At 68.6% G+C, this 54,626-nt stretch carries 54 protein-coding genes and 1 pseudogene (2 of these 55 only partly in view); 27 read left to right on the forward strand and 28 right to left on the reverse strand.

Annotation, left to right across the window (positions count from 1 at the left end):
* Nucleotides 1–1,235 carry the 3' portion of a C69 family dipeptidase gene (locus OEZ60_RS04080; protein ID WP_263333476.1) on the forward strand. It extends 196 nt beyond the left edge of the window, so 1,235 of the gene's 1,431 nt are visible here — the last part of the coding sequence; the start codon falls outside the window, past its left edge; the stop codon is at nt 1,233–1,235.
* A 6-nt stretch (nt 1,236–1,241) separates the two neighbouring features.
* Here the strand turns inward: OEZ60_RS04080 and OEZ60_RS04085 are convergent, their stop codons facing one another.
* The 4 genes and pseudogenes from OEZ60_RS04085 to OEZ60_RS04100 form a co-directional block, all read right to left on the reverse strand.
* Nucleotides 1,242–2,657, reverse strand: a complete 1,416-nt coding sequence (locus tag OEZ60_RS04085) for a pyridoxal phosphate-dependent decarboxylase family protein (protein WP_263333478.1) — start codon at nt 2,655–2,657, stop codon at nt 1,242–1,244.
* A 14-nt stretch (nt 2,658–2,671) separates the two neighbouring features.
* Nucleotides 2,672–3,049 carry a glutaredoxin domain-containing protein gene (locus tag OEZ60_RS04090; protein ID WP_317852818.1) on the reverse strand — a complete coding sequence of 126 codons (378 nt, stop codon included), beginning with the start codon at nt 3,047–3,049 and terminating at the stop codon, nt 2,672–2,674.
* Between the two features lie 66 nt (nt 3,050–3,115).
* Nucleotides 3,116–4,144, reverse strand: a pseudogene (gene cysK, locus OEZ60_RS04095) (cysteine synthase A); the annotation flags it as partial.
* A gap of 100 nt (nt 4,145–4,244) precedes the next feature.
* Complete coding sequence (locus tag OEZ60_RS04100) at nt 4,245–4,433, reverse strand: hypothetical protein (protein ID WP_263333480.1); 189 nt, start codon at nt 4,431–4,433, stop codon at nt 4,245–4,247.
* 198 nt (nt 4,434–4,631) lie between these two features.
* Here OEZ60_RS04100 and OEZ60_RS04105 point away from each other — a divergent pair, with 198 nt between their 5' ends.
* Entirely contained in the window at nt 4,632–6,617 is a 1,986-nt protein-coding gene (locus OEZ60_RS04105; RefSeq protein ID WP_263333482.1) for a BTAD domain-containing putative transcriptional regulator, read from the forward strand.
* Between the two features lie 70 nt (nt 6,618–6,687).
* Here the strand turns inward: OEZ60_RS04105 and OEZ60_RS04110 are convergent, their stop codons facing one another.
* Complete coding sequence (locus OEZ60_RS04110) at nt 6,688–7,350, reverse strand: glutathione S-transferase family protein (RefSeq protein ID WP_263333484.1); 663 nt, start codon at nt 7,348–7,350, stop codon at nt 6,688–6,690.
* 96 nt (nt 7,351–7,446) lie between these two features.
* On the opposite strand from OEZ60_RS04110, the gene OEZ60_RS04115 reads away from it, so the two are divergent.
* The gene (locus OEZ60_RS04115; RefSeq protein WP_263333486.1) at nt 7,447–7,890 is read left to right on the forward strand and encodes a MarR family winged helix-turn-helix transcriptional regulator; all 444 of its coding nucleotides are present in this window, start codon (nt 7,447–7,449) and stop codon (nt 7,888–7,890) included.
* Nucleotides 7,891–7,905: 15 nt separating this feature from the next.
* On the opposite strand, the gene OEZ60_RS04120 is transcribed toward OEZ60_RS04115, so the two are convergent.
* On the reverse strand, nt 7,906–8,838 hold the full coding sequence (locus tag OEZ60_RS04120; protein ID WP_263333488.1) for a LysR family transcriptional regulator: 933 nt from the start codon (nt 8,836–8,838) through the stop codon (nt 7,906–7,908).
* Nucleotides 8,839–8,960: 122 nt separating this feature from the next.
* Here OEZ60_RS04120 and OEZ60_RS04125 point away from each other — a divergent pair, with 122 nt between their 5' ends.
* A complete protein-coding gene (locus OEZ60_RS04125) occupies nt 8,961–10,196 on the forward strand; it encodes a urate hydroxylase PuuD (RefSeq protein WP_263333490.1) in 1,236 nt (411 codons plus the stop codon).
* Nucleotides 10,197–10,268: 72 nt separating this feature from the next.
* On the opposite strand, the gene OEZ60_RS04130 is transcribed toward OEZ60_RS04125, so the two are convergent.
* Together OEZ60_RS04130 and OEZ60_RS04135 are read right to left on the reverse strand one after the other, a co-directional pair.
* On the reverse strand, nt 10,269–11,255 hold the full coding sequence (locus tag OEZ60_RS04130; protein ID WP_263333493.1) for an aldose epimerase family protein: 987 nt from the start codon (nt 11,253–11,255) through the stop codon (nt 10,269–10,271).
* Nucleotides 11,252–12,055: a phytanoyl-CoA dioxygenase family protein gene (locus tag OEZ60_RS04135; RefSeq protein WP_263333495.1), complete on the reverse strand. Its 804-nt coding sequence runs from the start codon at nt 12,053–12,055 to the stop codon at nt 11,252–11,254. The genes OEZ60_RS04130 and OEZ60_RS04135 overlap by 4 nt, the downstream gene beginning before the upstream one ends.
* A gap of 86 nt (nt 12,056–12,141) precedes the next feature.
* Here OEZ60_RS04135 and OEZ60_RS04140 point away from each other — a divergent pair, with 86 nt between their 5' ends.
* Complete coding sequence (locus tag OEZ60_RS04140) at nt 12,142–13,035, forward strand: LysR family transcriptional regulator (RefSeq protein ID WP_263333497.1); 894 nt, start codon at nt 12,142–12,144, stop codon at nt 13,033–13,035.
* Here the strand turns inward: OEZ60_RS04140 and OEZ60_RS04145 are convergent.
* A complete protein-coding gene (locus OEZ60_RS04145) occupies nt 13,029–13,739 on the reverse strand; it encodes a GntR family transcriptional regulator (RefSeq protein ID WP_263333500.1) in 711 nt (236 codons plus the stop codon). The genes OEZ60_RS04140 and OEZ60_RS04145 overlap by 7 nt on opposite strands.
* Before the next feature lie 68 nt (nt 13,740–13,807).
* On the opposite strand from OEZ60_RS04145, the gene OEZ60_RS04150 reads away from it, so the two are divergent.
* Nucleotides 13,808–14,350 carry a HutD/Ves family protein gene (locus OEZ60_RS04150; RefSeq protein WP_263333502.1) on the forward strand — a complete coding sequence of 181 codons (543 nt, stop codon included), beginning with the start codon at nt 13,808–13,810 and terminating at the stop codon, nt 14,348–14,350.
* A 6-nt stretch (nt 14,351–14,356) separates the two neighbouring features.
* Here OEZ60_RS04150 and OEZ60_RS04155 read toward each other — a convergent pair whose 3' ends face one another.
* A complete protein-coding gene (locus tag OEZ60_RS04155; protein WP_263333504.1) occupies nt 14,357–15,715 on the reverse strand; it encodes a formimidoylglutamate deiminase in 1,359 nt (452 codons plus the stop codon).
* Between the two features lie 86 nt (nt 15,716–15,801).
* Here OEZ60_RS04155 and hutI point away from each other — a divergent pair, with 86 nt between their 5' ends.
* The 11 genes from hutI to OEZ60_RS04210 all read left to right on the forward strand — a co-directional run bounded on the left by hutI (nt 15,802) and on the right by OEZ60_RS04210 (nt 27,005).
* Complete coding sequence (gene hutI, locus OEZ60_RS04160; protein WP_263333506.1) at nt 15,802–17,025, forward strand: imidazolonepropionase; 1,224 nt, start codon at nt 15,802–15,804, stop codon at nt 17,023–17,025.
* A complete protein-coding gene (gene hutH, locus OEZ60_RS04165) occupies nt 17,006–18,544 on the forward strand; it encodes a histidine ammonia-lyase (RefSeq protein ID WP_263333508.1) in 1,539 nt (512 codons plus the stop codon). Before hutI ends, hutH begins: the two co-directional genes overlap by 20 nt.
* Nucleotides 18,541–19,344, forward strand: a complete 804-nt coding sequence (gene hutG, locus OEZ60_RS04170) for an N-formylglutamate deformylase (RefSeq protein WP_263333510.1) — start codon at nt 18,541–18,543, stop codon at nt 19,342–19,344. Before hutH ends, hutG begins: the two co-directional genes overlap by 4 nt.
* Nucleotides 19,345–19,355: 11 nt before the next feature.
* Nucleotides 19,356–21,044 (forward strand): urocanate hydratase, encoded by a 1,689-nt coding sequence (hutU, locus tag OEZ60_RS04175; RefSeq protein WP_263333512.1) that lies wholly within the window; start codon nt 19,356–19,358, stop codon nt 21,042–21,044.
* Between the two features lie 138 nt (nt 21,045–21,182).
* A complete protein-coding gene (locus OEZ60_RS04180; RefSeq protein WP_263333514.1) occupies nt 21,183–22,445 on the forward strand; it encodes a 3-deoxy-D-manno-octulosonic acid transferase in 1,263 nt (420 codons plus the stop codon).
* 14 nt (nt 22,446–22,459) lie between these two features.
* Nucleotides 22,460–23,431 carry a threonine dehydratase gene (locus tag OEZ60_RS04185; protein WP_263333516.1) on the forward strand — a complete coding sequence of 324 codons (972 nt, stop codon included), beginning with the start codon at nt 22,460–22,462 and terminating at the stop codon, nt 23,429–23,431.
* A gap of 113 nt (nt 23,432–23,544) precedes the next feature.
* Entirely contained in the window at nt 23,545–24,021 is a 477-nt protein-coding gene (locus OEZ60_RS04190; protein WP_263333518.1) for an NUDIX hydrolase, read from the forward strand.
* A 50-nt stretch (nt 24,022–24,071) separates the two neighbouring features.
* Nucleotides 24,072–24,500, forward strand: a complete 429-nt coding sequence (locus tag OEZ60_RS04195; protein ID WP_263333520.1) for a DUF1178 family protein — start codon at nt 24,072–24,074, stop codon at nt 24,498–24,500.
* Between the two features lie 125 nt (nt 24,501–24,625).
* Nucleotides 24,626–25,273 carry an SDR family NAD(P)-dependent oxidoreductase gene (locus OEZ60_RS04200; RefSeq protein ID WP_263333522.1) on the forward strand — a complete coding sequence of 216 codons (648 nt, stop codon included), beginning with the start codon at nt 24,626–24,628 and terminating at the stop codon, nt 25,271–25,273.
* Between the two features lie 17 nt (nt 25,274–25,290).
* Nucleotides 25,291–25,665: a YybH family protein gene (locus tag OEZ60_RS04205; RefSeq protein WP_263333524.1), complete on the forward strand. Its 375-nt coding sequence runs from the start codon at nt 25,291–25,293 to the stop codon at nt 25,663–25,665.
* Nucleotides 25,666–25,748: 83 nt separating this feature from the next.
* Complete coding sequence (locus OEZ60_RS04210; protein ID WP_263333526.1) at nt 25,749–27,005, forward strand: aspartate kinase; 1,257 nt, start codon at nt 25,749–25,751, stop codon at nt 27,003–27,005.
* A gap of 56 nt (nt 27,006–27,061) precedes the next feature.
* Here the strand turns inward: OEZ60_RS04210 and OEZ60_RS04215 are convergent, their stop codons facing one another.
* Nucleotides 27,062–27,466 carry an ester cyclase gene (locus tag OEZ60_RS04215; RefSeq protein WP_263333529.1) on the reverse strand — a complete coding sequence of 135 codons (405 nt, stop codon included), beginning with the start codon at nt 27,464–27,466 and terminating at the stop codon, nt 27,062–27,064.
* A gap of 223 nt (nt 27,467–27,689) precedes the next feature.
* Between OEZ60_RS04215 and OEZ60_RS04220 the strand changes: the two genes are divergently transcribed.
* Complete coding sequence (locus tag OEZ60_RS04220) at nt 27,690–28,565, forward strand: LysR family transcriptional regulator (protein WP_263333531.1); 876 nt, start codon at nt 27,690–27,692, stop codon at nt 28,563–28,565.
* Nucleotides 28,566–28,660: 95 nt separating this feature from the next.
* Complete coding sequence (gene ptsP, locus OEZ60_RS04225) at nt 28,661–30,907, forward strand: phosphoenolpyruvate--protein phosphotransferase (protein WP_263333533.1); 2,247 nt, start codon at nt 28,661–28,663, stop codon at nt 30,905–30,907.
* A 16-nt stretch (nt 30,908–30,923) separates the two neighbouring features.
* On the opposite strand, the gene OEZ60_RS04230 is transcribed toward ptsP, so the two are convergent.
* Nucleotides 30,924–31,721, reverse strand: coding sequence for an EcsC family protein (locus OEZ60_RS04230; protein WP_263333535.1), 798 nt, complete (start codon nt 31,719–31,721; stop codon nt 30,924–30,926).
* Nucleotides 31,722–31,752: 31 nt separating this feature from the next.
* Nucleotides 31,753–32,253, reverse strand: coding sequence for a GNAT family N-acetyltransferase (locus OEZ60_RS04235; protein WP_263333537.1), 501 nt, complete (start codon nt 32,251–32,253; stop codon nt 31,753–31,755).
* 78 nt (nt 32,254–32,331) lie between these two features.
* On the opposite strand from OEZ60_RS04235, the gene OEZ60_RS04240 reads away from it, so the two are divergent.
* Complete coding sequence (locus OEZ60_RS04240; RefSeq protein WP_263333539.1) at nt 32,332–32,916, forward strand: flavin reductase family protein; 585 nt, start codon at nt 32,332–32,334, stop codon at nt 32,914–32,916.
* Between the two features lie 13 nt (nt 32,917–32,929).
* On the opposite strand, the gene OEZ60_RS04245 is transcribed toward OEZ60_RS04240, so the two are convergent.
* Nucleotides 32,930–34,531, reverse strand: a complete 1,602-nt coding sequence (locus OEZ60_RS04245; protein WP_263333542.1) for a SulP family inorganic anion transporter — start codon at nt 34,529–34,531, stop codon at nt 32,930–32,932.
* Between the two features lie 183 nt (nt 34,532–34,714).
* On the opposite strand from OEZ60_RS04245, the gene OEZ60_RS04250 reads away from it, so the two are divergent.
* Nucleotides 34,715–35,998, forward strand: a complete 1,284-nt coding sequence (locus tag OEZ60_RS04250) for an SDR family oxidoreductase (protein WP_263333544.1) — start codon at nt 34,715–34,717, stop codon at nt 35,996–35,998.
* Nucleotides 35,998–36,474 (forward strand): DUF2269 family protein, encoded by a 477-nt coding sequence (locus tag OEZ60_RS04255; RefSeq protein ID WP_263333546.1) that lies wholly within the window; start codon nt 35,998–36,000, stop codon nt 36,472–36,474. The genes OEZ60_RS04250 and OEZ60_RS04255 overlap by 1 nt, the downstream gene beginning before the upstream one ends.
* A 160-nt stretch (nt 36,475–36,634) precedes the next feature.
* Here the strand turns inward: OEZ60_RS04255 and OEZ60_RS04260 are convergent, their stop codons facing one another.
* The 3 genes from OEZ60_RS04260 to OEZ60_RS04270 form a co-directional block, all read right to left on the reverse strand.
* Nucleotides 36,635–38,047, reverse strand: coding sequence for an FAD-binding oxidoreductase (locus tag OEZ60_RS04260; protein ID WP_263333549.1), 1,413 nt, complete (start codon nt 38,045–38,047; stop codon nt 36,635–36,637).
* A gap of 42 nt (nt 38,048–38,089) precedes the next feature.
* Nucleotides 38,090–38,911, reverse strand: a complete 822-nt coding sequence (locus OEZ60_RS04265) for an MBL fold metallo-hydrolase (protein WP_263333551.1) — start codon at nt 38,909–38,911, stop codon at nt 38,090–38,092.
* A 77-nt stretch (nt 38,912–38,988) separates the two neighbouring features.
* Nucleotides 38,989–40,131, reverse strand: coding sequence for an extracellular solute-binding protein (locus OEZ60_RS04270; RefSeq protein ID WP_263333553.1), 1,143 nt, complete (start codon nt 40,129–40,131; stop codon nt 38,989–38,991).
* A gap of 114 nt (nt 40,132–40,245) precedes the next feature.
* Between OEZ60_RS04270 and OEZ60_RS04275 the strand changes: the two genes are divergently transcribed.
* Nucleotides 40,246–41,037, forward strand: coding sequence for a helix-turn-helix transcriptional regulator (locus tag OEZ60_RS04275; protein ID WP_263333555.1), 792 nt, complete (start codon nt 40,246–40,248; stop codon nt 41,035–41,037).
* A 30-nt stretch (nt 41,038–41,067) separates the two neighbouring features.
* On the opposite strand, the gene OEZ60_RS04280 is transcribed toward OEZ60_RS04275, so the two are convergent.
* Nucleotides 41,068–41,232 carry a hypothetical protein gene (locus tag OEZ60_RS04280; protein WP_263333557.1) on the reverse strand — a complete coding sequence of 55 codons (165 nt, stop codon included), beginning with the start codon at nt 41,230–41,232 and terminating at the stop codon, nt 41,068–41,070.
* 174 nt (nt 41,233–41,406) lie between these two features.
* Here OEZ60_RS04280 and OEZ60_RS04285 point away from each other — a divergent pair, with 174 nt between their 5' ends.
* Nucleotides 41,407–42,303 carry a helix-turn-helix domain-containing protein gene (locus OEZ60_RS04285; RefSeq protein WP_263333559.1) on the forward strand — a complete coding sequence of 299 codons (897 nt, stop codon included), beginning with the start codon at nt 41,407–41,409 and terminating at the stop codon, nt 42,301–42,303.
* 7 nt (nt 42,304–42,310) lie between these two features.
* Here the strand turns inward: OEZ60_RS04285 and OEZ60_RS04290 are convergent, their stop codons facing one another.
* The 9 genes from OEZ60_RS04290 to coxB form a co-directional block, all read right to left on the reverse strand.
* Nucleotides 42,311–42,895 carry a GNAT family N-acetyltransferase gene (locus tag OEZ60_RS04290; protein ID WP_263333561.1) on the reverse strand — a complete coding sequence of 195 codons (585 nt, stop codon included), beginning with the start codon at nt 42,893–42,895 and terminating at the stop codon, nt 42,311–42,313.
* Nucleotides 42,895–44,157 carry a M16 family metallopeptidase gene (locus OEZ60_RS04295; protein ID WP_263333562.1) on the reverse strand — a complete coding sequence of 421 codons (1,263 nt, stop codon included), beginning with the start codon at nt 44,155–44,157 and terminating at the stop codon, nt 42,895–42,897. The genes OEZ60_RS04290 and OEZ60_RS04295 overlap by 1 nt, the downstream gene beginning before the upstream one ends.
* A complete protein-coding gene (gene thrC / locus OEZ60_RS04300; RefSeq protein WP_263333564.1) occupies nt 44,154–45,545 on the reverse strand; it encodes a threonine synthase in 1,392 nt (463 codons plus the stop codon). The genes OEZ60_RS04295 and thrC overlap by 4 nt, the downstream gene beginning before the upstream one ends.
* A gap of 9 nt (nt 45,546–45,554) precedes the next feature.
* Entirely contained in the window at nt 45,555–46,235 is a 681-nt protein-coding gene (locus tag OEZ60_RS04305) for an SURF1 family protein (RefSeq protein WP_263333566.1), read from the reverse strand.
* A gap of 69 nt (nt 46,236–46,304) precedes the next feature.
* Complete coding sequence (locus OEZ60_RS04310) at nt 46,305–47,105, reverse strand: cytochrome c oxidase subunit 3 (protein ID WP_263333568.1); 801 nt, start codon at nt 47,103–47,105, stop codon at nt 46,305–46,307.
* 21 nt (nt 47,106–47,126) lie between these two features.
* Nucleotides 47,127–47,705, reverse strand: coding sequence for a cytochrome c oxidase assembly protein (locus tag OEZ60_RS04315; RefSeq protein WP_263333570.1), 579 nt, complete (start codon nt 47,703–47,705; stop codon nt 47,127–47,129).
* Nucleotides 47,702–47,866: a hypothetical protein gene (locus OEZ60_RS04320; protein ID WP_263333572.1), complete on the reverse strand. Its 165-nt coding sequence runs from the start codon at nt 47,864–47,866 to the stop codon at nt 47,702–47,704. Before OEZ60_RS04320 ends, OEZ60_RS04315 begins: the two co-directional genes overlap by 4 nt.
* Nucleotides 47,866–48,798, reverse strand: a complete 933-nt coding sequence (gene cyoE / locus OEZ60_RS04325; RefSeq protein ID WP_263333574.1) for a heme o synthase — start codon at nt 48,796–48,798, stop codon at nt 47,866–47,868. Before cyoE ends, OEZ60_RS04320 begins: the two co-directional genes overlap by 1 nt.
* A gap of 44 nt (nt 48,799–48,842) precedes the next feature.
* Nucleotides 48,843–49,706 (reverse strand): cytochrome c oxidase subunit II, encoded by an 864-nt coding sequence (coxB, locus tag OEZ60_RS04330; RefSeq protein ID WP_263333576.1) that lies wholly within the window; start codon nt 49,704–49,706, stop codon nt 48,843–48,845.
* Between the two features lie 189 nt (nt 49,707–49,895).
* On the opposite strand from coxB, the gene tldD reads away from it, so the two are divergent.
* Nucleotides 49,896–51,317, forward strand: a complete 1,422-nt coding sequence (gene tldD, locus OEZ60_RS04335) for a metalloprotease TldD (protein ID WP_263333578.1) — start codon at nt 49,896–49,898, stop codon at nt 51,315–51,317.
* Nucleotides 51,318–51,327: 10 nt separating this feature from the next.
* On the opposite strand, the gene OEZ60_RS04340 is transcribed toward tldD, so the two are convergent.
* Entirely contained in the window at nt 51,328–51,693 is a 366-nt protein-coding gene (locus OEZ60_RS04340) for a cupin domain-containing protein (protein WP_263333580.1), read from the reverse strand.
* Between the two features lie 153 nt (nt 51,694–51,846).
* On the opposite strand from OEZ60_RS04340, the gene dprA reads away from it, so the two are divergent.
* Complete coding sequence (gene dprA, locus OEZ60_RS04345) at nt 51,847–52,971, forward strand: DNA-processing protein DprA (protein ID WP_263333582.1); 1,125 nt, start codon at nt 51,847–51,849, stop codon at nt 52,969–52,971.
* Nucleotides 52,972–53,183: 212 nt separating this feature from the next.
* A protein-coding gene (topA, locus tag OEZ60_RS04350) for a type I DNA topoisomerase (RefSeq protein ID WP_263333584.1) crosses the window boundary here: on the forward strand, nt 53,184–54,626 show its 5' portion. The gene runs 1,146 nt beyond the window's last position; the window shows 1,443 of its 2,589 coding nt (coding positions 1–1,443); the start codon lies at nt 53,184–53,186; the stop codon falls past the right edge of the window.

Raw genomic sequence — 54,626 nt, forward strand, 5'->3', positions numbered from 1 at the left:
GCCATACGCTCCGGCACATGCGGGTCAGCTATTCCTATTACAAGGGCGTGCCGGCACCGATCACCAATGGTGGCGTCAACGAGAAGGGCGTCGCGGTGCGCGACGTCTGGTCGACCTCGCGCGACGAGCTGATCGCGATGACGCCCGTGGACCAGACCGGGCCGAACTACAGCGACCTCGCGCGGGTCGCGCTCGAGCGCGCGGGTACGGCGCGCGCGGCGGTCGAGATCTGCGGCGCGCTGATCGCGGAACATGGCGAAAGCACCTATGGCGGCAACTCCCACCTCTTCGCAGATGCGGACGAGGCCTGGGTGATGATCCAGTTCGCCGGCGGCAAGGGGCTCTGGGTCGCCGAACGACTGGGCCCGGATGCGATCCGCGCCTCGCGCCCCGGCTATGTGCTAGAGGTGCCGGTCGATACGCCCGATCACCCCGATTTCCTCTGGTCGCCCAATTTCGTCAGCTTCGCGCGCGAGATGGGCTGGTATGCCGGTGGCCCCTTCGACGCCAACACGGTCTACGGCGACGGCAAGGGCCGCTGGGACGGCGTCTGCTGGATCGAGGCCGAGATGGCCGAGCGCGCGGCGCGGGCCGGAAAGATCGGGATCGAGGACGTGATCTGGGCGGTGCGAACCGAACGGCTCACCGGCGACACGGCAGGCTACGGCCAGGTCGTGCCGCTCGTGACACCAGCCGATCCGGATCTCTACATGATGTGGCACGCCCCGACCGGCGCGATCGCGGCGCCCTTCGCGCCGGTCTTCCTCGGTCAGCGCGACGTGCCGGCGGAGTTCGGCCCCCACCGCTACCTGACGACGGGCGAGTCGCACCGGTTCATGGACCTGCGCAAGGCCGTGAGCGGCGGAGTCGACACGGTCTCGCTGGTGCCGCAGGCGGCCGAGGCCACCCGCTCCGCGGTCGCGGAATCGAAACGCCTGATGTACCTGCTGCACCTCCTCGGAGAGGACGCGCTTGCGCGCGCGACGCGGGCCTTTGCCGCGCGCGAGGCGGCGCTCGCCGGCCGGACCGAACGGCTGCAGCGCGTGGTCGAAGCCGCGCTCGCGGCGGGTCTGCGCGAGGATGCGCTTGGGCTGCTCGGCGAGTTCAGCGCGAGCGAATTCCGGGCCGGGCTCGACATGGTGATGGCGCTTGCCGGCGGGTTCGCTGCGGAACTGTCGGCGCTCGGTCCGGTCGAGGCGCGCCAAGAGCCGGTCGCGTTCCTTCAGCTCTGGTGACCGGCGTTACCGCGCTACCTCGGCCAGTTCGCGCCTGAGCCGCGCCCATTCGTCCTCGATCAGATCGCCGAGACGGTCGATCTCGTCCCGGCCGGTCGGCTCGGCGATGACCGAGACACGGATCACCGCCCGGCCCTTCCAGTCCGTGGTGCGGAGAAAGACCGTCCCCGTCGCGTTCAGACGCTCGACCAGATGCCGGGTCGCGGCATCGGGATCGGTCCCTTCCCCGCCCTCGCAGGCGAAGACGACCTGATTGCAGTCCACCTGGTTCAGGACCCCGAGCCCCGCGACGCCGGACAACCGCTCCGCGAGCGCCGCCGCCAGCGCGCAATGGCGCCGGACGAGGTCGCGCACCCCGGACCGGCCGAGCCCCTGCAGAACGGCCCAGGCCGCGAAGCCGCGCGCCCGGCGCGACAACTCCGGATTGTAGTCCTTCGGGTCGCGCCCGTCGTCGGGCGCGGGCGCGATATAGGCGGCGGTCATGTCCATCGCCCGCCGGTGCGCCTCGCGGTCGCGGATGATGGCGAAGCCGGAATCGTAGGGCACCTGCAGCCATTTGTGGCCGTCGACCGACCAGCTGTCGGCCCGCTCGATCGCCGAGGTCAGCGCCGCCTTCTCCGGCAGAACGCGGAGCCAGAGGCCGAACGCGCCGTCGACATGGAGCCAAGCGCCATGCGCCTGCGCGAGATCGGCCAGTGCGGCGAAATCGTCGAAACCGCCGGTGTTGATCTGGCCGGCCTGCCCGATCACGATCTTTGGCCCCTCGTGTCGCGCCATCGCCTCTGCCAGTTCCGGCACCCGCATCACGCCCTGGCCGTCGGACCCGATCCGCACGAGGTTCGCCTCGCCGAAGCCGAGGAACCGCAACGCGGTATGGTTGGAGACATGCGCCTCGTCGGAGAGGTAGATCTTGACCAGCGGCGCGCCCTGAAGCCCCAGCCGGTCGATGTCATGCCCGGCGCGCCGGAGCACGGCGCCGCGCGCCGCCGCGAGGCCGACGAAACCGGCCATCGTCGCGCCGGTGACGAACCCCACCGAGCTTTCGCGCGGCAGGTCGAGCAGATCGAGGATCCAGCCCTCCACCGCCTCCTCGGCGATCGCGGCGGCGGGCGAGCACTGGTAGGTCGCCGCGTTCTGGCCCCAGACCGAGGCGAGCCAATCAGCCGCGACGCCGGTCAGGTTCGATCCGCCCATCACCCAGGCGAAGAACGCGCCGTCAGTATTGCCGACTAGGCCGGGCTCGGCGGCGGCGATCAGATCCTCGATCACCGCCGCGCCGTCGCGCCCGGCTTCGTCAAGCGGGCGGCAGAACCGGCGCCGGAGCGCCGGCGCGCCCTCGACCGGATGGAGCGGATGGCCCTTGTGGCGAAACGCGGCGCCGTAGTCGGCGGCGCGCCGCAGGGCGGAAACCTCGGCCGCCATGATCACCTCCGGTTTCATCGCGGATGCAGCCAGTTCGGCAGGAAGCTGTAGGCGTTCTTCTTCATCTCGGGATCGAACGCCACGCCGTGCTCGGTCAGGAGCGCCTTCAGGCTGCCGTCGTTGAAGGCGTCGAAGGTCTCGGTCGCTCCGCCGAGATGCCGACCGCCCACGAAGATCTGCGGGATCGTCGGCACGCCCAGCCGCTCCAGCAGCGCCGCGCGAAGGTCGCCGCCGAGATCGTCCTTCTGGTAGGCGACCGAGTCGAGGTCGACCGACCGGTATTCGATCCCCGCCGCGGCGAAGAGCTTGCGCACCGACCAGCAGAACTCGCACCATTCGAGCGCGAACAGCACGACCGGCCGATCCGGGTCGGTCACCATCTCCTCGACCATCGCGACGGCCTCCGGCTTCGCCCCGGCGCCAGCCGCCGCCGGCACGGGCGTCGCGGCAGTGTCGAACCGGTAGCGCGGGGTCGACTGGGCGATCTCCATCTCCTCGCCGGTCATCGTCTCCTCGATATCGGCGAAGAGCGGGGTCGAGAGGTAGCGCTCGCCGGTATCGGGCAGCATCGCGAGGATGCGCGTGCCTTCCGGTGCGGCCTCGGCCACCTTCAACGCGGCGGCAAACGTCGCGCCGGCGCTGGTGCCACAGAAGATGCCCTCCTTCGCCGCCAGGTCGCGCGCGCATTGCAGCGCGTCGTCGCCGGAAACCGGCTGGTAGAGGTCGATCAACTCGGCATCGAGCACGTCGCCCGCGAGCTTGGGAATGAAGTCGGGCGTCCAGCCCTGCATCAGGTGCGGGCGGAAGCCCGGATGGCTGGCCGCGGCGCTGCCGTCGGGATTGCGCGCCTGCTCGATCCCGCTCGACAGGATCCGGGCGTTGTCGGGCTCGGCGACGACGACCCGCGTGCCGGGGCTCTTCTCCTTCAGGACCCGCGACACGCCCTTGAGCGTCCCGCCGGTGCCGAAGCCCGACACCCAGTAGTCGAGCCCGATCCCCTCGAAATCGGCGAGGATCTCCTCGGCGGTGGTGCGCGAGTGGACGTCGGGATTGGCCTCGTTCTCGAACTGGCGGCAGAGGAACCAGCCGTGCTTCTCGGCCAGTTCGCGCGCCTTGGCGATCATGCCGGTGCCCTTCTCCGAAGCCGGGGTCAGGACCACCTTCGCGCCAAGAAAGCGCATCAGCTTGCGCCGTTCAACGCTGAAATTCTCGGCCATCGTGACGACGAGCGGATAGCCCTTCTGGGCGCAGACCATGGCGAGCCCGATCCCGGTATTGCCCGAAGTCGCCTCGATCACGGTCTGGCCGGGCTTCAGCGTGCCGTCACGTTCGGCCGCCTCGATCACGCCCAGCGCGAGCCGGTCCTTGACGGAACCCATCGGGTTGAAGGCCTCGATCTTGACGTAGAGCTCGACATGCTTCGGGCCGAGGTTGTTGATCCGCACGATCGGGGTGTGTCCGACGGTGTCGAGGATCGAGGCGCGGATGCCGGTCGAGGCATGGCGCTCCCGGTCGGCGCGGGATTGGTCGGTGAGTCTGGTCTCGAACTTGGTCATGGGTCCGTCCTGTCCTGATCTCGGTGCCGCTTCAGACGAGAAGCGGCACGGCGCAGTGGGCGAAGATGCCGAGGGCGGCGAGGCCCGAGGCATAGGCGATGGCGCGGCGGCGGCGCGGTGTCCCAGCCCGCAGCTTCTCGCGGCGCGGCCACTCCGAATAGGGACCGATGATCTCGGGAACGGGCAGATCGGCGGTCGAAAACTTGGTCATCGCGGTCATTGTCAGTCTCCCAGTTTTGGCTTTCGCTGATAAGACCTTTTTGCCCGAACCTTGGGATCGCGCCGTGATCCCGGGGCAAAAGCCACCGTGAATTCGCCGTCAATTCTGGATTCTCCTGCAAATTCCGTCGGTTCCGACCGAAACCTTTCCCTTGCCGGGCAATTTTGCGTACACTTTCCCTTGGGGGGACGCACTGCGATGCTCACGATCAGGCTCTTTGGCAAGCTGACGGTGGCCGGTCCCGACGGGGCCGAGGTGCCGATCGCGGGCGCCAAGACGCAAGGGCTCGTCGCCTACCTGGCGCTCAACACCGGCATGCCGCCGTCACGCGACCGGCTCATGGCGCTGTTCTGGGGCGACCGGTTCCCTGAACAGGCGCGGCAGAGCCTGCGCCAGGCGATCTCGAAGCTGCGCAGGAGCTTCGACGGCGATGCCGATACAATCCGCACCGAGGGCGACCGCGTCGGTTTCGCCGCAGAGGCGGTGAGCGTCGATGTCGACCGCTTCGCCGAACTGGCCGCCGACCCCGCGCCCGAGGCCGCGATCCGCGCCATCGAGTTGATGGAAGGGCCGTTGCTCGACGGGCTTTATGGTCAGCAGAGCGATTTCGAGGACTGGATCGTCTCGGAGCGCCAGCGGTTCGGCAGCCTCGCCTGCCGGGTGTTCGAGCGCGCCGCCGAAGCGCAGCTGAAGGCCGGCAATGCCGATGCGGCGCTCGACACCGCGCGCCGGCTTGTCGCGCTCGACCCGCTGCGCGACGCCTCCCACATGGTGCTGGTCCGCATCCTCGCCCAGTCGGGCGAACGGGCGGCGGCGATCCAGCATTACAAGCTCTACGAAGCCCAGCTGATGAAGGAGCTCGGCGTCGGCCCCGGGCACGAATTGCAGCGGCTGATGAGCGAGATCCGCGGCGAGGCCTTCATGGCACCGGTCGAAGCGGCGGAGCGACTGCCCGAACCCGGCCCCACCGAGGCCGAGGAGGTGGCCCAAACGACCCGCCCCGCCATCGCCGTCGTACCCTTCGCGACGATCATGCCCGGCGCCGAGGAGAACGCCTTCGCCGAGGGCCTCTGCGACGACATCACCACGAACCTGTCGCGCTTCCGCTGGCTCGACGTCCGCGCCAGTCCCGGCCTCGGGGGCAAGCGGCTGACGGCGAGCGAACTCGGCGCGCTCGGCCGCGATCTCGGGCTCGATTACATCGTGCATGGGTCGCTGCGAACCCTGGGGCCAAATCTGCGCCTGACCGTGCAACTCGCCGAACCGGGCACCGGCCGCTACCTTTGGGTGACGCGTTACGACCGTGCCGGCGAGACACTTGACGCGGTGCTCGACGAGCTTGCCGAAACCATCGCCGCCTCGGTCGAGGCTGAGCTGGAGCGGCTCGCCGGGCGCGCGGCCCGAACGCTCGGCATTGACGAGATGAACGCATGGGACTGCTATCACCGCGGTCTCGCGATCCAGTACGAATTCGCCGCCGAGACAAATGCCGAGGCGCAGCGCTATTTCCGCCGCGCTGTCGAGCTTAACCCGAACTTCGCCGCGGCCTATGCGCGGCTCTCCTACGCGATGGTGATCTCCGCCATCTATTTCGAGGCGGGAGACGTCGCCGCCCTTCTCGACGAGGCGCTGGAGCTTGCGCGCAAGTCCTGCCGGCTGGATCCCGACGACGCCGTCGGCCGCTTCGCTCTGGGCCGGGTGTACCTCGCGCGCGGGGAATACGACCGCTCACTGGCCGAGCTTCGGACCGCCACGGAACTCAACCCGAACATGGCGCAGGCGCATTGCGGGCTCGGGGATTCGCTCGCCTATGCCGGCGAGCTCGACCGCGCCATGCCGTGCTTCGACGAGGCGGTGCGGCTCAGCCCCGCGGATCCCTACCGATGGGCTTTTCTCGCCTATGGCGCGACGGCGCTACTGTTCAAGGAGGATTTCGAGGCCGCCGCCGACTGGGCCGAGCGCGCCGAGGCGGTGCCCAACTCGCATTACTGGTCGACCGCGATCAAGGCCTCTGCCCTCGGCAATCTGGGCGAGGCGGAGCGCGCGGCGCAGGCGGTGGCGGAGCTCAAGGAAAGTCGCCCCGGCATCACCTGCGCCTTCGTCGCGGAACGGCTGTTCTACCTGCGCGATCCAAAGCAACTGGAGATCTATGTCGGCGGATTGCGCAAGGCGGGGCTGGACTGAACCGGCCGCCGCGCACGTTCCGCCGCAAGGCCCCTGGCGCGCCCCGGCCGAGACCGGGGGCGCTACCGCATCAGGCCATCAGCCCCGCGAGATACGACGGCCGCGCCCTCAGAAACTCCGTCAGCCGCTCGGGATAGTCCGCGGCGACAGCCCCGAGGACCGAGGGCCTTGCCGCGAGCGCCCGGCGCCAGCGGTCGAGCCTCGGCAGCGCCCCGATGCCCGCGAAATCGCCGGTTCGGTCGAGAACGTCGAAATAGCGGAAGACCGGCGCGAAGACCGCGTCAACCAGCGAAAAGCCGCGCCGGTCAAACAGCTCGCCCTCGCCGAGCCGCGCTTCGATCCGGGCAAACTTCGCGCCGAGCGCCTGCCGCTTCGCCTCGAACGCCTCGGCCGTCGCCGCCGAGTAGAGCCCGGCGATGTCGTTCAGGACCGCCGATCCGAACTCCATCCATCCGCGGTGCTCGGCGCGCTCGAGCGCCGAGTCCGGGTGTAGCGGCTCAGGGCCGATTTCCTCGAGATACTCAAGGATCACGGCGGATTCGAAGATCGGCCTGCCATCCACGGTCAGAACCGGAGTCTTGCCGAGCGGCGATAGCTCGTGGAACCAGTCCGGCTTGTTGGACAGGTCGATGTTGATGCGCTCGAACTCCATCCCCTTCTCGGCAAGGGCGATGGCGACGCGCTGTACATAGGGGCAGAGGTGATGGCTGATCAGCACGAGTTTCGCAGGCATGTGAGGATCCTTTCGCGGAAGTAGATGCATGCGCATGCATATAATCGGATTCATTCCCTCTTCAATCCGGATGCATACGCATGTATATGTTCGCGGATGCACAGCGATGACACGCGCTCGCGGCCCGGAGAGGCGATCTGGATCCGCCTCGCGCGGGCATCCGAAAGGGCCCGGGACCGGATCGAACGCGATCTGGCCGATGCCGGTCTGCCGTGCCTGCAATGGTACGACGCGCTTCTCGAGATCGAGCGCGCGGGCCCGGACGGCCTGCGCCAGAACACGTTGCAGCAGCGTCTGCTCCTTCCGCAATACGGGCTGTCGCGGCTCTTGCAGCGGATCGCGGCGGCGGGGCTGATCTCGCGAACCCCCTGCCCCGAAGACGGGCGCGGTCAGATCCTGACGATCACCGCGAAAGGCCGGCGGACGCGCAGCGCGATGTGGCCGGTATATGCGGCCGCGATGGAGGCTGCGATCGGCGCAAAGCTCCACCCGCGCGAGGCCGCACGGCTCGCTGAGCTGCTCGACCGGCTCCTCGGTTGACGCTGCGGCGGCCGCTCAGCCCGGCAGGGCGAGTCCGTCCATTGCTCGCGCAAGTTCTTCGCGGCACTTGGCGACGATGAAATCGGTGAAGACCCGGATTTTCGGGTCGCGCAGCCTTCGGTGCTGGGTCAGGCAGGAAAGCTGCACCGGCACCGGCGGCGTCGCGTGCGCGACCGGCACCAGCCGCCCGTCGCGCAGATACTCGGCCACCTCGAAGATCGGCTTCATCACGATCCCCCGCCCGTCGAGCGCCCAGCCGGTGAGTACATCGCCGTCATCCGTCTCGAACGGCCCGGCGACCTCGTAGCGCCGCGGCCCCTCGGGAGTGACCAGCGTCCACTGGAACTCCGGCGCGCCGGGAAAGCGCAGGTTCAGGCAATCGTGGCGCCCCTGCACCAGCGCCTCGCCATCGGCCGGATCACCCCGGGCCGCGACATAGGCGGGCGCGGCGCAGAGGATGCGCGGGCATTCCGCCACGAGCCGCATCTTAAGGGTCGAATCCTCCAGAAGCCCGAGGTGGAACGCCATATCGAGCCCCTCGCCGATCACGTCGATCTTGCGGTCCGAGAGCCGCAGCCGGACATCGATTTGGGGGTACTCGTCCTTGAACTCCGGCACGTGCGGGGCGATGAAGCGTCGCCCGACGCCGAGGGGGGCGGCGACGAAGACCGTGCCGCGCAGGTTCCGGGTGGAGGCCATGACCGCCGCCTCTGCATCGTCGATCGCTTCCAGCACCTTGCGGGCGCCTTCATAGAAAAGCCGCCCGTTCTCGGTCGGCTGCAGCCGTCGCGTCGTGCGGTTGAAGAGCCTGACGCCGAGATGCTTCTCAAGCTCGGCGATCCGCGCCGAGGCGACCGCGGGCGAGGTGCGCTGATCGCGCGCCGCCGCCGACATCGAGCCAAGCTCGAAGACCCGCACGAACATCTTGATATTGTTCACATAGGCCATTGCCGCGCCCCAGCCAGGTATTATTCGGCATTCATTGAAAGTTCTGAGATATTCCAAGGATTATCAGGAAGATGAACTTCGGTATAGCGTCATTCGCAAGACAATCCTGAAGGAGGAGCCGAATGTACGACTTCATCGTGCTGGCCGACTGGCTGGAATTCGCGGTGCGCTGGTTGCATGTGATCACCGCGATCGCCTGGATCGGCTCATCCTTTTACTTCATCGCGCTCGACCTCGGGCTGCACCGCGACCGCAATCTCGCGAGCGGGGCGGATGGCGAGGAATGGCAGGTCCACGGCGGCGGCTTCTACCACATCCAGAAATACCTCGTGGCGCCGGAAAAGATGCCGGACGACCTCGTCTGGTTCAAATGGGAGAGCTACGCGACCTGGCTGTCGGGTGCAGCGCTGCTGGCGCTCGTCTACTATCTTGGCGCCGATCTCTATCTCGTCGATCCGCAGGTGCTCGACATCTCCGTCTGGCTGGCGATCGTCATCTCCGTCGCCTCGCTCGGGCTCGGCTGGCTTCTCTACGACAACATCTGCAAATCGAAGTTCGGCGACGACAACACGCGCCTCATGATCGCGCTCTATGTGATCCTGGTCATCATGGCCTGGGGCTACACGCAGGTCTTCTCGGGGCGCGCCGCCCTCCTGCATCTCGGCGCCTTCACCGCGACCGTGATGAGCGCGAACGTGTTCTTCGTCATCATCCCGAACCAGAAGGTCGTCGTCGCCGACCTCGTGGCCGGCCGTACTCCTGACCCGAAATACGGCAAGATCGCCAAGCAGCGCTCGACCCACAACAACTACCTGACGCTGCCCGTGCTCTTCATGATGCTGTCGAACCACTACCCGCTGGCCTTCGCCACCGAGTACAACTGGATCATCGCCAGCCTCGTCTTCCTGATGGGGGTCACGATCCGGCACTACTTCAACACGGTCCACGCCCGGAAGGGCAACCCGACTTGGACCTGGGCCGTGACCGCGCTGCTGTTCCTCGTCATCGCCTGGCTCTCGACCGCGCCGATGTTCCGCGCCGAGGAGCCGACCGAGGCCCGGCTCACCCCCGCCGCGACGCGCTTCGCGGCGGCGGCCGATTTCGAGGACGTCGAGAACATCGTCCTTGGCCGCTGCTCGATGTGCCACGCCTCCGAGCCGTTCTTCGAGGGCATTCCCTACGCACCGAAGGGGGTCATTCTCGAAACACGCGAGCAGGTCGCCTCCTGGGCGCGCGAGATCTACCTGCAGGCCGGCGTGAGCCACGCGATGCCGCCCGCCAACGCCTCGTTCATGGAACCCGAGGAACGGGCGAAGATCGTCAACTGGTATCGCGGCGTGACACGGGGAGAGGGCTGATTCGCAGGGCAGGTAAGGTGGGTTCCAACCCACCGACCGTACGGGCGTTGCGTAAGGGGGATCTTAACCCCCTTACGATCGATCCGGCCCCGAGAACCGCCATTCGGTGACTTGTTCACACGCCTTCCCCGGCATGAGCTCAATCGACGGAAATCCGGGATGGTTCGGCGCATCGGGCCAGCCCTGTGTCTCGATGGCCAGCCCCTCATAGCCGACCCGTCCCGGCCGGATCGCATCCCGCCCGTCATAGACCTGAACACCGGGTTCCGTCGTCGCGACCTCCATCGTCACGCCGGATCGGCCGCGAAGCCGCAGCACGGGCCGGAGCGGCCGTCGATCATCGGAGAGGCAGAAACAGCTGTCGAGCGCCGGATCGCCGGGCGCGATCTCGCGGTCCGTGCGGAAATCGAATGTCGCTCCGGTCACCTCCCTGATCTCACCGGTTGGCACGACATCATCGGTGACCGCGAGCATCCGGGCGGCGTCGATCCGCAGCCGGTGGCCCGTCCAGCTTTCCGACCCGTCGAGGTTCCAGTAACTGTGATTGGTCGCGTTGAAGAGTGTCGGACGATCGGTCCGCGCCTTCACCGCCAGCCGCAGCGACGTGGGCGTCACCGAATACTCCGCCCGGATGTTGCGCCGGCCCGGAAACCCGCCCTCGCCATGCGCCAGATTCACGGCAAGCGTGACGCGGTCCGGCGCGAGATCCTCGATCCGCCACAGCCTGGCATGGGTGCCTGCGGCCCCGGAATGCAGAAGATGATTCTCTTGCGCCGCCCGTTCCAGAACGATCTCGCGTCCCTGCAGCCACGCCCGCCCCGCGCCCAGCCGATTGGCCACCGGCGCGATCAGCGCGCCATGCCAGCACATCGCGCCTTCGTAGTCCGCCAGCCGGTCGGAACCGAGCGTCAGGCTATGTGGAACGCCACCGAACCGGACATCCTGCAGGATAGCCCCATAGGTCAGGACCGAGGCCCGCAAACCGCCCGCCGACAGCTCCACCCTTTCGACGGCATCGCCCGCCCGGGTGGTGCCGAACGGTGTGCGGACGCCGCTCACACCGCGCCGCGCTTCAGGTACGGGAACCAGTCCTCCCTGAGCCGCGCGCCCGGCTGCATCCCGTGCCCCGGAAAGGGCGGCGAGGTGCGGCCCGGGCGTTCGACGTAGCGGGCGTCCGCGCCGACGAGCCGGAGCGAAAAGGCCCGCCGACGGGTCGACGTCAGGTTGCCGCGCGCACCGTGCAGCGTGCGGAAATCGAAGGCCACCGCGTCGCCCGGTTCCATCGCCCATTCGAGGATCCGCATTCCCTCGGCATCGGGATCGGGCACCGGCATGTAGGTCTCGGGATCGGGATAGAAATTCTCCTCCGACAACCAGCGCGTCGGCAGCACCTCCTTTTCCCAGAGGTGCGAGCCCGCGACGCAGCGCAGGGAAGCCTCGCGCACCGGATCGACCGGCGACCAGAAACTGACCGTTTGGCGCCCCTCGACGAAGTAGTAGGGGCCATCCTGATGCCAGGGCGTGGGCTTTGAGGTGCCCGGCTCCTTCACCAGCACATGGTCGTGGAAGACCTGAACCGTATCGCTGCCCATCAGCCGCGCCGCCACCTCGGCCACGTCCGAGTTCCGAATCACCTCGGAAAACTCCGGGATCCGGCTCCAGTTGCAGTAATCGTCGAAGAACCGCCCGCCCTCGCCGGGCTTGAGGTTCTCGGCCGCGTAAGGCCCGGGCTCGGCCATGTTGCGCTCGATGCCCGCCCGGATCACGTCGACCCAGTCCTTCCACAGGCCTTTGACCAGCACGACCCCGTCGCGCTGATAGGCCTCCGCCATTTCCGTCGTCACGAGGGGCGTTTCCATGCTTTCTCCTTCCGTTCGCTTGCGCCGACCCTGCCGTCACGCCATCATTAACTCAAATAATAATTCGAAATCGAAGCCATAATCCCATGCTATCCATTACGCTCCGCCAGCTCGAATATGCCACCGCTGTCGCCCGCGCCGGCGGCATGACCTCGGCGGCCGAGGCGCTGAACGTCTCCCAGCCGGCGCTCTCGGTCGCGCTGACCCAGCTCGAGGCGCAACTCGGCAACGCACTGTTCCTGCGCCGGCCCGGCGGGCCGGTGACGCCGACCTCGTTCGGACGTGACTTCCTTGACGAGGCCGAGCGCATCCTCGCCGATCTGCGCCGGCTGACCCGCGGCGAGACCCGCCGCGCCGCGCCTGTGGCGCTCGGCCTCTTCGAGGATCTGGCCTCGCTGATGCTCGCGCCGCTGCTCGCCGGATTGGCGGCGGAGCGTCCCGACCTGACGGTAACGCCTCGCATCGGCGGCTTCGAAGCGCTCGCCGACGATCTGGCCCATGGCCGGATCGACCTCGCGATCACCTACGACCTCGGCCTCGATGCAGGTTTCGAGCGGCGCGAAATCGCCCGGCTGCAGCCCCATGCGATCCTCGCGGCCGCGCATCCTCTTGCCGCCCTGCCCGACCTGAGCCTCGCAGCGCTGGCGGCCGAGCCGCTGATCCTCGCCGACCAGGGTCTGAGCCTCAGCCACATGAGGGCGCTCTTCACCCGCGCCGGGTTTGACCCGCGGATCGCTCATCGCGCGCATTCGCTGGAAACCATGCGCAGCCTCGCTGCAAACGGGTTCGGAATCGGCCTCAGCTATACCTGTCCGCGGACCGGGCACAGCCATGATGGCAGACCACTCGTCGCCCGCCCGCTCACCGACGCCGGGCCGGGCGAGCCCATTGTTCTCGTGCGCCATGCCGCCAACCCGCTCTCGGCCGCCGCCGAGGCGCTTGCCGAGATCGTTGCCGCGACGCGCATCCTCGCTCAGTAACGCGTCGTCATCCGGTGACCGCGCGCGAAATAGAGCCGGACATGGGTGATCCCCCTGCCCTCCCACCAGGTCGTGCGCTCGGCGGTGAAGACCGGCTCGCCCGGATCCATCGACAGGTAGCCGGCGATCCGCGGGTCCGCCGCCGTGGCGAGGAAGCTGATTTCGACCTCCGAATAGGGGACGGCCTTGACCAGCCATTCGTTGGGGCCCGACGCGGCGAAGTCGGCCTCCTCGGCCGCCGGCAGTGCCGTAAGGCTGATCCAGCGGTCCTCGAACTGGTAGGGCGCGCCGTCCGCACTGTGCAGGCAGGCCAGATGCAGCGCCCGCGCGCCCTTTGCGAGCCCGAGCCGCGCGCGTAGCCAATCCGGTGCCTGCCGCGCGTCCCGCGACAGGAGCGCGTAGCGGTAAACCGCGCCGGTCGCCTCGATCTCTGCCCGCACCAAAGGGATCTCGAACCGGGCGGAGCGCAGCGGCATCGGCCGCACCCGCGTGCCGGCCTTGCGCCGACGCTCCAGAAGCCCTTCGTCGGTCAACTCCCGCATCGCCCGGTTGACCGTCGCCCGTGCCACGCCGAAGCTTTCGGCAAGCTCCACCTCGCCCGGCAGCAGCGTCCCCGGCGCCCAGTGGCCCTCGGTGATCCGGCGCAGGATATCCGCCTTCACGTCGCGGTAGCTGCTTATGTCGGCGCTCGCGTCATCATTCATGGACAGAAACCGTCTTTGTGCTATTTGTCCGATCATATCGGCTTTTTGACTGAGGAAAAGCGCAAGCAATGCAGGTGATCCCCCCCTCCGGTTTCGCAACGCAGCCGTGGAAGAACGGCGGCGGCATCACGCATGAGATCGCCCGGAGCGAAGAGCAGGACGCGCTTCTCTGGCGGCTGTCGATCGCCGAGGTCGGCACCGACGGCCCGTTCTCGGCCTTTCCGGGTCTGGCGCGGATCCTCACCGTGATCGACGGCAAGGGTCTCATCCTCGACACGCCGGAAGGCCGGCTGTCGGCGCTGCCGTTCGCGCCGCTGGCCTTTCCGGGCGACCTGCCGGCGGAGTGCTCGCAGATCGCCGGCGCGGTCCGCGACTTCAACGTGATCTACGATCCCGCGCGGATCCGGGCCGCCGTGCGCGTGCTCGACGCCGGAACGGAAACCGCGCTCGACGACGCGCCGGGCCGCCTGCACGCGCTGCTTTCCCTCGGGCCGGACTGCCGCGTGGGCGGCAGCGTGCTACCCGAGGGCGCCGTCGCGCTTCTCGACCGTGCCGCGCGCACAGCGACTGAAGGCGCGCCGGCCCTTGTTGCGGTGCTCGACCGGGTCTGAGCCGACCTACAGACGTGCCACGAGGCCAGCCACAGTCTTGCGGTAGGCATCCGTGACGGACGCGCGCGCGACATGCCGGCCCTCCCGGACCCGGTGCCGCCCGGCCGACCAGAGGTCGGTGACCACCGCGTCCGAGGCCGCGAAGCAGAGCCCGTCGAGAAGCTGTTCGTCGCCCAGACCGCAGAGCGCCGGGTGGCCGGCGTCGATCGCGACGAGATCGGCCCAGAGCCCCGCCTCGATCGCCCCGGCCGAACGGCCGAGTGCCTGCGCGCCGCCTCGCGCAGCTTCGGTGTAGAGGAACCCTCCGACGGACCCCGCGCCCGGCACCATCACGTTGCGTTCCAGATCGCGCAGGCGCTGCGAATACTCGAGCGTCCGGAGCTCCTCGGTCAGCGATATCCGCACGTTGGAATCCGATCCGAGACCAAAAAGCCCGCCCGCAGCGATCCATCCCGGCCCGTTAAACGGCCCGTCGCCGAGATTGGCCTCGGTGATCGGGCAGAGCCCCGCCACGGCCCCGCTCCGTGCCAGAGCCTCCGTCTCGACGGCGGTCATGTGGGTCGCATGCACCGCGCACCAATTGGCGCCGACCGGCGCGTTCGCCATGAGCCACTCGACCGGACGGGCGCCGAGCCAGCCGGAGATATCGGCCACTTCCTTCGGCTGTTCGGCGATGTGGATGTGGATCGGCGCGCCCCCGGCGAGTGCCGGAACCTCGACCAGATCTTCCGGGCAGGTCGCGCGCAGCGAATGCGGCGCGACACCGACGCTTGTGTCGGCCGACGCCCCGCCCGCCACGCGGCGCACCGCGGCCAAAAGGCCCGCGTACCCGTCGAGATCGTTACCGAAACGAAGCTGGCCGCCACCGAGCGCCTGCCGCCCCGCGCCGCCATAGGTGTAGAGGACCGGCAGATGCGTGAGCCCGATGCCGGTCGCCTCCGCCGCGGCGAGGATCCGCGCCGACAGTTCCGCCGGATCGGCGTAGCGCGCCCCGCCGGGCTGGTGATGGACATAGTGGAACTCGCCCACCGCGGCATAGCCCGCCTCCTGCATCTCGACGAACGTCATCGCCGCGATCGCCTCGACATCCTCGGGCGTGAGCCGGTCGAGGAAACGGTACATCAGCTCGCGCCAGGTCCAGAAACTCTCGCGCCCCTCGGCGCGGTACTCGGTCATCCCGGCCATCGCGCGCTGGAACGTGTGCGAATGCAGGTTCGAAAGCGCGGGCAGGAGCGTGTCGACGACGGCATCGCCGGGCTCGGCCTGCCGCCCTGCCGCGACACCGGCAATCCGCCCCTCCCCCACCGTCACCCGGACATCCCGCGCCCATCCTTGGGCCAAGAGCGCACGTTTCGCAAAGATCATGTCGGCCCCTTTATGTCTAGACATATTACCTATACTGGCCTAGAACATGAGTCGGCAACCGAATTCGCCCAACACCGGTCCCTTCCATGCGACAGCCCAACGCCCTTTTCGTGAACTGCCGTGCCGCGACGCTGACTGACGACGCGCCTTACGGTTTGATCGAGGACGCCGCGATCGCGGTGACCCCCGACGGAATCCTCTGGACCGGCAAGGCCGACGAGATCCCCGCCGCCGTCGCGCACTATCCGCGCCACGATCTCGGCGGCAGGCTGGTCACGCCGGCGCTGATCGACTGCCACACTCACCTCGTCCACGGCGGCAACCGCGCGAACGAATTCGAGATGCGGCTCAACGGCGCGAGCTACGAGGAGGTGGCGCGCGCCGGCGGTGGCATCGTCTCCACCGTCCGCGCGACCCGTGCCGCGAGCGAGGAGGATCTGATCGCCGCCGCCCTGCCCCGGATCGACGCGCTGATCGCCGAGGGCGTCTTGACCGTCGAGATCAAGTCTGGCTACGGACTCGATATCGACACCGAACTCAGGATGCTGCGCGCCGCGCGCCGGCTTGCCGCCCTGCGGCCGGTTGAGGTTCATACGAGCTTTCTTGGCGCCCATGCGATCCCGCCCGACTACAAGGGCCGCGCCGACGCCTATCTCGACGAGGTCTGCCTGCCCGCGCTCAAGGCCGCGCACGCAGAGGGGCTGGTCGATGCGGTCGATGGTTTCTGCGAGGGCATCGCCTTTGCGCCGCAGGAAATCGCCCGCGTCTTCGACGCGGCCAGGGCGCTCGGCCTGCCAGTGAAACTCCACGCCGAGCAGCTCTCCAACCTCGGCGGCGCGGCGATGGCGGCGGGCTACGGCGCGCTTTCGGCCGATCACCTCGAGTATCTCGACGAGGCCGGCGTCAACGCGATGGCGGAGGCCGGCACCGTTGCCGTGATCCTGCCGGGCGCCTTCTACGCGCTGCGCGAAACCAAAGTCCCGCCCATCGACCTCTTGCGCAAGCATGGTGTCCCGATGGCGGTCGCGACCGATCTCAATCCCGGCTCCTCGCCGATGAACTCGCTTCTGCTGGCGATGAACATGGCCTGCACGCTCTTCCGCATGACGCCGGAAGAGGCGCTGGCCGGGACCACCTGCAACGCCGCGAAAGCCCTTGGCCTGAGCGACCGGGGCAGGATCGCCCCGGGCCTGCGCGCCGATTTCGCAGTCTGGAACGCCGAGCATCCGGCCGAACTCAGCTACCGTTTCGGCTTCAACCCTCTCCATCAGTGCATCATCGGAGGCTGGATTGACATCCCTCTCGCTTAAGCCCGGCGCCGTCACCCTCGCGGAACTCGCAAGGCTCTATTTCGAGGAACTGCCCGCCCGCCTCCACCGCGACGCGAAAGGGGCGGTGGACCGCGCGGCGGCCGCCATCGCCGCTGCCGCCGCCGGCGACGTACCGGTCTACGGCGTCAACACCGGCTTTGGAAAGCTCGCCTCGGTCCGTGTCGCGCCCAAGGACACAGCGACGCTCCAGCGCAACCTGATCCTGTCGCATTGCTGCGGCGTGGGTGCGCCGATCCCGCGCGCCCATGCCCGGCTGATGATGGCGCTGAAGCTGCTCTCACTGGGCCGCGGCGCCTCGGGTGTGCGCTGGGAGTTGATCGAGCTTCTCGAAGAGATGCTCGCCCGCGGCGTGACACCGGTCATCCCAGCGCAGGGCTCGGTCGGCGCCTCCGGCGATCTCGCCCCCCTCGCCCATATGACCGCGGTGATGATCGGCGAAGGTGAGGCCGAGTTCGAGGGCCGCGTGCTGCCCGGCGCCGAGGCGCTTATGAAAGCGGGCCTCTCCCCGATCCCGCTCGGGCCGAAGGAGGGCCTTGCCTTCATCAACGGCACCCAGTTCTCCACCGCTTTTGCGCTCGCCGGTCTCTTCGAGGCCTGGCGCGCCGCGCAAGCGGCGCTCGTGACCTCGGCGCTCTCGACCGACGCAGTCATGGGCTCCACCGCGCCGCTGCAGCCTGAGATCCATACCCTGCGCGGCCATGCCGGCCAGATCGAATCCGCCGCCTTCCTGCGCGCCCTACTCGACGGCTCCGAGATCCGCGAAAGCCACCGTGAGGGCGACACGCGCGTGCAGGACCCCTACTGCATCCGCTGTCAGCCGCAGGTCACGGGTGCGGCGATGGACATCCTGCGCATGGCCGCAAGGACGCTGGAGATCGAGGCCAATGCCGCGACCGACAACCCGCTTGTCCTCACCGAGGCCGGGATGATCGTCTCGGGCGGCAACTTCCACGCCGAACCGGTGGGATTCGCCGCCGACATGATCGCGCTGGCGCTGGCCGAGATCGGCGCCATCGCCCAGCGCCGCGTGGCGCTGATGGTGGATCCGACACTGTCCCATGACCTGCCGCCCTTCCTGACCCCCGACCCCGGCCTGAACTCTGGCTACATGATCGCCGAGGTCACGACGGCCGCGCTGATGAGCGAGAACAAGCACCTCGCCCATCCGACGGTGACGGATTCCACACCCACCTCCGCCAACCAGGAGGATCACGTCTCGATGGCCGCCCATGGCGCCCGGCGCCTCCGCCGCATGGTCGAGAACCTCGACCGCATCCTCGGCGTGGAGCTTCTCTGCGCCGTGCAGGGCATCGAGTTCCGCGCGCCGCTGAGAACCTCTGGGCCGCTGCAGAACGTTATCGCCCGGCTGCGCCGCGACGTCTCGCCCCTTGCCGAGGACCGTTACCTCGCGCCCGACCTCGAGACCGCCGCCCGGCTCGTCGCGACCGGCGACATCGCCGCCGCCGCCGGCCTCGCCCTGCCGGAGCTCGTCACATGAACATCTTCGAGGTGGAACGGGGCGACAGCCCGATCGTGCTCGGCCAGCCCCACGGCGGGACCTGGCTGCCCGACGAGCTCACCGGCCGGCTCAACGCGAACGGCCGCGCGCTCGCCGACACCGACTGGCACATCGGCCGCCTCTACGACGGGCTGCTCGACGGCGCGACGGTGGTGCGTATGAACGTCCACCGCTACGCGATCGACGCCAACCGCGACCCCGAGGGCATCTCGCTCTATCCCGGACAGAACACGACCGCGCTCTGCCCGGTCACGGATTTCGATGGCGAGCCGATCTGGGAAGACGGGCAAACCCCGTCCGAAGACGAGATCCTCGCCCGCCACGACAGCTACCACGCGCCCTACCACGCCGCGCTCGCCGAGGAGATCGCCCGCGTCAAGGCCCGGCATGGCGTGGCGGTGCTCTACGACTGCCATTCGATCCGCTCGACCATCCCGTTCCTGTTCGAGGGCAGGCTCCCGGTCTTCTCGATCGGCACCAACGGCGGCGAGACCTGCGCCGCGCGGATGCAATGCGCGACCGCCGATCCCTGCCTGAAGACCGAGGGCGCGGACACCGTCATCAACGGCCGCTTCAAGGGCGGCTGGACCACGCGGCATTACGGCCGTCCGGAAACCGGCGTCCACGCGATCCAGATGGAGCTCGCCCAGCGCGCCTATCTCGCCGCCGAGGCCGCGCCCTGGACCTATTGCATCGACACCGCCCAGCCCACCCGCGCCACCCTGCGCCGGGTCCTGACCAATCTCGACCGCCTCGCCCGTTCCGGCGCTCTCATCTGACGGAGGCCCCAATGCTCGACCTCGACCGCAAGAACACCCGCGACATCTTCCCGCCCACCGGCACCGAGCTCAACGCCAAGAGTTGGCTCACCGAGGCCCCGCTTCGGATGCTGATGAACAACCTCCATCCCGACGTTGCCGAGAACCCGCACGAGCTCGTCGTCTACGGCGGCATCGGCCGGGCGGCGCGCAGCTGGGGCGATTTCGACCGCATCGTCGCGACGCTGAAGGACCTCGAGGCCGACGAGACCCTCCTCGTCCAGTCCGGCCGCCCCGTGGCGGTCGTCAAGACCCATCCCGACGCCCCACGCGTGCTCATCGCCAATTCGAACCTCGTGCCGCACTGGGCCACCTGGGAGCATTTCAACGAGCTCGACCGCAAGGGCCTCATGATGTACGGTCAGATGACGGCCGGATCGTGGATTTACATTGGAACCCAAGGCATTGTGCAGGGAACCTATGAAACTTTCGCCGAGGCCGGCCGCCAGCACTACGGCGGCGACCTCACGGGCAAGTGGATCCTGACCGCGGGCCTCGGCGGCATGGGCGGGGCCCAGCCGCTCGCCGCGGTCTTCGCGGGCGCCTGCTGCCTCGCCGTGGAATGCGACGAGACGCGGATCGATTTTCGCTTGCGCACCAGGTACCTCGACGAGAAAGCGAAGACGCTCGATGAAGCGCTCGCCCTCATCGACAAATGGACCAAGGCCGGCGAGGCCAAGTCCGTCGGCCTCCTCGGCAACGCCGCCGAGATCGTCCCCGAACTCGCGCGCCGCATGAGGGCGGGCGGCCCCCGCCCCGACATCGTCACCGACCAGACCTCGGCCCATGACCCTGTCCACGGCTACCTGCCGCTCGGCTGGAGCGTCGCCGAATGGCGCGCGGCGCAGGAAAGCGACCCGAAACGGGTGGAAGCCGAGGCCCGCGCCTCGATGAAGCGCCATGTCGCCGCGATGGTCGCGTTCCACGAGGCGGGCGTGCCCACGGTCGATTACGGCAACAACATCCGCCAGGTCGCGAAGGACGAAGGGCTCGAGAATGCCTTCGCCTTCCCCGGCTTCGTCCCGGCCTACATCCGCCCCTTGTTCTGCAAGGGCATCGGCCCCTTCCGCTGGTGCGCGCTCTCGGGCGATCCCGAGGACATCGCCAAGACCGACGCGGCAATGAAGAAGCTCTTCCCGGAGAACCAGCACCTCCACCGCTGGCTCGACATGGCGGCCGAGCGCATCGCCTTCCAGGGGCTCCCCGCCCGCATCTGCTGGATCGGCCTCGGCGACCGCCACCGCGCCGGGCTCATGTTCAACGAAATGGTCGCTTCCGGTGAACTGAAGGCACCGGTCGTCATCGGCCGCGACCACCTCGACAGCGGCTCCGTCGCCTCGCCCAACCGCGAGACCGAAGCGATGAAGGACGGCTCCGACGCCGTCTCCGACTGGCCGCTCCTCAACGCGCTCGTCAACACCGCCTCGGGCGCGACCTGGGTGAGCCTCCATCACGGCGGCGGCGTCGGCATGGGCTTCAGTCAGCATTCCGGCGTCGTGATCGTCGCCGACGGCACGCCGGAGGCCGCGAAACGCCTCGAACGCGTCCTGTGGAACGATCCCGCCTCGGGCGTCTGGCGCCACGCCGACGCAGGCTACGACATTGCCAGGGACTGCGCCCGCGACCACGGTCTGAGACTGCCGACCATCCTCGGCAACTGACCTTCTTCATTGCAGAAATACCCCGGGAGGGTCCGGGAGGGCAGCGCCCTCCCGGCTCCCGCCGGGGCCCGCACACCCCTTGCCATGCCCCGCCGCGGCTGGTCTAGTCCGACCCGACCGCAACAAGGCCGGCCCGTCGTGCTCCTCTACCGCCTCCTCGCCCAGATCGCCTTCCGGCTTTACGCGCTCCGACTGCAGATCGCGGTGGCGATGGGCCGCCTCGCACACGAGAGCTTCGACGAAAGGCTCGGGCGCGGGCCGAAGCGCGATAGCGCGGCCCCGCTCGTCTGGATCCATGGCGCCTCGAACGGTGAACTGGCCTCGGCCCGGCCGGTGATCGACACCCTCATCGCCCGCGCGCCGGGCCTGTCGATCCTCGTCACCGCGAATACCGAGACCGGGCGCGACCTCGCGCGAAGCTGGCAGCAGACACGCCTGCACGCCGACCTCGCGCCCCTCGATTATCCCGGCGCGGTCCGCCGCTTCCTTGACCGCTGGCGGCCCGCCGCGCTCGTCGTCATCGAGAACGAGCTCTGGCCCGAACGCCTCGCCGCCTGCGCCGCGCGTGGTATCCCGGTCCTCGTGATCGGCGCCCGGATGTCGGCGCGTAGTTATCGCAACTGGACCCGCCTGCGCTCGCTCACCGCCCGGATCCTCGGCGCGATCCGCTACCTGTCGGCACAGGATTCCGGCTCCGAAGGCCGGTTCCGCGACCTCGGCCTCGTCTCCGCCCGGTTCGGCCCGGTCGTGAATCTCAAATCCGCAACAACCGCCCGCAACACCTCTGAATCGCTTCCATTTCCTCGTGAAACCACGCTCCTCGCCGCCTCGACCCACGAGGGCGAGGAGGCGGCGGTCCTCGACGCCTTCGCCAGGGCGCGCCTGAAGATCCCCGGCCTCCGGCTGATCCTCGCCCCGCGTCATCCGCGGCGCCGCGACGCCATCGAGGCGCTGATCCGCGCGAGCGGCCTTGCCTTCGCCACCCGCTCGCGCGGCGCGCGACCCGACCCGGACACGACCGTCTACCTCGCCGACACGATGGGCGAGATGGACCTCTGGTACCGGGCCGCCGGGATGACCTTCGTCGGCGGATCGCTCGTCGACCGCGGCGGCCACACGCCGTTCGAGCCCGCCGCCCACGGCTCGGCGATCCTGCACGGCCCGCACATTTCCAACTCCGCCCCCGCCTACACCGCGCTCGCCGAAGCCAAGGCCGCGATCGACGTCGCAAGCGCCGCCGAGCTCGCGGCCGGAATCGTCGCGCTTGCCGACGGGGAGGCCGGGGCGCGGCTCGCCGCCGCCGCCACCGCGGCCCTCGCCCCCCTTGCCGCCGGTGCGGCACTCGACCCCTTCTACACGGCACTCGGGGAGGCAACCGGCCTGCCCGCGCTCGCCTCCTGAAACCTGAAAGACCGATGCTCTTCACGCTCCCTGAGATCGAGGACGCTGCCCGCCTCGTTCACCGCCACATGCCGCCGACGCCGCAATATGCCTGGCCCCAGCTCGCCGCGCGGACCGGCGCCGAGGTCTGGGTCAAGCACGAGAACCACGGCCCCACCGGCGCCTTCAAGGCCCGCGGCGCGATCACCTTCATCGACTGGCTGAGGCGTACCCACCCCGACTGCCCCGGCATCATCACCGCGACGCGCGGCAACCACGGCCAGGCCCAGGCCCGCGCCGCCCGCGCCGTCGACCTGCGCGCCGTCGTCTATGTGCCCCTCGGTAACTCGGTCGAGAAGAACGCCGCGATGCGCGCCTTCGGCGCCGAACTGCGCGAGTTCGGCGAGGATTTCGACACCGCCCGCGAGGAGGCGATGCGCACCGCCGCGGCCGAGGGTCTCTTCCCCGTGCCGCCCTACCACACCGAGCTGGTGCGCGGCGTGGCAAGCTACGGGCTCGAGTTCTTCCGCGCCGCCCCGCCGCTCGACGCCGTCTACGTGCCGATCGGCTGCGGCTCGGGCATCTGCGGCGTGATCGCGGCGCGCGACGCGCTCGGGCTCTCGACCGAGGTAATCGGCGTGGTCTCGACCGAGGCCGCCGGCGCGAAGCTCTCGGCCGAGGCCGGGCAGCCGGTGGAGACCGCGAGCGCCCGCACCTTCGCCGACGGGATGGCGGTCCGGGTTCCCGTGCAGTCCGCGCTCGACGTCTACGGACCGGGCGCGGCCCGGATCCTCGCGGTGAGCGAGGATGAGGTCGCCGCCGCGGTCAGAATCCTCTTCGCCGATACCCATAATGTCGCCGAGGGTGCCGGGGCGGCGGCGCTCGCCGCGCTCCTGCAGGAAGGCGCGCGGATGCGCGGCCGTCGGGTCGGCGTGATCCTGTCGGGCGGCAATATCGACACCGGTCCTTTCGCCGCGATCCTCGGCGGGACCACGCCCGCCCCGTGACAGTGGCGACGCCCGCATTTCCGTGCTAGGCTCGTCACATTCCCACGAAAGAACGGGATGCAAAGAGCGGTATCTATTGAGGGACTGGGGTCTCCGAGGGCCTCGGGCAGCCAATGAAGAAGCATGACGGGAAATCCTCTGCCGCGAGAAAGGCGGCAACGCAGTTCGCAGCCCTGTGCTACCGGCAGACGAAGAAGAAGGGGGTCGAGATCCTCCTGATCACCAGCCGCGACACCGGGCGCTGGGTCATCCCCAAGGGATGGCCGATGAAAGGCAAGAGCGATGCCGAAGCGGCTCGCCAGGAGGCGTTCGAGGAAGCCGGCGCCAAGGGCTGGGCCTGCGACCACTGCACCGGGCTCTTCACCTATGACAAGGTCATGGACGACGGCTCGGTCCAGCCCGTCGTCGTCTCGGTCTTCCTGCTCGAAGTCGAGAAAATGTGCTCCGACTATCCCGAGAAGGGCCAGCGGCGGCGCAAATGGTTCGCACCGGCCAAGGCCGCCGCGCGCGTGGACGAGCCCGAACTGAAGGACATGCTCGCGAGTTTCGACCCGTCGAAGCTGAACTGCTGCATCGCCGGAAACGCTTGATTTTTGCGGCGTTCTGCACAAATAGAGCAGTGACTCTTCAGGGTGGGACCATGATCCGCTACGCGCTTTCCTGCGCCGACGACCACAGCTTCGAAAGCTGGTTCCAGTCCGCCGAGGCCTTCGACCGGCTGCTCGGCGCGGGCATGATTTCCTGCACGGTCTGCGGCTCGACATCGGTCACCAAGACCCTGATGGCCCCGGCCGTGCGCCCGGCGCGCAAGGCGGCGGCGGTCGAGGCTCCGCTGTCGAAACCCGCGAGCAGGGCCGAGGAGGCGCTTGCCGCGATGCGCCGCCAGATCGAGCAGAACTCCGATTATGTCGGCCTCAACTTCGCCGCCGAGGCGCGGGCGATGCACGAGGGCGAGGCACCCGAACGCTCGATCTACGGCGAGGCGCGGGTAGAGGATGCCAAGCGCCTGATCGAGGACGGCATCCCGGTCGCGCCCCTGCCCTTCATGCCGGCGCGAAAAACCAACTGACGCCCGGCCGTCGTCGGCGGCGGCGCGACGCCCGCGGGGTTTTCCGGCGCCCCGCCTTGGGTTAGGCTGAGGCCCAACCCACCTTTCGGCCCGCGCTCGGGGCGGATGATCCAACGGAAGGGCAGATGCGGATATTGATCACCGGCGCGAACCGGGGCATCGGACGGGCCCTCTTCGACGCCTGCCGGGCGCGCGGTGACGCGGTGACCGGCACGACGCGCCATGATGCCGGCGCAGGCTTTCTCACCCTCGACGTGACCGACCCGGCGTCGATCCGGGCGATGGCCGAGGCGTTCGGGGCGGCACCGCTCGACCTGCTCGTGTGCAATGCCGGGGTCTATCTCGACCGGGGCGAGCACCTCGCGGACGGTTATCCGGCCTCGATCTGGGCCGAGAGCTTCGCCGCCAATGTCACCGGCGTCTTTTTGACCGTCCAGGCGCTCCTGCCCAATCTCCGCGCCGCGCAGGGCAAGATCGCGATCATCTCCTCGGTGATGGGTTCACAGGCCCGTGCGCCCGGCGGCAGCTATGTCTACCGCGCCTCCAAGGCCGCCGCCGTCAACCTTGGCCGCAACCTCGCGGCCGATCTCGCGCTCGATGGCATCGCCGTCGGCATCTATCACCCGGGCTGGGTCCAGACCGAAATGGGCGGCACCGACGCGGATATCGACGTCGCGACCTCGGTCGACGGGCTGCTGAACCGGTTCGACGCGCTCGGCGTCGCGACGACCGGCTGCTACGAGGATTACGCCGGACGACCCATTCCCCTGTGACGCGGACAGAACCGACCATGACATTCCGGAACGAGGCGCAAGCCCTCTTCGACCGCATGGTGACCGCCTATCGCGCCGGCGACGCCAGGGGCTGCGCGGCGCTCTTCACATTGGACGCGGTTCTCCTGTCACCTTACGCGCCCGAAACGAAGGGACGCGCCGCGATCGAGGCGCTGCACCGCGACTGGACCGCGCCGGGCGGTGCCAAGACGCTTACCGTGATCGAGGCGGGATCGGCCGGCGACCTCGGCTGGTGCCTCGTGGCCTATTCCGAGGGCGACGGCTCGGATGACGGCAAGTCGCTGAACCTGCTCAGGCGGCAGGAGGACGGCAGCTGGCTCATCAGCCATTGCTCGCTGACGAGCGACGATCCGCCGCTGCTCGGGGCTTGACGCGACGTCGGTCGCCCCTTGCCCTTCGCCCAACGCCCGCATAAGAAGCGCGCGACTTGACTCGGGGCGACAGGGGGGCCGGAATGCCGCTTCTCGTGATGAAATTCGGCGGCACCTCGGTGGCCGATCTCGACCGCATCGCCAACGCCGCCGAAAAGGTCAAGCGCGAGGTCGAGCGCGGCTATGACGTGATCGTCATCGTCTCGGCCATGTCGGGCAAGACCAACGAACTCGTGGGCTGGGTCGAGACGACCTCGCATCTCTACGACGCGCGCGAATATGACGCGGTCGTGGCGAGCGGCGAGAACGTGACCGCCGGGCTCATGGCGCTCCGCCTGCAGGAGATGGGCGTCCCGGCGCGCAGCTGGCAGGGCTGGCAGGTGCCGATCAACACCACCTCGGCCCATTCCTCGGCGCGCTTCGTGTCGATCCCGCGCGAGAACATCGACGCCAAGTTCGAGGAAGGCTTCAAGGTCGCCGTCGTCGCCGGCTTCCAAGGCCTCAGCGAAGAAGGCCGGATCACCACGCTCGGCCGTGGCGGCTCCGACACCACTGCCGTCGCCTTCGCCGCCGCCTTCGGGGCGGAACGCTGCGACATCTATACTGACGTGGACGGGGTTTACACTACCGACCCGCGCATCACCTCGAAGGCCCGCAAGCTCGACAAGATCGCCTTCGAGGAGATGCTGGAACTGGCCTCGCTCGGCGCCAAGGTCCTGCAGACCCGCTCGGTCGAGCTGGCGATGCGCTACAAGGTGCGCCTCAGGGTGCTCTCCTCGTTCGAGGAAACCGACGAAAACTCCGGAACCCTGGTCTGTGACGAGGAGGATATCATGGAATCGAAAGCCGTCTCGGGCGTCGCCTACAGCCGCGACGAAGCCAAGATCACGCTCGTCACGGTCGAGGACCGGCCGGGCATAGCCGCCGGCATCTTCGGCCCCCTCGCCGAAGCCGGGATCAACGTGGACATGATCGTCCAGAACATCTCGGAGAAGAACTACGAGGGTCACACGATGGCGGTGACCGACATGACCTTCTCCTGCCCGACCAACCAGGTCGCGCGGGCCCGGAAGGCGCTCGAGGATGCCCGCGCCGCCGGCACCATCGTCTATGACGATCTCGTGGTGGACACCGAGGTCGCCAAGGTCTCGGTCGTCGGCATCGGCATGCGCTCGCAGTCGGGCGTGGCCTCTCGGATGTTCGCGGCCCTCGCGGCCGAGAACATCAACATCAAGGTCATCGCGACCTCCGAGATCAAGGTCTCGGTGCTGATCGACCGCAAGTACATGGAACTTGCGGTGCAGGCGCTGCACGACGCCTTCGCGCTCGAGAAGGCCTGAGCGGTCCGGCGGCCCCGGACGGGCCGCCGCTTCTCTCGGCAACCGGGCTCCGGCCGCTAGAGCCCGAGCTGCTCCATCATCGTCGCGGAATCCATCACGCCCCAATGTTCGGCGATGCGGCCGTCTTCGATGCGCAGGATGTCGACCGCCTCGATGTTGAAGGTCTTGCCGGTCGCCGGCGCCCCCATGAACGATCCGAGCTGGGACCCGCTGACCGCGAAGCGCCAGGTGACCATGTTGCCCTGCGCCACCGTCTGCAGCACCTCCACTCGGAAGTCGGGAAAGGCCTCGGTCATCTCCGCGAGCCCCGCGGTGAAGCCCGCCGCGTCGGGGGAATGGCCCGGCCAGGGCGCGTGATCGACGAAGCCGGGGCTGAAGAGATCCGTGGCAAGTGCGGCGTCATGCCCGTTCACGGCGGTTTCGAACCGGGCGACGAGATCGGTGAGCTGGGTATCGGTCATGGCGGATTCCTCTGCTGGGGATGGCTGGGCGGTAACGAGCGTCACGGCAAGAATGCATGACGCGGCGGTTCGATGCACACGCATCGTTTCCTCCTTTCTCAGGCGGTATCCTGTTGTATCGTTGAGTTTTCTTGTGACCTCTTGGCCTGTGGTCGAGTATCGCCGACGACGGCACCCGTCGAAAACAAGTGATTTCACCGTTTCGACATGCAAAAATGCAGCCATGAACTGGGACGATCTGAAATACGTTCTCGCGGTGGCCCGCGAAGGCACCCTCGCGGCGGCTGGGCGCAGCCTGCAGGTCGATCCCACCACCGTCGGACGGCGGGTTCTCGCGCTCGAGTCCCAGCTCGCGACGCGGCTCTTCGACCGGCTCACAGACGGCTATCGGCCGACCGCCGCGGGCGAGATCGCCGTCGCCCAGGCCGAGCAGATGGAGGAGATGGCGCTGTCGGCCGAGGGCCGGATCCAGGGCCACGACACCCGGGTCGAGGGGCCGGTGCGGCTGACCGCGCTCGACGCGATGATCGACGCGCTGATCGTGCCCAACCTGCCGCGCCTTCTGGCGAAGCATCCGGGGCTCGAACTGACGCTCGCCTCTGGCTTCGACGTCCTGCGCCTGTCGCGCCGTGATGCCGACATCGCGCTGCGCGTCATGCAGCCCACCGAGCCCGACGCGGTGGGCATCAGGATCGGACCGACGGCGATGTCGCTCTATTGCGCGGCTGAAAGCGATTTCGGCCCGGCCCCGCCGGTCATCGGCCTGCCCCGCGAACGCGAGGCGCTCGGGTTCATGCAACTGCTCGCGCGGCACCTGCCGGAGAGCCGGGTGGCGCTGCGCGGCAACACCGAAGGCCACCTGATCGCAGCGGTGCGCGCGGGGCTCGGCGTGGGGTTCATAGATTGCGTCGTCGCCGATGCCGATCCGAGGCTGCGACGGTGGCGGCCGGATATCGTCGAACGCAGCACGCTCTGGGCGGTGACCCATATCGACATCCACCGGGCGCCCCGCGTTCGCGCGGTGATCGATTTCCTGACCGAACTGCACAATGAAAAGGCAGACCTCTTCGACGGACGCTGCCCGTTTCCGTCCTACTAACAGTCCCTTGTCCGGCACATCATCAGGTTGTTTCGTTTTCGCTCACGCTGTGCTCTAACCGGGGCAGGCGCCGCGCAGGGCGTTGAGGAAAGACGATGCCTGACCGTACCGAAAGCGAAAGCCGAAAGCTGCTACGCCGTCTGCGCGACACGCTCGCCGAGCCCGGCGCCGGGCAGGAAAGGCTCGACCGCATCACCCACCTGATCGCCGATTCGATGCGGTCCGAGGTCTGCTCGATCTACCTTTTCCGCGATGACGAGACGCTGGAGCTGTGCGCCACCGAAGGCCTGAAGCCGGAATCGGTTCACAAGACCCGGATGCGGCTCGGCGAGGGTCTGGTCGGCCGCGTCGCCAAGTCCTCGGTGCCGGTCAACACCGCCAACGCGCCCGCCGAGAAGGGTTTCCGCTACATGCCCGAGACCGGCGAGGAGATCTATTCCTCGTTCCTCGGCGTTCCGATCCAGCGTCTCGGCGAGAAGCTCGGCGTGCTCGTCGTGCAGTCGAAGCAGGCCCGGCTCTTTTCCGACGACGAGATCTACGCGCTCGAGGTCGTTGCGATGGTGCTGGCCGAGATGACCGAGCTCGGCGCCTTCGTCGGCGAGGGCGAGGCGCTGTCGGCGCTGCACCAGCAGCCGGTGCTCTACAAGGGCGCAACCGGCCAGGAGGGCGCGGCCGAGGGAAAGGTCTGGCTGCACGAGCCCCGGGTCGTGATCACCAACCCGGTCGGCGACGATCCGAAGAAGGAACGCGCGCGCCTCAAGGAGGCCGTCGAGCAGCTCCGGTTCTCGGTCGACGCGATGCTGACCATGACCGACGGTCAGGACAAGGAGCAGAGCCAGGTCCTCGAAGCCTACCGGATGTTCGCCAATTCCCGCGGCTGGATGCGGCGAATGGAAGAGGACATCGCCCGCGGTCTCTCGGCCGAGGCAGCGGTGGAAAAGGAGCAGTCGGCGGCGCGGGCGCGGCTCGAGTCGGTGCCCGACCCCTACCTACGCGACCGGCTCCATGACCTCGACGACCTGTCGAACCGGCTTCTCAGGATCCTGACCGGACAGGGCGCCGATACCGGTGCCGAGATGCCGGAGAACCCGATCCTCGTCGCGCGCAATATCGGCCCGGCCGAGCTTCTCGACTACGGTCGCAAGCTGTCGGGGATCGTGCTCGAGGAGGGTTCCGTCGGCTCCCACGCCGCCGTGGTCGCCCGCGCGCTCGCGATCCCTCTGGTGATCCATGCCGAACGGATCACCACCGAGGCGCTGAACGGCGACGCGATCCTCGTCGACGGCGACCAGGGCGTCGTCCACCTGCGCCCAGAGGACACCGTCGCCGCCGCCTTCCGCGACAAGATCGCGATGCAGGCCGAGGCCCAGAGCCGCTACGCATCCCTGCGCGATCTGCCCGCGACCGCGAAATGCGGCACGACGATCGCGCTGCACATGAACGCCGGGCTGATGGCCGACCTGCCCTCGCTCGCCGGTTCCGGCGCCGAGGGGGTGGGCCTCTTCCGCACCGAGCTGCAGTTCCTGATCCGCGCCCATGTGCCGAAGCGGGGCGAGCTGGCCGACATCTATTCCGGCGTTCTCGATGCCGCGAAGGGCAAGCGCGTGGTGTTCCGCACCCTCGACATCGGCTCGGACAAGGTGCTGCCCTACATGAAGCGCGTCGAGGAGCCCAACCCGGCGATGGGCTGGCGCGCGATCCGCGTCGCGCTCGACAAGCCGGGCGTGATGCGGATGCAGCTCCAGGCGCTCCTGCGCGCGGCCAAGGGCCGGCCGCTCTCGGTCATGTTCCCCTTCATCGCCGAGTTCGACGAGTTCCGCACCGCCCGCCAGATGCTGCTCGACGAGGTCAAGCGCGAGCGCCAGTTCGGCCACCAGCTGCCCGGCGCGCTCGAGATCGGCGCTATGCTGGAGACGCCGTCGCTCGCCTTCGCGCCGAAGGAGTTCTTCGAGCTTGCCGATTTCATCTCGATCGGCGGCAACGACCTCAAGCAGTTCTTCTTCGCCGCCGACCGCGAGAACGAGCAGGTCCGGCGCCGCTACGACATGCTGAACGCGAGCTTCCTTTCGTTCATCCGCCAGATTGTCGCCCGCTGCGAGGAAGCCCGCACCGAGCTGTCGTTCTGCGGCGAGGATGCCGGCCGGCCGATCGAGGCGCTATGCCTCGCCGCGCTCGGCCTCAGGACGCTGTCGATGCGGCCGGCATCAATCGGTCCGGTCAAGCACCTGATCCGGCGGGTCGACCTCACCGAACTGCGCGAGGTGATCGACCGCGAATGCGCGAGCGGCGTCACGAACATCCGCGCCGGCGTGATGAACTGGCTGTCGACGCAGGACATCTGACAACCGAGGCGCGGACCTAACCCGCGCGGAGGCGTCTCACGTCCTCGCGGAACGCGGTATCGACCGGCGCGGCCCCGTACCGATCGGCAAGCCGTTTCAGGCCGAACCGGACATGCGCCATCTCCTGGTAGTAGGACAGGAAGGCGAGGTTGAGACCCGCGCCTGCCGCCGCCCCGATCACCGGAACCGCCTGGGTTGCGAGCTTGCGCCCGATCACCGCCGCGAGCGTCGGCGCCACCTGCTGGATGAGCGCCTGCACCGCGCGGCCATTGACCGCGAGCCGCGTGCCGAGAAAGCTCGTGTTGACACCGTCATCCTCCGCGAGCGGCCCGCCGGCGCCGAAGACCTCGATGCAGACCGCCCGCGTCTCGGCCGAGGCCGGGTCGAAGCCATATTGCCCGGCGACCTTCTGCATCGCCCCGAAAAACAACGCGATGGTGGCCGGAAGCTCCACCAGCGCCGTACCGAGCCCGCCGACCCCACCGAGCGCCCCGCCCGTCGCGACGGCGGCGCGGTGGCCCCAGTTGCCCGTGTCCGGCAACGCCCGGTGCGCTCCCACCCGGCCGGCGACCTCGTAGGCACCGGCAAGGATCTCGACCATCCCGGTCTCGATCAGGCGGCGCAGGTTCTCCGGCAGGCCGGTCATCCGCGCCTCGATCCGCCCCCCGAAGGCGTTCAGAGCCCGCATCACCGGCCCGTTCGCGCGCTGGAGCCTGAGCGCCAGCACCGAAATCTCGGCCAGCGCGTCAGGTGGCAGCGCTGTAACCGGCAGTTGCGGCGGCACCGGCTCGGGAAGGGCGGCATCGTTCTTCATCTTCCAGAGATATGCACCGCTCCGCGCCGCTTCAATCGGGCCGCGTCTCCTGGAACTTGGTGACCGTGCCCCTCACCCCGTCCCATGCGCCGGGCTTGAGTGCCCGGCCGAGCACCCGGTCCGGGTTGGTCGGCGGCGGCATCTCGACACCCTCCAACCTGGCAAAACCGAACCTGCGATAATAGGGCAGATCGCCGACGAGAAGCACCCGCTCCCAGCCGAGCCGCGCCGCCTCGGCGAGGCTCTCGTGGATGAGAATGCCGCCCAGCCCCTCGCCCTGGCGGGTCGGGTGGACCGCGACCGGCCCGAGGAGCAGCACCCGCCGCCCGCCGACGAGGACCGGCCAGTACCGGATCACCGCTGCGAGCGTGCCGTCAACGTCGCGCAGGACGAGGCACAGCTCCGCCACCTTCGCGACGCCGTCGCGCAGGCGATAGGAGGACAGCGCCGTCCGCCCAGGCGCGAAGCAGAGGTCGTAAAGCGCCTCCACTTCCCACCAGTCCGCCTCGGTCTCCTCCTCGAGCCTGTACAAGCCGCGCCACTCCCCGAATCCGCTGGAAATCGCCCCTAACATGCGGGCAGGATCGGTTCAAACCCTATGAGGTCCGCAATGTTCTACCGCCCGGCCGACGGCCACGGACTGCCGCACAACCCGTTCAACGCGATCATCACGCCCAGGCCGATCGGCTGGATCTCCTCGCGCGGGACGACGGGCGACAACCTCGCGCCCTATTCCTTCTTCAACGGCATCGCCTACACACCGCCGCAGGTCATGTTCGCCTCGACCGGTCGCAAGGACAGCCTTCGAAACATCGAGGAGAGCGGCGTCTTCGCGGTCAACATCGTCGAATACGCGGCCCGCGAGCGCATGAACCTGACCTCAGGCACCTACCCGCCCGACACCGACGAGTTCACCCTCGCCGGGGTGGAGCGCGACGACTGCTTGACGATCCCCTGCCCCCATGTCCGGGGCGCGCCGGCGGTCCTCGAATGCCGGATCAACCGGATCGTGGAGCTGCTCGGCCGCGACAATTTCCTCGTCCTCGGAGAGGTCACCGGGATCCACCTCCGCGACGACTGCCTCGTCGACGGACGCTTCGACGTGACCCGGTTCCAGCCGCTCGCGCGCGGCGGGTACCGCGATTACTCGGTGGTGACCGAGGTCTTCGAGATGCTGCGACCCGGTCAGGAGTAAGCGCCTCAAGCGGTCAATGCGCCGCGCCGAACGCCCCGGCCTTCACGTCGTAATCGACCGCGATCCCGTATTCGGGGTCGTCGTCGCTGTCGATCATCAGCTGGCCGGCACGATTGAGAAGCCGGTGGCAGTCGCGGCTGAGATGGCGCAGTGACAGCGTTTTCCCCAAGGCCTCGTAGCGCGCCGCCAGCGCCTCGATCGCGGCCAGCGCCGACTGGTCGGCAACCCTACTCGCGGCGAAGTCGACGATCACCCGGTCGGGATCGGCCTCGGGCGTGAAAAGCTCGCCAAACCCGTCGGTCGAACCGAAGAAGAGCGGCCCCTCGACCGCGTAAACCTTCGCCCCGTCCTCGGTCTCGCGGATCGTCGCATGGATGCGCTTGGCGTTCTGCCAGGCATAGGCGAGTGCCGAGACGATGACTCCGGCGACGACAGCGGTGGCGAGGTCGGTCGCCACCGTGATCGCGGTGACGAGGACGATCACCACGGCGTCGGTCGCTGGCACCTTCATCAGGACGCGGAAGCTCTGCCAAGCGAAGGTGCCGATCACCACCATGAACATCACGCCAACGAGCGCGGCGAGCGGGATCTCCTCGATCAACGGCGCGGCGAAGAGGATGAATGAGAGAAGGAACAGCGCCGCGGCGACGGCAGCGAGCCGGGTGCGCCCGCCCGAGGTGACGTTGATCATCGACTGGCCGATCATCGCGCAGCCGCCCATGCCGCCGAAGAAGCCGGTGACCGTGTTGGCCACGCCCTGCGCCACGCATTCCTGGCTCGCCCCGCCGCGCTTGCCGGTGATCTCGCCGACGAGGTTGAGGGTCAGGAGGCTCTCGATGAGGCCGATCGCGGCGAGGATGACGGAATAGGGCAGGATGATCTCGAACGTCTGCCAGTTCAACGGCACGGCGGGGACGTGGAAGGACGGCAGCCCGCCCTGGATCGAGGCGAGGTCGCCGACCCGCGGCACCTCGATGCCGAAGCCAATCACCAGCGCGGCGACGATACCGATTCCGGCCAGCGGCGCGGGAATGGCGCGGGTGAGCCGCGGCATCACCCAGATGATCGCCATCGTGGCGATGACGAGCGCCAGCATCGTCGCGAGCGGCCCGCCGCTCAGCCACGCATGCCCGCCCTGCCCGTCCGGCAGGCGGAAATGTTCGAGTTGTGCGAGGCCGATGACGATCGCTAGGCCGTTGACGAAGCCGAGCATTACCGGATGCGGCACGAGCCGGATGAACTTGCCGAGCTTCAGGAGACCCGCAGCGATCTGGATCAGCCCCATCAGGACGACGGTGGCGAAGAGGTACTCGACCCCATGCGCGGCGACGAGGCTGACCATGACCACCGCGAGCGCGCCGGTAGCGCCCGAGATCATGCCGGGCCGGCCGCCGATCAGCGCCGTGATCAGCCCGACGAGAAAGGCCGCATAGAGCCCGACGAGAGGATGGACACCGGCCACGAAGGCGAAGGCCACCGCCTCGGGCACCAGAGCGAGCGCCACGGTGAGGCCCGACAGCACCTCGGTCCGGATCCCTGCGGCGGAAAGCGGGAAGGCCGGCGCATGGGACGGCGAGACGGCAGCGGCAAAAGCCGCAAGCGCGGATCGGGGCATCGTGGACCTCGGGGATTTTCTGTTCGCGACGCCCCGTCTAGCGGCAAACGGCCGCGAAATAAACCCTCAAGCGGCATGCCCCCGGAGCACCGGGCACCCTTTTCACCGCCCGGCCCCGCATCTAGGCTGCGGCCAAGAAAACGAACGGGCAGGCTTCGGCATGGCGACGGGCGGATCACGATGGTGAGCCGGGTTCTTGTCCTCGGCGCGGACGGGTTTATCGGCCGTCACATCGCGTTTGCGCTGCGAGCGGGGGGGGGGCACGCGGTCGTGGCCGTGGCGCGGCGGCCGGAGCGGCTAGCGGCCATGGGGTTCGCCGTGCTCCGCGTCGATCTTTGCGATCCCGCCTGTCACACTCCGGCCTTCTGGACGCCGCATCTGGCCGACGGCACGCATCTCGTCATCGCAGCGGGGCTGCTGACCGGCGCGGACGCGGCCTTTGCCGCGGTCCACGAGGCCGCGCCACGCGCGGCCTACGCGGCGCGGGACGGGGGCCGGGCGGTGCTGATCTCGGCGGTAGGGATCACGGCCGACACGCCTTTCGCCGCTTGGCGTCGGCGCGGCGAGGCGGTGGCGCGCGCCGCAGGAAATGTGACGATCCTCCGGCCCGGCCTGGTTCTGGCCGACACGTCCTACGGCGGCTCCTCGCTTCTCCGCGCGCTCGCGGCACTGCCCGTGCGCCGCGTCGTCGTCGGCACGGGCGCGGAGCCCTGCAACCCGATCCACGCGGATGACCTCGCCTCCGTCGTTTCCGACTGCCTCGCCGCCCCGCCGGGCGCCGGACCGGCCGAAGGCGCCTGGGAGATCGGCGGCCCCGAGCACCTGAGCCAGGACGCGCTCTCCGCACTATTGCGGAGCTGGCTCGGCCTCGCGCCGGCGCCGGTCCTGAGGGTGCCGTACCGGTTCGCGAGGGTCGCGGGCCGGGTCGGCGATGCATTGCGGCTTGGCCCCGTTTCGACCACGGCGGTGGCGCAGCTCAGGCAGGGTATAGCGGCCGATCCCGCGCCGCTGCTCGCGCGGATCGCGGCGCGGCCAGAACCGGTCTCGCGCTTCCTCTGCCGCCGCCCGGCCGGAACCCAGGACCTGTGGCAGGCGCGGCTCTACCTTCTGAAACCGCTGCTCCGGCTGGTTTTGGCCGCGATGTGGCTGGTCTCGGGCCTTCTCGGGCTCCTGCTGCCACCGGCCGCGTTCACGCCCGTCCTCGCCGCCGCACCCTTGCCGGAAGCCGCGCTCGTCATGCTGGCGCGGGCCGGCGGGCTCCTCGACCTCGCGCTGGCCGCGGCGCTCCTGCGGGACTGGCGGCCACGCCAAGTGGGCTGGGCGCAGCTCGCGCTCGTGGCCGCATACACCTCGGGGCTGAGCATCCTCGCGCCGGGTCTGTGGCTCGCCCCCTTTGGCGGGCTTCTCAAGAACCTGCCGGTGATGGCGCTGATCCTCGTTCACCTCGCCTTGGCGGAGGAACGCTGATGGACCCCTACCTTGCCGTGAAGTGGCTGCACATCCTGTCCTCGACCGTTCTTTTCGGCACCGGGATCGGCACCGCCTTCCAGATGGTCTGGGCAATGCGGCGCGGCGAGCCCCGCATCGTGCATGGCGTGGCCACGGGTGTCGTCGTCGCGGATTGGATATTCACGACACCGGCGGGCTTCATTCAGCCGATAACGGGCGCAATTCTTGTCCATTTCAGTGGATTTTCCTTTTTCGAACCCTGGCTGGTCGCGACCTATGGCCTCTATCTCCTCGCGCTGGCCTGCTGGCTGCCGGTGGTCGCGCTGCAGATCCGGATCCGCGACCTTGCGCGCGCCGCTGCGTCCGGCGGTGAGGCGCTGCCGGACGAAGCCCGGCGCCTCTACCGGATATGGTTCGCACTTGGCTGGCCTGCCTTCGGCGCGCTGGTCGCAGTTTTCTGGCTGATGGTGGCGCGGCCCGATCTCGGGTTCTGAGGCTTGCCGAAGTTCGCGCCCGACGCGCGGAATTAACCATTCGGTAACAGATTTCCTGCTAGCGTCGGGTCAGCCGGCGCGAGCCGGTCGAAGCTTGTAGCTCATGTGACTTCAAATCGCCCGGGCCCCGTCGGTCGCTCCACCGGCGGGGCTTCGCGCCTCAGGGGGCGAGGACCGCGCCCGGATTCATGATCCCGGCCGGATCGAGCGCCGCCTTGATCGCCCGCATCGCGGCGAGCTTCGCGGGATCGCCATAGGCCTCAAGGTCACGCGTCTTGAGCCGCCCGATCCCGTGCTCGGCGCTGACCGAGCCGCCGAGCGCGTGGACGAGGTCATGCACCGCGCGCTGGATCGAACCGGCCTTGTCGCGATGATCGGCGGCACGCCCGCCCTTCGGCGGGAAGACATTGTAATGCAGGTTGCCGTCGCCGAGATGGCCGAAGCAGTTGACCCGGAACGGACCGATCGCGGCGATCACCGGCCCGGCGCGGCGCAGGAACTCCGCGATTTCCGAGAGCGGCAGCGAGATGTCGTGCGAGACCACCGCGCCGATCCGGCGGTTACCCTCCGGCAGCGCCTCGCGCAGGTCCCAGAGCGCCCGCGCCTGCGCGCCGCTCTGCGCGATGACACCGTCGCGGACAAGGCTTCCAGCCTCGGCCGCCTCGTAGAGGCCGGTCATCACCACCTCGGGGTCGAGGCCGGGCGCGAGGCCGATCTCGATCAGCACCGACCAGTCGGGGCGATCCGCGAAGGGCTGGCGCAGCTCGGGCATGGCCTCGTCGAGGAAAAGAAGCCCCTGGGCATGGATCAGCTCGAAGGTCGTGACCGCGCCGCCGGTCCGGATCTGCGCGAGCGTCAGGAGCTCAAGCGCCGCCTCCGGCCCGATCACCGCGAGAAGCGCGGTGGCGGTCGCCGCCGGTTGCGGAAAGAGCCGCAGCGTGGCGGCGGTGATCACGCCGAGCGTGCCTTCCGAGCCGATGAGAAGGTCCTTCAGGTCATAGCCGGTATTGTCCTTGCGGAGCCGCGTCAGCCCGTTCAGCACCGAGCCGTCGGGCAGGACCGCCTCGACCCCGAGGCAAAGCTCGCGCGCATTGCCGTAGCGCAGGACGGCGGTGCCGCCGGCATTGGTGGCAAGGTTGCCGCCGATCCGCGCCGTCCCCTCGGAGGCGAGCGACAGCGGGAAGAGCCGCCCCGCCCCGTCCGCCGCCGCCTGCACCTCGGCGAGCGTCATGCCGGCCTCGACGATCATCAGGTTCTCCTCGGGCCAGAGCCCGCGCAGCCGGTTCATCCGCTCCAGCGACAGGATCACCGGCGCCGGCCCCTCCGGCTGGACCTGACCGAGCACGAGCCCGGTGCCGCCGCCCCAGGGAATGAGGCCGACCCGCGCCTGTGCGCAGGCGGAAACGATGCGCGCGACCTCCGCCGTCTCGCGCGGACGGGCGAGGAGCGCCTGCGGCGTCACCGCGCGGCGCCGCGGCTCCTCGAGATAGCGCGGCTCCGCCGGCGCGAGCGTGCCCTCCGGCAGGAGCGTGGCGAGGCGTTGGGCGAAGGCAGCGTCGGCGGGGTTCAGCATGATCCCTGATCAAGCACGCCCGGCGGCATCCGGCAAGGGCGCTCAGTCGAGAAGCCGCGGCATCAGCACGATCACCGTCGGCCGCGCGGGCAGCGTGGCGAGCGAAACCTCGAGCACGGTCTCCTCGCGCAGCTCGACCGCGAACGCGTCCTCCATGCCGGAGAGGAACCGGGCGAGCGTCACCGGGCCGAACCAGTGCATCGGCAGCACGATCGAGGCGCGGAGCCGCTTCAGCACATTGATCATCGTCGGCAGGTCGAGCGTCATGCCGCCATCGACCGGCGCCATCACCACGTCGAGCCTGCCGAGGGCGGCATATTGCGCCTCGTCCGGCTCGTGGTGGAGATGGCCGAGATGGCCGATGCAGAGCCCCGCGACCTCGAAGACGAAGATCGAGTTGCCGTAGGGCTCCACCCCGCCGCCCGGGCGGCGGATGTCGGTGGGCACGTTCCTCACCAGCATCTCGCCGAGGTCGAGATGGTGGTCGGCGGGTTCCCCGGTCCAGTCCCAGCCCTGGAGCACATGCGGGATGCGTTCGTCGGGCTCGGAGGTCCAGTGCGAGCTGTGGGCGCGGTTCATCGTGACGACATCGGGAACCACGTCGGCGGGACCAAGCATCCCTGTGTAGTCGGTGGCGAGGGACAGCCCGCCGTGGGTCTCAAGAAAGTAGGTCGAATGGCCGACATAGGACAGCCGCACCGTGTCGGCCGGCAGCGGGTCGCCGTAGCGGGCACGGTGGAGGTATTCGATGCCGGGAGCCGCGTCGGCAATGGCGATGCAATGGCTCGGGCGGCGGCTCTGGGCGGCGGCGGGCAAGGCCGCCGTCACAGCCAGCAAAACAACAAGAAGCCGGATGAGGGTCATGGAAGCCTCCGGCGACAGCATAGCGCGTTTTGCCGCCGGATGCCGCGTCTTTGCCCCTCACCCGTAGCCGGGTGCCGTCAGATCCCGGATTTCACCTCGGTCCAGAGCCGGGTCCGGCTGCGCAGCGGCCGGGCGTCGAGGCTGCGGTCCGGGAACAGGCGCGCCAGCGTTTCGGGCGGCGGATAGAAGCCGGGATCGGCGAGGATCGCCGGATCGACATGGGCATCCGCCGCGGCGTTGGCATTGGCGAAGAAGACCGTGTTGGTGACGTCGGCGATGACATCCGGTCTGAGCATGTAGTCGATGAAGGCATAGGCCTCGTCGACGCGCCGGGAATCCGCCGGGATCGCCATCAGGTCGATCCACATCAGCGTGCCCTCGCGGGGGATCGCATAGGCGACCTCGACGCCGCTGCCCGCTTCCTCGGCGCGCATCTGCGCGATGCCGGCGTCGCCGCTGTAGACGAGCGCGGCGCAGATATTGCCGGAGGCAAGGTCGGCCGTGGCCTTCTGGTTGCTGAAGTAGCGGACGGACGCCGTCGCCGCGGCGAGAAGATCGCGAGCACGCGCCAGCTCGCCCGGATCCTCCGAATAGGGGTCGGCACCGAGATAGTTCAGCGCGACCGACACGACCTCGACCGGGGAATCGAGCATGGCGATGCCGCAATCCGCGAGCCGGCCCGCGAGGTCCGGCTTGAAGATGAGGTCGAGCGTGTCCACCGGCTGATCGCCGATGCGCTCGGCCACCAGGGCGGGATTGTAGGCGATGCCGATCGTGCCCCAGGTATAGGGCACGCCGAGCTGTCGGCCGCCGGGCACGGCGTCGAGTGCGGCGAGGATGTCGGGGTTGAGGTTTCCGTAGTTCTCAAGCCGCGCCGGGTCGACGGGCAGGAGCCCGCCGGCCTTGAATTCGCGCTCCGCGTTCACGGCCGCGGGGAAGACGACGTCATAGCCGCTTCCACCCGCGAGGAGCTTGGTTTCCAGCACCTCGTTCGAATCGTAGTAATCCAGCGCGACCTCGACGCCGGTCTCGGCCTGGTAGTTCGCGATCGTGTCGGCGGCGAAATAGTCGGCCCAGTTGTAGATGGCGAGTTCCCCGGCCCCGGCGCCGCTCGCGGCGAGGACGGCGCACCCGAGGATGACGGCTCCCTGTAGCGTGGTCTTTGGCGTTGCCACCTTGGTGGCCCCTGTCCCTGAATTGGCGCGAGTGGCTTTGGCCATGCTTCCCTCCTGACAGCCGGTTCGGATCGGGAAAGCCTACACGCTATGGAGTAACACCGTAAATTCAGCTATAGACATATACCTATAGGGGTATATAGCATCTGAAGTGTCGAGATGAAGCAAGGCGTATCTTTTCCGGCCGAATGGAGCACCGCTCTGGCCGAAATGATCGGAGCGTTGGGAAGCCCGCGGTTTCCCGCCGCACTCCGCCGCGTGCTGGCACTGTGCTGCAGCTTCGACTCGCTCGTGGTGACACGCTATGACGGCGGCGCCCCGCCGCAGGCGCTGTTTCACGATCTCGACGACGTGCAGGCAGCGATTACCGTCGCCTTCTACGCGACCGGCCCCTACCTTCTCGATCCCTTCTACAAGGCCTGCCGTACCCGTCAGGAACCGGGCGCCTACCGCCTGCGCGACCTCGCCCCTGACGCGTTCTTCCGCTCGGAATACTACCGCAACTTCTACCGCAAGATCCGCATCGGCGACGAAATCGGCGTGCTGATCCCGGACGGAGCGGAACGCTGGCTGGTCCTGTCGCTCGCCCGCCGCCTGCGCCGGCCCGTCTTCACCCCCGAGGACAATGCGGCCCTCGCCGCGGCGTTCCCGCTGATCCGCGCCGCCGTTCTGCAACAATGGGGTGCGGAGGGGACCGTCGAGGCTGTCGCGGCCGAGGTCATCGACGACCGGCTGGTGGGTTTCGGGGCCGATGTCCTCAGTCCGCGCGAGGCCGAAGTCGTCCAGCTGATCCTGAGAGGTCATTCGACGCCAACGGCGGCCGATGTGCTGGGCATCTCGCCAGGAACCGTGAAGGTGCATCGCCGCCACGCCTATGCGAAGCTCGGCATCGCCTCGCAATCGGAGCTGTTCTCGATGGCGACACGGTTCCTGATGACACAGGAGGCGTGACGCGCCGCAGAAGCTCCGGCAACCGGGGGGTCAGGCCAGCGGCGGCCGGTGCCGGAGGGCCGCGAACCACCCGGCGCGGCGGGTCTTGCGCTCATGCGGAGGCTCCTCGGGAACGGGCCGGTCGACGCGGGCGCCGGGCTCGCGAGACGACAGGAACAGCAGATCGGCGGAGATGGGGGAAATGCGGTGGGTCATCGGATCATTCCTTGGCTTCAGAACCTGATCCAAGACTGCCCGAGCGCCCCGCGCCCCACCACCGACGCGATCCGGCGGAGGCGGAAGAACCCGTAACCACCCGTAAGTCCCTTGGCAGACCACCCCTCATGGGGTCATTCTAGGAGCCCTCCGGCCGCCAACGACCGAGGCACGATGACCGATGGCTGCTCCCTCTTCGCTACCAAGCTGCGCGCCTGGCGCGCGCATGCCGGCGCGCATGGCCGTGTGACCCAGGAAATGCTCGCCGACATGCTCGGTGTCAGCGTCGATGCCATCGGCAAGTACGAACGCTCGCTCTCCTTCATCCGCGGCGACCTCGAACACCGGCTCTCCGAGGCGCTTGGCTGGAGCCACGACGAGATCGTCGCCTGCCGCGAGGACTGGGAAGCGCGGCGCGCGGCGCCAGCCCGGGGCGCCTACCGGCTCCTTGACGATGAGGTCGTCGACGCGGTCTACAATGGCTCCTGGCGGGACGCCGCACTGGCCTCGATCGCCCTCGCCATCGAGGAGTTCGATGCCCTGCCGGAAGAGCTTGCCGCCAATGAACGGGTGTTCCTGCCGATCTACGACGCCTTCCGCGATCACTGGGCGGTGGTGATGCGGGGCGACCGCATGGTGGCGAAATGGACGCTGCCGTTTCTCAACCCCGAGGACGAGGAACTGTTCCGCACCGGCCGGCTGATCGAGGCGGACCTGTCGCTCGAGCGGATGCGCCGGCCGATCCTGCCCGGCACCTATTTCGGCTACAGCCCCGCCGTGGTCATTCGCCGTGGCCACGAAGCGGTCGGTCCGCTTCTCTTGTCCTCCTTCGTGAGCTTCCTCGAGACGCTGGCGCGGCGCGAGGTCTACCTTCACGGGATGGGTTCGATATCGGTGTCCCTCGGGGGCGCCCAGATCTGCCGCGATCTCGGGATGACGCGGCTCGGCACGCACTGCCTCGATCCCGGCTACGAGCTCTGGGAGCTGCCGGGCTCCGCGATCCCCGCCTCGATCTTCGGACGCCGCAGCCCGTTCCTGCGCCGCTGTTACCGGGACGTGTTCGGAAGCTGAACGCGGCTCAGCCTGCCTCGGTCCGCCCGCGCCGGTCGCCGCGCAGGTTGGCGTAGAGCACATGGTTGCGCCAGCGGCCGTTGATCTGCAGGTAGCTCTGCGCCACGCCCTCGTACTTGTAGCCGCATTTCTCCAGCACCCCGCGCGAGGCGAGGTTCTCCGGCAGGCAGGCGCTTTCGAGCCGCGAGAGGTCGAGCTCGGTGAAGCAATGGTGGATCACCGCGCGCAAAGCCTCGGCCATGTAGCCCTGCCGCGCATGGTTGGCGCCGATCCAGTAACCGATCGTCGCCGCCTGAGCCGGCCCCCGGCGGATGTTGTCGACCGTCACCGCACCGAGGAAGGTCTCGTCGTCGCGCCGGACCAGGAACAGCGGCAGCGCGGTGCCGCCGGACTGGGCGCGCTGCGCCCAGTAGACGCGGTTGGTGAAGGCCTTGCGCGTAAGGTGGTCGGGCGACCAGGACGGCTCCCACGGCGTCAGGAACGCGCGGCTCTGCTCGCGCAGGGACACCCAGTCGCGGTAGTCGGAATGCGCGGGCAGGCGCAGGCTCATCCGCTCGGTCTCGATCCGGACCCTGCGCCGCCCGAAGAACATCAGGCGGCGAGCCTTTCACGAAGCTGGCCGAGCGCCGGCGCCGCCTCCACCGGGCCGTAGAGCGCGAGCGCCGTGGTCGCCCCTCCGGCGAGACGCTCGGCGAAGGCGCGCACGGCGCCGCAGCTCACCGCGTCGATCTCGGCCGTGGTCTCGGCCACGCTCTGGACCCGGCCCCAGATCGAGACATGCCGCGCCATCCGCTCGGCCCGGCCCGAGGGGCTTTCGAGCCCCATCAGGAGCCCCGCCTTCATCTGCGCCCGGGCCCGCAGGATCTCCGCCTCGCTCATGTCGTCGGCGGCGCGCTTCAATTCGTCCATCGTCAGCCCGCAGAGATCGCCGATCTCCTCGGCCGAGGTGCCGGCATAGATCGTCATCATGCCGGTGTCGTCATAGGCCCCGGCCTGGGCATAGATCGAGTAGCAGAGCCCCCGCTCCTCGCGGATCTTCTGGAAGAGCCGCGAGGACATGCCGCCGCCGAGCGCGGTCGTGTAGACCTGCGCGGTGTAGAAATCGGCGTCGCGCACCGAGGGCGACTCAAAGCCCATCGCGAAATGGACCTGCTCCAGTTCCTTGACCTCGCGCCGCTCGCCCACCGACCAGCGCGCGGGCTGGATCAGCCCGCTACCGACCGGCTTCAGCCCGCCGAAGATCGCCTCGGCCGCCTTGACGATGGCATCGTGATCGACCGCCCCGGCGGCGGAAAGGATCATCTGGTCAGGCCCGTAATGCTCGCCCACGAAAGTCGTCAGATCCCCGCGTCCGAAGGTCGAGACCCGCTCGGCCGGGCCGAGGATCGTGCGCCCCATCGCCTGGTCCGGGAAGGCCGCCTCCTGCAGCCAGTCGAAGATGATGTCGTCGGGCGTGTCGAGCGCCTGGCCGATCTCCTGCAGGATCACATGCCGCTCGACCTCGATCTCCTTCGGATCGAAGACCGGATTGAGCACGATGTCGGAGATGACGTCGAGTGCCAAGGGCACGTCGGCCTCCAGCACCCGCGCGTAGTAAGCGGTCATCTCGCGCGAGGTATAGGCGTTGATGTAGCCGCCCACGTCCTCGATCTCCTCGGCGATCTGCAGCGCCGAACGCCGCTTCGTCCCCTTGAAGGCCATGTGTTCGAGGAAATGCGCGATGCCGTTCTGCTCGGGCCGTTCATGCCGCCCGCCCGCCGTCAGCCAGAGGCCGATGGCCGCCGAGGCGAGCCCCGGCATCCGCTCGGTCACGATCCTGAGGCCGTTGGGCAGCGTCGTCAGTTGGGTCGTCAAACCTTGCGCCTTTCATGGACCATCGCCTCCAGCCGGGCGAGGTCGTTCGGCACAGATGTAACACGTTCGGGGCGCGAGAAAAGGTCGGCCATGCGTTCGGGCAGCCCCGGGCGCTGACCCGTGGCTTTTTCGACCGCATCGGGGAACTTCGCCGGATGCGCGGTCGAGAGCGTGATCATCGGCACGGCTTCGTCCCGGTGGGCCTCCGCCACCGCGACGCCGACAGCCGTATGCGGGCAGAGAAGTTCGCCAGTCGCCTTGTGCATCGCCGCGATTGTGGCGAGCGTCTCCTCTTCCGACACGCGGCCCGAGGCGAAAAGCTCGCGCAGGGTCTCAAGCGCACCCTGGCTCACGGTAAAGCCGCCCGTCTCCTTCATCTCGGCCATGAGCTTCGCCACCGCCCCGCCGTCGCGGCCATAGGCGTCGAAGAGCGCGCGTTCGAAGTTCGAGGAGATCTGGATATCCATCGACGGCGAGATCGAAGGCTTCACTCCGTCCATCTCGTAGCGCCCGGTGGTCAGGCAGCGGTGCAGGATGTCGTTCTGGTTGGTGGCAATCACCAGCCGGTCGATCGGCAGGCCCATGCGCTTGGCGATGTAGCCCGCGAAGATGTCGCCGAAATTGCCGGTGGGGACGGTGAAGCTCACCTTGCGGTCGGGCGCGCCCAGGGACACCGCCGAGGTGAAGTAGTAGACGACCTGCGCCAGCACCCGCGCCCAGTTGATCGAGTTGACGCCGGCAAGCCCCACCGCGTCGCGGAACTCGAAATGGTTGAACATGTCCTTGAGCCGCGCCTGGCAATCGTCGAAATCGCCATGAAGCGCGAGCGCGTGGACATTGGCCTCGGCCGGCGTCGTCATCTGCCGGCGCTGCACTTCCGAGACGCGGCCCTCGGGGAAGAGGATGAAGACGTCGACATTGTCGAGGCCGCGGTACGCCTCGATCGCCGCCGAGCCGGTATCGCCGGAGGTCGCGCCGACGATGGTCACCCGCCTGCCCTCGCGCCCCAGCGCGATCTGGAAGAGCTGGCCGATGAGCTGCATCGCGAAATCCTTGAACGCGAGCGTGGGCCCGTGGAACAGCTCCAGCAGGAAATGGTTGGGCGCGAGCTGCACGAGCGGCGCGCGCGCGCTGTGGCCGAAGCCCGCGTAGGCCCTGGCGATGGCGCTCTTGAACTCATCGTCGGTGAAGGCGTCGCCGACGAAGGGCCGCATCACCCGGAACGCGGCCTCCTCGTAGGAGAGCCCGCCGAGCGCCCGGATCTCGTCAGCCGAAAGCGTCGGGATCGTCTCAGGCACATAGAGCCCGCCGTCACGGGCGAGCCCGGTCAGCATCGCCTCGCCAAAGCCAAGAACCGGGGCCTCTCCCCGCGTCGAGATGTAGCGCATGTCAGTTCCTCAATCGGTCCGCTGCCTGATACGCCAGAGAAGAAACCCTGTCATCCCCGCCCAGACGCCTGCCAGCGAAAACCAGGTGATCGCGTACTGGCGGTGGTCGTTCGGGATGGAGGAGGTGTCGACCGGCACCGGGACGATACCTTGGGCATCGCCGGTCACTTTGCGGGCAACGACAAGAAGCGGCATAGTGTTGACGTTTTCAGACATCGCCGCCACGTCGCGGGCAAACCAGAGCCCGGTGGCGGCGTCGGGCGGAGGGGTGTAGCTGTCGGCCTCCCTGGGCCAGTGCAGGTTGCCGGTGACCTCGAGCGCCACCGCTGGGCGGGCATCGTCCCGCGCCGCCTCGGGAACGAAGCCGCGGTCGAGCAGCACGCGCTTGCCGTCGTCGGTCTCGAAAACCGCGATCACCTCGAACCCCGCGCCCTCGCCCTTCCGGCCGGAGAGAACCAGAAGTTCCTCGCCCGTGGTGCGCCCAGAAACCGTGACCGGCCGATAGAGATCGGCCGCCGGATCCGGCGCGGCGATCGTCGAGAGCCGAACCGGATCCGCACCGATCTGCGCCTCGATGGCGGCGATCACGCCCTCCTTCCAGGCAAGCCGTCGGAGCTGCCAGACGCCGAGCGACAGCAGAACGGCGATGCCCAGGGCACCGAGGATCAGGGCGGAGAGAGCGCGGTTCATGGGGTCCTCAAAGCGAAACGCGGGGAGCGTTTGCCCCCCGCGTCCGTGATTTCCGTCAGGGCTGCCGGATCAGGCGCCCCAAATGTAGATCGCGGCGAAGAGGAACAGCCAGACCACGTCGACGAAGTGCCAGTACCAGGCGGCGGCTTCGAAGCCGACATGCTGCTCGGGCGTGAAGTCGCCCTTCATCGCGCGGATCATGCAGACCAGGAGGAAGATCGTCCCGATGATCACGTGCGCGCCGTGGAAGCCGGTCGCCATGAAGAACGACGCACCATAGATGTTGCCGGCGAAGCCGAAGGCGGCGTGGCTGTATTCGAAGGCCTGGAAGAAGGTGAAGAGCGCGCCGAGGCCGCAGGCCAGCGCGAGGCCCCAGATCATGTCCTTGCGGTTGTTCTCATGCGCGATCGCATGGTGCGCCCAGGTCGCCGCCGCCCCCGAGCAGAGCAGGATCAGCGTGTTGATCAGGGGCAGGTGCCAGGGGTCGAAGGTCTCGATCCCGGCCGGCGGCCAGACACCGTCGATCGCGGGCGAGCCCTCGGTCATCGGGTAGAGCGCGTGCTTGAAGAAGGTCCAGAACCACGCCGAGAAGAACATCACCTCGGACATGATGAACAGGATGAAGCCGTAGCGCAGGCCGATGCGGACGACCGGGGTGTGGTCACCGGTGTTGCCCTCGTGCACGACTTCGGCCCACCAGCCGTACATGACATAGAGGACCAGCACGAGGCCGGCGAGGAACATGAACGGCGTGATGCCCTTCATCCACAGGACCGCGCCGAACAGCATGACGAAGGCACCGACGGCGCCCAGGAGCGGCCAGAGCGAGGGCTTGAGGATGTGGTAGTCGTGATTCTTAGCGTGCGCCATGTCGGTTTCCCTGATTGGGCCTCAGTTATAGTTTTCACCCCCGGCGGGCGACAAAGCCGCCTGCGCCTCGGGCAATTCGGTCTTGAAGAAGGTGTAGCTCAGCGTGATGTTGCGGATCGAGCCCGCGTCGCGGTCCTTCACCAGCTCCGGATCGACATAGAAGACGACCGGCATCTCGATCCGCTCGCCGGGCTGCAACACCTGTTCGGTGAAGCAGAAGCACTGGATCTTGGAGAAGTAGTAGCCCGCGAGGTCGGGGGCGACATTGTAGCTCGCCGTGCCCGCGACCGGCTTGTCGGTCGGGTTGTAGGCCTCGTAGAAGGCCATCCCGGTCTCGCCGATCTTGAGTTTCATCTCGGTCTGCTTGGGGTGGAACTCCCACGGCATGTCGGGCGCGGTATTGGCGTCGAAGCGCACCGTCACGATCTCGTCGAGCACCTCGCCCGCGTTCTCGGCCCTCACGCTCGGCGTGCCGCCGTAGCCGGTGACCTGGCAGAACCAGGAATAGAACGGCACCGCCGCCCAGGCCAGAACGCCCATCGTCAGGACGACACCCGCAAGCATCGCGGCGATCCGGCCGTTGCTCCGGGGCACGCTCATTGCGAGGCCTCCGCAGCGGGCAGCTTGCCTTCCTTCAGATGCGAGATCTTGACCACCGTCAGCCCGAAGACCAGCGCGACGAAGACGGCGAGCACCAGCCCGAGGCCGAGGTTCCGGCCAAGGCGGCGACCGTGGATCTCATGTGCCTGACGGATCGCCATCACCAGCCTCCTAGCCCGAAGGGCGCAAGGCTCGCCTCGACGAGGAGCGCGCCGAAATGCAGGAACAGATAGGCGAGCGAGAACCGGAAGAACGCCTTCTCGGCCCGGTAGCCATCGGCCTCAGCCGCCGCGTCGTCGCGCCGGGAGATGCGGACAGCCCCCCGGATGAAGAGCGCGTTGAGCACGAGCGCCGTGACCAGCGTCACCGGCCCGCCGATCGAGGTGAGCGCGAGCGCCACCGGGAACGGGGCGAGCAGCAGCGTGTAGACGAGGATGTGCTTGCGCGTGGCGGCGCGGCCGTGGGTCACGGTCAGCATCGGCACGCCGGCGCGGGAATAGTCGTCCTTCATGAACAGCGCCAACGCCCAGAAATGCGGCGGCGTCCACATGAAGATCAGCGCGAACATCAGCACGCTCTCGACGCTGACACCGCCGGTGGCCACGGCCCAGCCGATCATCGGCGGGAAGGCCCCCGCCGCACCGCCGATCACGATGTTCTGCGGCGTCCGCCGCTTCAGCCACATCGTGTAGACGACGACGTAGAAGAAGATCGTGAAGGCGAGGAACGCGCCCGCGAACCAGTTCGCGGCCAAGCCCAGCATCAGGCAGGAGAGGACCGAGAGCGCGAGCCCGAGACCGAGCGCCTCGCCAGCGCCGACCCGTCCGGCCGGGACCGGGCGGCTCTGGGTGCGCCGCATCACGCGGTCGATGTCGGCGTCGTACCACATGTTGAGGGCACCCGAGGCCCCCCCGCCGAGCGCGATGAAGAGGATCGCGGTGAAGGCGACAAAGGGATGCACCGACACCGGCGCCACGATCAGCCCGACCATCGCGGTGAAGACGACGAGCGACATCACACGCGGCTTCAGGAGCTGGACGTAATCGCCGAAGCCCGCCTCCTGCCCGTGGTCAACGGCGCTCAGATCGCTCATCGCTCCCCTCCCCTTGGCGGCGCGCGTCTCCGCGCGCCTCTCCGTCAGTTGGCCGAAGCCACCTCGACCGGCGCCGAGGTGCCGAGACCCGCGGTCTTGGTCCGCGCCACCCAGTCGTCATAGACCTCCTGGCTCACCACCTTGACGGTGATCGGCATGTAGGTGTGGTCCTTGCCGCAAAGCTCCGAGCACTGGCCGAAATAGATGCCCTCACGGTCGGCGTTGAACCAGAGCTCCGCGATCCGGCCCGGCACGCCGTCCTGCTTCACCGCGAAGGCCGGGATCGTCCAGGCATGGATCACGTCGGCGGCGGTGACCTGAACCACGATGTCCTTGCCGACCGGCACCACGACCGCGGTATCGGTCGCGAGGAGGTATTCGTCCTGGCTGTAGCCGGCCGCCTCGAGCCCGTCGCGGCCGAGCATGAAGCTGTCGAAGGCAATGCCCTCGTCGGGGTATTCGTAGGACCAGAACCACTGGTTACCGATGGCCTTGATCACCACGTCGCCTTCCGGGATCTCCTGCTGCTTGAAGAGGATCGGCAGCGAGAACGCGCCCAAGACCACGAGGATCAGGACCGGGATCAGCGTCCAGACGATTTCCAGCGGCGTGTTGTGGGTGAACCGGGCCGGTGTCGGGTTGGCGCGGCTGTTGTAGCGCAGGATGACCGCCAGCAAGAGCCCCATCACCAGCGCGACGACTCCGATGCAGAGCCAAAGCAGCATCCCGTCGAGCCATTGCTGGTCGCGCGCGAGCTCGGTCGCCGCCGGCTGGAAGCCGGTGCCGTCGGCGACCGGCTTGCCGACGATCTCGAGCCCGGTGATCCCGTCCTGGGCCCGGACCACGGTGGCCGCGAATGTGGCGGTGAGGGCGGCCCCGAGGCCGGAAAGATTGGTCGCAAAGCGCATATCGTGTTCCCGTTCCTGCCGCGGCTTGTCCTGCCGCTTCCAGTGCCGGTACGATCCCCGAGTAAACCGCGGGCCGGACCGGTTGTATCCGGGCTTCGTCAAATCATATTAGTGACAATGCGACAAGTGAAACCATCGCGGCCAAGCGCCGCTTTTTGATCGAAATCAAGGACAGCGACGGAAGTGACAATGTCAGACACCCGGTTTTCCCCGTTCGAGACCCATCTCGACCCCGACCGCGCGCTGGCGATTCTGCGAGAGGCGACGCAGGGCGCCGAGGATGGCGAGCTCTTCCTCGAACGCCGCCGCTCCGAGGCCCTGGTCTTCGACGACGGCCGCCTGCGCAACGCGAGCTACGACGCGTCCGAGGGTTTCGGACTGCGCGCGGTGAACGGCGAGGTCGCGGGATACGCTCATTCCACCGAGGTTTCCGAATCGGCGCTGAGGCGCGCCGCCGAGACCGCGCGGCTTGCCGTCGGCGACGGCGGCGGCGTGATGGCGCCGCCGCCCGCGGGCACCAACGTGAAGCTCTACACCGACGCCGACCCGATGGCCGACGCGGGCTTCGGGCTCAAGGTCGAGACCCTGCGCGAGATCGACGCCTTCGCCCGCGCCCTCGATCCCCGCGTGGTGCAGGTCTCGGCGACGATCGCGGCGTCCTTGCAAGAGGTCTTCATCCTCCGGCCCGAGGGCGGCCTCGTCTCCGACATCCGCCCGATGACGCGGCTCAACGTCTCGGTCATCGTCGAGGAAAACGGCCGCCGCGAATCCGGCGGCCACGGCAGCGGCGGGCGCTCCGGCCTGACCGGCCTGATGACCGCCGAGCACTGGCAGGCGACAGCGCGCGAGGCGCTCCGGATCGCGCTCGTCAACCTGCGCGCGGTGGCAGCGCCGGCCGGCGTGATGGACGTGGCGCTCGGCGCCGGCTGGCCCGGCATTCTCCTCCACGAGGCGGTCGGCCACGGGCTCGAGGGCGATTTCAACCGCAAGAAGACGTCCGCTTTTGCCGGTCTCATGGGGCAGCAGGTGGCCGCGAAGGGCGTGACCGTGCTCGACGACGGCACCATCCCCGACCGCCGCGGCTCGATCAGCGTCGACGACGAGGGCACCCCCTCGGGCAAGAACGTGCTGATCGAGGACGGCGTGCTCGTGGGCTACATGCAGGACCGCCAGAACGCCCGGCTGATGGGCGCGGCGCCGACCGGCAACGGCCGGCGCGAGAGCTTCGCCCATATCCCGATGCCGCGGATGACGAACACCTACATGCTCGGCGGCGCGGCCCGCCCCGAAGACGTCGTGGCCGAGGTCACGGACGGCATCTACGCGGTCGGCTTCGGCGGCGGCCAGGTCGACATCACCAACGGCAAGTTCGTCTTTTCCTGCACCGAGGCCTACCGGGTGAAGAACGGCGTCGTCGGCGAGCCGGTCAAAGGCGCGACCCTGATCGGCGACGGCGCGACCGCGATGAAGAACATCCGCGCGATCGGCAACGACATGAAGCTCGATCCCGGCGTCGGCAATTGTGGCAAGGCCGGGCAATGGGTGCCGGTCGGCGTCGGCCAGCCGACGCTCCTGATCGGCGGGCTCACGGTCGGCGGCTCGGCGGCCTGAGCCGCGCCCGTCACTCGAGCTGGACGATCGCCAGCCGCACCTCCTCGTCGCCGAGCACGGCGGTCGTGTGGCCGCTGCCGGCGACGTCCTCCATGCGCCATATGCCGCCCGGGCCGATCTCCCGGACCTCGCCGTCGCCGGCCTCGACCCTGAGCCTGCCGCTCAGGCAGAACGCGACCTGGCGGCGCGGAGAGCGGTGCTTCGCCCCGCCCCAGCCGGCCGGAAGCGTCAGGTAGACAAGCGCGCGTGCCACCTCCGCTTCCGACAGAAGGAGCGGCGGAGCCGGCGGCGCGAAGTCGCGCATGGCCAGAGCGATTCCGGCATCGCCGAAATGCGACACGCCGTTCTCGTCCTCGGTGAGATGAAACAGTTGCATCGTGAAACCCTTTCCCCCTGCGTGATCGTATCGGCCCGCTCTAGGAGAACTTTTTTCGCATCTTCCGCAAATCGTCGCGAATCGTAACCGATGATTAACCTTGAGCCCGCAAAGTGGCCTTGCGAATGAGGCGAAGGCACGAGGGATAAAGGTTTGTTATCTTACCCCACCCCCTTCACCCCACCCACCAAGGAAGACGACAGGCTGTCGTGGCTCCGCCTCATTCGCTCCCGCCGGGTCGGCGCCGTGACCTTCTGGCGGCTGATCGGCGAATACGGCTCCGCCGAGGCGGCCCTCCACGCCCTGCCCGGGATCGCTAAGGCGGCGGGCGTCCAGGGCTACGAACCCTGCCCCGAACCCGTCATCCTAAAGGAATACCAGGCCGGCACGGCCGCCGGCGCGCGGCTCCTCTGCCGCCACGACCCCGCCTATCCCCGCGCCCTCGCCGAGCTTGCCGACGCGCCTCCGGTGCTGTGGTGCCTCGGCGACCCCGCGCTTCTCTCCCGCCCGATGGTGGCACTCGTCGGCGCCCGCAACGCATCCTCTCTCGGGCTGCGGATGGCGCGGAAGCTCGCCGAGGGGCTTGGCGCGGCAGGCGTCACCGTCGTCTCCGGCCTTGCCCGCGGCGTCGACACCGCTGCCCATGCGGCGGCGCTGCCCACGGGCACCGTCGCGGTGATGGCGGGCGGCGTCGACGTGACCTACCCGGCCGAAAACGCCGCCCTCGCCTCCGAGATTGCACTCAGGGGCCTGCGGCTCTCCGAACAGCCCATCGGGCTCGAACCGCAGGCCCGGCACTTTCCCCTGCGCAACCGCATCATCTCCGGCCTCGCCCGTGCCGTGGTGGTGGTGGAAGCCGCGGCGCGCTCGGGCAGCCTGATCACCGCCCGGCTGGCGCTCGACCAGGGCCGCGACGTGCTCGCCGTGCCGGGCCATCCCTTCGACGGCCGCGCCGCGGGCTGCAACCTGCTGCTCCGCGACGGCGCGACACTGGTGCGCGGCGCCGAGGACGTGCTCGCCGCGCTGGCCCCCCTCGCCGCCGCCCCCGAACGCACCGAACGCACCGCCCCCGAACCGGAGCCGCAGCGCACATGGCGCGACATGGCGACGCTCCACCGCCAGATCCTCGACCGCCTCGGGCCGAGCCCGGTGGCCGAGGACCAGCTCATCCGCGACCTCGCCCTGCCGAGCGCCACCATCGCCCCCGAACTCCTGGCGCTTGAACTCGAAGGCCGCATCCAGCGCCAGCCCGGCGGCCTCCTGTCGCGCCTCGACTGATCCATCGACCCCGCCCCAAGGCCGCGTCGCGCCCTTCATCTTGCCAAAAATATCCCGGGGGAGCCCCGGACCTGGTCCGGGGCGGGGGCAGCGCCCCCGACGCCCTCCCCACCCCCGGCGCAGCGCCGCCAAGCGGCCGGTCATTGACAAGCCCCGCCCTTGCCGCCCATGTAACGCGCCCAGAGCAGACAATCCGTTTACAAGAGGAAGTCATGGCCGTCGTCGTCGTAGAATCCCCCGCCAAGGCCAAGACAATCAACAAGTATCTCGGTTCCGACTACACCGTTCTCGCTTCCTATGGCCATGTCCGCGACCTGCCGCCAAAGGACGGATCGGTCGATCCCGACGAGGGATTCGACATGAAATGGGAGGTCGCGAGCGACAGCCGAAAACATGTCCGCGCCATCGCCGAGGCGCTGAAATCCGACGACACGCTGATCCTCGCCACCGACCCCGACCGCGAGGGCGAAGCGATCTCGTGGCACCTGAAGGAGGCGCTCGCCTCGAGCCTCAAGAAGGGCAAGACCGTCCGCCGCGTCACCTTCAATGCGATCACCAAGGCCGCCGTGACCGAGGCGATGGCCAAGCCGCGCGATGTCGACGGGGCGCTGGTCGAGGCCTATCTCGCCCGCCGCGCGCTCGACTACCTCGTCGGCTTCAACCTCTCGCCCGTGCTCTGGCGCAAGCTCCCCGGCGCCAAGTCGGCCGGCCGCGTCCAGTCGGTGTGCCTCCGCCTCATCGTCGAGCGCGAGCTCGAGATCGAAGCCTTCAAGGCGCGCGAATACTGGACCGTCACCGCGACGCTCGCCACCCCGCGCGGGCAGGAGTTCCAGGCCCGCCTGACCGTCCTCGGCGGCAAGAAGCTCGACAAGTTCGACCTCGCCAACGAGACCGCCGCCGAGCTTGCCGTGCAGGCGATCACCTCGCGCGACCTCACGGTGAAATCGGTGGAGGCGAAACCCGCGAGCCGCAATCCCTACGCACCCTTCATGACCTCGACCCTGCAGCAGGAGGCCTCCCGCAAGTTCGGCATGGGCGCCAAGGCGACGATGGCCGCCGCGCAGCGGCTCTACGAGGCCGGCCACATCACCTACATGCGGACCGACGGCATCGACATGGCGCCCGAGGCGGTGATGGCCGCGCGCGACGAGATCAAGCGTCGCTTCGGCGCGGATTACGTCCCCGACAGCCCGCGGATGTACAAGAACAAGGCCAAGAACGCGCAGGAAGCGCATGAATGCATCCGGCCGACCGACATGGGCCTCTCACCCGACAAGCTCAAGGTCGAGGGCGAGCAGAGGAAGCTCTACGACCTGATCTGGAAGCGCACCATCGCGAGCCAGATGGCCGCCGCCCGGCTCGAACGCACCACCGTCGACGTCGCCAGCCAGGACGGCGAGGTCGTGCTGCGCGCCACCGGCCAGGTCGTGAAATTCGACGGCTTCCTCAAGGTCTATGACGAGGGCCGCGACGAGGAGGGCGACGAGGACGGCGCCCGCCTGCCGCAGATCATGGAAGGTGAGAAGGCCGACAAACGCACCATCGCCCCCGAGCAGCATTTCACCCAGCCGCCGCCGCGCTACACGGAGGCCACGCTCGTCAAAAGGATGGAGGAGCTTGGCATCGGCCGGCCCTCCACCTATGCCTCGATCGTC

Origin of the sequence: Albidovulum salinarum, assembly GCF_025673475.1 — a bacterium.
Classification (GTDB): domain Bacteria; phylum Pseudomonadota; class Alphaproteobacteria; order Rhodobacterales; family Rhodobacteraceae; genus Albidovulum; species Albidovulum salinarum.

What these genes read in the sequence shown, in the direction of transcription:
- OEZ60_RS04085 (WP_263333478.1), bottom strand. Translation starts at nt 2,657, where the DNA reads ATGGCGGCCGAGGTTTCCGCCCTGCGGCGCGCCGCCGACTACGGCGCC.
- OEZ60_RS04090 (WP_317852818.1), bottom strand. Translation starts at nt 3,049, where the DNA reads ATGGTCGAGGAGATGGTGACCGACCCGGATCGGCCGGTCGTGCTGTTC.
- OEZ60_RS04100 (WP_263333480.1), bottom strand. Translation starts at nt 4,433, where the DNA reads ATGACCGCGATGACCAAGTTTTCGACCGCCGATCTGCCCGTTCCCGAG.
- OEZ60_RS04105 (WP_263333482.1), top strand. Translation starts at nt 4,632, where the DNA reads ATGCTCACGATCAGGCTCTTTGGCAAGCTGACGGTGGCCGGTCCCGAC.
- OEZ60_RS04110 (WP_263333484.1), bottom strand. Translation starts at nt 7,350, where the DNA reads ATGCCTGCGAAACTCGTGCTGATCAGCCATCACCTCTGCCCCTATGTA.
- OEZ60_RS04115 (WP_263333486.1), top strand. Translation starts at nt 7,447, where the DNA reads ATGCACAGCGATGACACGCGCTCGCGGCCCGGAGAGGCGATCTGGATC.
- OEZ60_RS04120 (WP_263333488.1), bottom strand. Translation starts at nt 8,838, where the DNA reads ATGGCCTATGTGAACAATATCAAGATGTTCGTGCGGGTCTTCGAGCTT.
- OEZ60_RS04125 (WP_263333490.1), top strand. Translation starts at nt 8,961, where the DNA reads ATGTACGACTTCATCGTGCTGGCCGACTGGCTGGAATTCGCGGTGCGC.
- OEZ60_RS04135 (WP_263333495.1), bottom strand. Translation starts at nt 12,055, where the DNA reads ATGGAAACGCCCCTCGTGACGACGGAAATGGCGGAGGCCTATCAGCGC.
- OEZ60_RS04140 (WP_263333497.1), top strand. Translation starts at nt 12,142, where the DNA reads ATGCTATCCATTACGCTCCGCCAGCTCGAATATGCCACCGCTGTCGCC.
- OEZ60_RS04145 (WP_263333500.1), bottom strand. Translation starts at nt 13,739, where the DNA reads ATGAATGATGACGCGAGCGCCGACATAAGCAGCTACCGCGACGTGAAG.
- OEZ60_RS04150 (WP_263333502.1), top strand. Translation starts at nt 13,808, where the DNA reads ATGCAGGTGATCCCCCCCTCCGGTTTCGCAACGCAGCCGTGGAAGAAC.
- OEZ60_RS04155 (WP_263333504.1), bottom strand. Translation starts at nt 15,715, where the DNA reads ATGATCTTTGCGAAACGTGCGCTCTTGGCCCAAGGATGGGCGCGGGAT.
- hutI (WP_263333506.1), top strand. Translation starts at nt 15,802, where the DNA reads ATGCGACAGCCCAACGCCCTTTTCGTGAACTGCCGTGCCGCGACGCTG.
- hutG (WP_263333510.1), top strand. Translation starts at nt 18,541, where the DNA reads ATGAACATCTTCGAGGTGGAACGGGGCGACAGCCCGATCGTGCTCGGC.
- hutU (WP_263333512.1), top strand. Translation starts at nt 19,356, where the DNA reads ATGCTCGACCTCGACCGCAAGAACACCCGCGACATCTTCCCGCCCACC.
- OEZ60_RS04185 (WP_263333516.1), top strand. Translation starts at nt 22,460, where the DNA reads ATGCTCTTCACGCTCCCTGAGATCGAGGACGCTGCCCGCCTCGTTCAC.
- OEZ60_RS04190 (WP_263333518.1), top strand. Translation starts at nt 23,545, where the DNA reads ATGAAGAAGCATGACGGGAAATCCTCTGCCGCGAGAAAGGCGGCAACG.
- OEZ60_RS04195 (WP_263333520.1), top strand. Translation starts at nt 24,072, where the DNA reads ATGATCCGCTACGCGCTTTCCTGCGCCGACGACCACAGCTTCGAAAGC.
- OEZ60_RS04200 (WP_263333522.1), top strand. Translation starts at nt 24,626, where the DNA reads ATGCGGATATTGATCACCGGCGCGAACCGGGGCATCGGACGGGCCCTC.
- OEZ60_RS04205 (WP_263333524.1), top strand. Translation starts at nt 25,291, where the DNA reads ATGACATTCCGGAACGAGGCGCAAGCCCTCTTCGACCGCATGGTGACC.
- OEZ60_RS04210 (WP_263333526.1), top strand. Translation starts at nt 25,749, where the DNA reads ATGCCGCTTCTCGTGATGAAATTCGGCGGCACCTCGGTGGCCGATCTC.
- OEZ60_RS04215 (WP_263333529.1), bottom strand. Translation starts at nt 27,466, where the DNA reads ATGACCGATACCCAGCTCACCGATCTCGTCGCCCGGTTCGAAACCGCC.
- OEZ60_RS04220 (WP_263333531.1), top strand. Translation starts at nt 27,690, where the DNA reads ATGAACTGGGACGATCTGAAATACGTTCTCGCGGTGGCCCGCGAAGGC.
- ptsP (WP_263333533.1), top strand. Translation starts at nt 28,661, where the DNA reads ATGCCTGACCGTACCGAAAGCGAAAGCCGAAAGCTGCTACGCCGTCTG.
- OEZ60_RS04230 (WP_263333535.1), bottom strand. Translation starts at nt 31,721, where the DNA reads ATGAAGAACGATGCCGCCCTTCCCGAGCCGGTGCCGCCGCAACTGCCG.
- OEZ60_RS04240 (WP_263333539.1), top strand. Translation starts at nt 32,332, where the DNA reads ATGTTCTACCGCCCGGCCGACGGCCACGGACTGCCGCACAACCCGTTC.
- OEZ60_RS04245 (WP_263333542.1), bottom strand. Translation starts at nt 34,531, where the DNA reads ATGCCCCGATCCGCGCTTGCGGCTTTTGCCGCTGCCGTCTCGCCGTCC.
- OEZ60_RS04255 (WP_263333546.1), top strand. Translation starts at nt 35,998, where the DNA reads ATGGACCCCTACCTTGCCGTGAAGTGGCTGCACATCCTGTCCTCGACC.
- OEZ60_RS04260 (WP_263333549.1), bottom strand. Translation starts at nt 38,047, where the DNA reads ATGCTGAACCCCGCCGACGCTGCCTTCGCCCAACGCCTCGCCACGCTC.
- OEZ60_RS04265 (WP_263333551.1), bottom strand. Translation starts at nt 38,911, where the DNA reads ATGACCCTCATCCGGCTTCTTGTTGTTTTGCTGGCTGTGACGGCGGCC.
- OEZ60_RS04270 (WP_263333553.1), bottom strand. Translation starts at nt 40,131, where the DNA reads ATGGCCAAAGCCACTCGCGCCAATTCAGGGACAGGGGCCACCAAGGTG.
- OEZ60_RS04275 (WP_263333555.1), top strand. Translation starts at nt 40,246, where the DNA reads ATGAAGCAAGGCGTATCTTTTCCGGCCGAATGGAGCACCGCTCTGGCC.
- OEZ60_RS04280 (WP_263333557.1), bottom strand. Translation starts at nt 41,232, where the DNA reads ATGACCCACCGCATTTCCCCCATCTCCGCCGATCTGCTGTTCCTGTCG.
- OEZ60_RS04285 (WP_263333559.1), top strand. Translation starts at nt 41,407, where the DNA reads ATGACCGATGGCTGCTCCCTCTTCGCTACCAAGCTGCGCGCCTGGCGC.
- OEZ60_RS04290 (WP_263333561.1), bottom strand. Translation starts at nt 42,895, where the DNA reads ATGTTCTTCGGGCGGCGCAGGGTCCGGATCGAGACCGAGCGGATGAGC.
- thrC (WP_263333564.1), bottom strand. Translation starts at nt 45,545, where the DNA reads ATGCGCTACATCTCGACGCGGGGAGAGGCCCCGGTTCTTGGCTTTGGC.
- OEZ60_RS04305 (WP_263333566.1), bottom strand. Translation starts at nt 46,235, where the DNA reads ATGAACCGCGCTCTCTCCGCCCTGATCCTCGGTGCCCTGGGCATCGCC.
- OEZ60_RS04310 (WP_263333568.1), bottom strand. Translation starts at nt 47,105, where the DNA reads ATGGCGCACGCTAAGAATCACGACTACCACATCCTCAAGCCCTCGCTC.
- OEZ60_RS04315 (WP_263333570.1), bottom strand. Translation starts at nt 47,705, where the DNA reads ATGAGCGTGCCCCGGAGCAACGGCCGGATCGCCGCGATGCTTGCGGGT.
- OEZ60_RS04320 (WP_263333572.1), bottom strand. Translation starts at nt 47,866, where the DNA reads ATGGCGATCCGTCAGGCACATGAGATCCACGGTCGCCGCCTTGGCCGG.
- cyoE (WP_263333574.1), bottom strand. Translation starts at nt 48,798, where the DNA reads ATGAGCGATCTGAGCGCCGTTGACCACGGGCAGGAGGCGGGCTTCGGC.
- coxB (WP_263333576.1), bottom strand. Translation starts at nt 49,706, where the DNA reads ATGCGCTTTGCGACCAATCTTTCCGGCCTCGGGGCCGCCCTCACCGCC.
- tldD (WP_263333578.1), top strand. Translation starts at nt 49,896, where the DNA reads ATGTCAGACACCCGGTTTTCCCCGTTCGAGACCCATCTCGACCCCGAC.
- OEZ60_RS04340 (WP_263333580.1), bottom strand. Translation starts at nt 51,693, where the DNA reads ATGCAACTGTTTCATCTCACCGAGGACGAGAACGGCGTGTCGCATTTC.